Origin of the sequence: Acrocarpospora catenulata (genome assembly GCF_018476525.1) — a bacterium.
In the GTDB taxonomy this organism is placed as follows: Bacteria; Actinomycetota; Actinomycetes; order Streptosporangiales; family Streptosporangiaceae; genus Acrocarpospora; species Acrocarpospora catenulata.
Genome location: NZ_JAHCST010000075.1, coordinates 1 through 43,670, shown reverse-complemented (window position 1 = coordinate 43,670; position 43,670 = coordinate 1). Strand labels below are relative to the sequence as shown.

The following is a 43,670-nucleotide window of genomic DNA, read 5'->3' as shown; positions in this document are numbered from 1 at the left end:
GGGAGAAGAACGGTAAGCAGGGCGGGTGGGTGGGAGTACCACGCCAATCAGCGCAACCAGGCCACCCGATCGCCGACCCCGACGCTGACCGGCAACTCAACCCAGGCCGTCGGACCTGCCGGCAGGTTCCCCGCAGGCAACACGAACAGCGCACCCTGGCGGGTCACCGCATTATGCCCGAACAGCAACACCCAGGCCCCGACCATCACCGGCTGCCCGGCCGTCCATCCTGGCCCCAGATCCCAGGTCCCAGCACCGGACACCGTCGACCCGCAGGCCACCACCGCGTGCACACCGGTCAGCCGCCGCGAGGAGATCCGCCCGCTCAGCAGATCGACGGTGAACCGCCGCTGATGCGCGTCTTCCCCCGGATTACGGCAGACCGCGTCCAACGTGACCCGGCTGTACCCATCCTCAGCGGCACGTAGAGTCCGCACCTCCTGATACCGACCCAACGGCGCCCACACCGGTTCGATGAACGCGCCACAACGCGGCAGCAGCCCCAAGAAAGCCCGCCGCCCCACCCGCTCCTGGTACGGCAACCGCACCCCAACCAGAGCCGCCGCCCGGTGATAGGCCACCGGCGGATCCACCATCAACAGAAACCGCTCGGTAAGCGCCACCGAACTGATGAACGGCGACCCGGACAGCGGAAACGGCACCGCCCGAAGCACGGTCCCATCCGGAGCAGCGGTGAGATGCTCGGCGTACCCGAGCCCCTGATAGGCGGCGACGGTATGCCAGTGCCCGGTCTGCGACTCCAGCACCGGCCGAGCGACCGTGATGGCCTCATCCAGCCAGAGCGAGGGCGCCAACGCCGGAATCGGCCCGAAGGGAACCTTCCGGCAAACCGACCGCGGCTCCCGATACCAGGTAGCCGCACCGCCACCGAGCCGTACCCCCGAATGCACCAACGGCCCCGCCAGTGGATGGCGAGCCCGCGGATTGGGAAGCGCCTGAACCAGCGATCCGGCCAGCTCAACGGGAAGCTCGCCATGCACCGCGAGCCTGTCCATGACTTCGGGTTCGGCATCGAGTACGGCCATCTCCGGCCTCCCGGCTCCAAAACATAACAGCGTTGTGGTTAATAGATATCGCTGTTATGCAACACTGTCAAGGTGAGCCCTCGACGATCGGACCCCACCACCCGACCAGCCCTCGTGGACATCGCGGCCCGCCTGCTCGCCGAACACGGCCCCCAGGCCCTCTCCACCCGCCGCATCGCCGCCGAAGCCGACAGCTCCACCATGACCGTCTACACCCACTTCGGCGGCATGAGCGGCCTCGTCCGCGAAATGGTCCGAGAAGGCTTCGCCCGCCTCCAGGAACGCCTCACCCGAGTCCAGGCCACCGACGACCCGGTAGCCGACATGGCCCTCCTGGGCCGCGCCTACCGCCTCAACGCCCTGGCCAACCCCCACCTCTACGCCGTAATGTTCGGCGGCTCCTCCCTGGCAGGCTTCTCCCTCTCCGAAGAAGACCGCCAACACGGCCGCTACACCCTCGCCAACGTCGCAGAATGCGCTGACCGCTGCCTCACCACCGGCCGCTTCCGCCCAGGCGACCCCATCCTCGTAGCCCACCAAATGTGGACAGCAGTCCACGGCCTCGTCACCCTCGAACTCGGCGGCTACCTCATTCCGCCCTACGACGCCGACACCTGCGTAGAAGCCCAACTAATCGGCCTAATGGTCAGCGCCGGCGACGACTACACCGCCGCCGCCACCTCCGTAGCCAAGTCCCTCAACCGCCTCGACGAAATCTAGGTCGCCAGGACGTCACGTACAGCAGTTCAGTGGTAGCCTCCAGTGACGCATGCCCCCGCCAAATTTCACCCATGACCGTCTCCGAACCCGCCCGCTCCCACCAGATCTCCGAGCAAGACCTCCACGCCCGCTCGGCGGAAATCATGAACGGCCTGGAACGCGGAGAGAGCTACGCCGCTACCCGCAACAGCAGCAAAATCGGTGACCTGAACCCTATCCGCCATAGACGTCGATTCGTTTCGCGAGCCGACTTCGCGGCGATGTCCCAAAGCATGCCGATCCTGGATGACCGGAAGTATCGCGAAGACATGGATCGCCACGTCAACGACGACCTCTTCGACCCCTACGACCGCGCATACGGCAGAGACGAGTTCACCGAGGCCGCGGAAGGACCGCCACGCCAGGTCTGGTCAACACCTCCATCCTGATCCTGCGTGCGAAGATCGCCCCGGAAGACTGCCCGACGAGATGGCGATCAGCACTATCACCACCGCAGAGCTGTCGGCCGGCGTTCTGGTCGCGGCCAAGCCTCAGGAACTCGCCCAACGCATAAAGATCCTCCAGGCCGTGGGGGCCGATTTCGACCCGCTCCCCGTCGACAACGCCGCCGCCCGGGAGTACGGGCAACTATGGACCGCAGTGGTCGCCGCCGATCACAAACCCAAGGACAGCAGACCTTACGATTCGCCTGTGTAGCCATCGCCAACAAACTCCCCCTCTACACATGCAACCCGAAGGACTGTAAGGGGTTGGACCATCTACTCCCAAAAGCGCCAGTGACCCGGCCACACTGAACAAGGCCAGAAACACCAGCGGAAACCCGGAAATCATTCCAGCGAGCCGCACCCATCACCCCTGATAAAGGGGCAGCAACTGAACAATCCGGAGTCCCGCGACGACCACGAATATCGCATAGAGCAGCCAGGTGACCTTGTATCGCCACGCCACGAGCGCCGCTACCGTCTCTAGGAAAAGCGCGAAGCCCAAGCCTACCAACAGGGCGACGACCATGTCGGGATCGACTTCATCGGTGGGCACATACGTCATCACGTAGCCGTCGAGCAGATAGGCCAGGGCGGTAATGAGGAGGGCCGCCGCGCCGAGAAAGGAGCAGACGATCACCTTGACCGCAATCAACCAGCCACTCTCCCCCGCGCCGGAACCCGCGCGGACCCGTTCGATTGTCATGAGTTAAGGCCTTTGATGGTCTCACGCGTGGTCCGACTGACAACGGTCATCTTGGTCCCTTGAAGTTGGTTCAGCCTGTATGGCGCAGTGTCACGAGTATGAGCACGGACGGTCTTACCCAGAGTAGACAGCCAGCGATCTCACCAAAAGCACGCACACTGGCCAACTTTGCCCAGCCTTACTACTAGCGACCGCTATCACGCTGCGCACAGGGCGTGAATGATTTACGGATCAGGCAACGTATTTGCTACCAACAGCCTTTAGCAGATCGGCCAACCAGACTAGATGATATCCGAGCACTTGAGAGTCATCATATTGAAGGCTGCGGAGATGCTCGATAGATTCACTAAGTTGGCCAATCGTGAGTTCGGGCGGCCCTCCTAAGATGTTGAACAGATCATCCCTCGGGACGGACCAAAAGTAGTCCTCTTCAAGATCAATATGTCCCGAAGTGACCGATTCAAGATGGTCGAGAATTATTGAGACAACCTGTCTAATGTCGGCAATCGATATAGTCATTAACGGATTACTCAAATCACCCTCCAGAAACCTTCCCAATATGGCCACCAAGCGCCTGGATCACCATTTCCGGGCGACACATACGAGCCGCTATAATGCTTTGTTAACCCGAACTATTGAGCGTCCGGGCACTGACCTCTAATAAATCGTAAGCGTCTGGATTATCGGCACACAAGCATGCTTTACCTCATACTCAGCCCATGTGGTGCATTGTCACAAGAATGAGCCTGGACGGATCCGTGGTCTCTTTGGCGATCAAGAGTGCGGCTCGCTGCTCGGGAAAGATTGACGACCCGGTTGCCCACTCCTGCAAAAAGGGCGCGAGTGGTTCGACGAAAGCAATGGTCTGGTGCCTGTCAGAGTTCAGATGATACCCCTTCCCCTCACCTGTAGACTCTGCAATCCAGCCAGCAGCTCGCATTCCTCGAACTTGCTGATCAATTGCCGCTCCGACATCGTTCTGTTTTCTGTCCAGAACGATATACTCATATTCGAAGAGCGGGTTACTCGCATTCGTTAACTCCTCGGCCACTACTAATATCTCGCCTCCGTACGCAATCTCCTGCCGCACCGAGTCGGCCACACGCACGGGCGCCCGGCGCCATATCCAGACACCTATCCCGGCCGCGCCCACGGCAACCAAATAGCTGGAACAACGATATGAGGATCAATCCGCATTCAGAAACTCCCGTCTCTTGTCAGGCTTATGTACCACCGACTTGTTGATATGTGGGAGCGGCGAGAACATCACGAAGTTCTCCGACAGCGTTATCACTATACTTATCGCACGAGACTATTGCATCCTTGCGCGCCCCACCCTGCCCTCCCGACGGCTGAGCGTCTGATACTGAGCATGAGGGCTATTCACAACACTCAAAGGCTAGAGGCGACGTCCCAGGGCAGAGCCACGGTCATGCAGTTGACCTCGTCTTCTTCGGTGATGTCGATCAGCACACCAGAGCCCATAACCTTGAGCCATTCTTGCGAGTCAACGAACGGCGTACACACCTCGATGACCTGACCTCTATCTACTAGGATACGAATAAACTCGCTTCCCGAGGGGAAGTGGCCAGACTTCCCCGATGGCAGCCGAGTCACCGGGCCACCCGGTTCTATTGAAATGTTCCAGAGTACATCTGAAATAGTGAAACAGAACTCTACATCTCCGACCAGACAGATGTACGGATTGTGGCGATCCTGACACCAGTCAAATTCACCCACTCGCGCAACTACATCAGCTTTATTCATGCCGAGAGTAACGTCATTTAATTCACCGCACTCGGCGAAATTTAGCAGTGACTCCAGAAAGTCACGCATAATATATCCATTCATCTTGGCGGCTACCTGATCCCGCCCGACGGCGCCACACCTGCACGGGAACCCAACTGATCGGCCTGATGGTGAGCGCGGGCGACGACTACGCCGCCCGCCACGGAGCTGGTGGCCTGCTCCCGAGACCGCCTCGACGACATCTGACACCCCGGTTATACCGGTTTGGTATAGAAGATTCGTGCGCACCCTATGGTGTGACAGCGTTACCCATCGTGGCGGCTGATACGGCCGGGCTGGAAGCCGCTCTCGCCCGGGTGCTGTGGCTGGCAGATGAGCATGTCCCGCTGCTCGACTCCTGTATGCGCTACATGCTCGCGAACTCCTGGGTCGGCGGCGGCGCGACCCGTTTCAGGGACATGCTGGCCGACCAGCGAACCACGATGCAGTGGGCCTTCCAGTCCGCGATCGACAACCTCGCCGAGCAGATCCAGGCCTTGGGCGGGCAACGGGGGCCTGTCCCCCGAGTCACCAGTGTCATGAATCGGGTGGGAGGCCCCGACCCGAACGGCTTCCTCGGCATGGACGTCACCGCAATGACCGGACTCGTCCGGGACCTGGACCACGCCGGGCATGCCCTGGCCATGGCCGCGACACGTGTCACCGGCGAACTACTCGCTGCCGGCTTGCCAACCTTGCCCGCCAAACAGATCGCCGGAGCCGGCGCCTGGGCCACCAGCCAGGTCCCCGATCTCAAACGCCGTCTGGTCATCCTTCAGCAGGACGCCGACGGTGGCCTGACCTCCCCCGCCATGGCTGCTTTCGGCCTGTTCGGCGGCTTCGCCCTCGGCGCGAACGGCTCCAGCTACCTCCTCACGCGCGCCACCAACGGCGACACCTCCGCACTCGGCGAACTCCAGGCTCTCCAACGCACCAACCCCGACCCACAACTGTCGGCCCAGATCAATGCCTGGTGGCGCCAGCTCGGCCACCCCGCCCAGGAACAACTGATCACCACCGTCCCCCACCTGATCGGCGGCCTCAACGGCATCCCCGCCACCACCCGAGACCGCGCCAACCGCGCCTACCTCGGACAACAGCAGGACGAGATCACCCGCCGCCTGACACAATTGCGCCAGTCATCCCAGGACGCCAAGGACGAGATCAAGGACCTCGAACTGAAACTCCGCCAGATCGACTCCATCAGCAAGAGCCTGGCCCTCGGCGGCGTGAAAGGCATCCCTCCGGCGCTGCTGCTCAGCGTCGGCCTCGGCGGCCTCGGCAGGACCGCCATCTCGTATGGCGACCCCGACACCGCCGACAACATCGTCACCAGCGTGCCGGGCACCGGGACCAAGCTCGACGGTTTTCTCGCCGACGCCAGACGCGCCACCGTCCTGTGGGAGGAGGCCGACAAGTCGGCGGATCAGAGGGCTGTCGCGTCGATCATGTGGTTCGAGTACGACGCCCCGCAACTCGATCTCACCGGGCTGCTGGCCGACCGCTCGGTTGCCGCCCCCTACATCGCCAAGCGTGCCGCCGGGCCACTGACGTCCTTCACGGACGGGCTGCGGGCCTCCCACCAAGTGGGCAAGGACCCTCTGTTCACCGTGCTGGGTCACAGCTACGGGTCGCTGGTGGTGGGGCTCGCCGCGCAGGAACGCCGCGGGGCCTTCGCCGATCAGTTGATCCTGGTCGGCAGCCCTGGGTCAGGCGCCATGAAAGCGGGTGAACTCGGCGCCGACCAGGTCTGGGTAGGTGAATCGCCCCAGGATTTCATCGCCGACATCGGTCATTTGCCCGTCAAAGGCGAACGAGGCGACAAAGGGGTGATCACCGGCACGCTCAGCTCGGAAGGCCCATTCGGCACCGACCCCAGCGACTATTCGTTCGGCGCACGCCAGTTCCTCGTCCAAGGGGGCGGCTCGGGCTCCAGCTACAACATAAGCTCCCATTCCAGCTACTGGGACAACGAATCCATATCTCTGAAAAACATGGGCCTGCTCGTCAACGGCAACTACGGCAGGGTAGTAGAGATCGTGCCGCCGAAGCCCAATCCCGCTCCGCAGCCACCGCCAGTTCCGCCGATGCCTTCCACACCAGGAGAGCCCTCCATCCAGCCGGTGCCGTCCCCGACGCCTCAGCCATCACCCACGCCATCAGGAGGCTAGATGTCCCCCCTGACACGGTTGATCCTCGTAGGGGTGGTTCTCATCGCCGGCTGTGCTCCCAATGACATCGCGAAGGGAGGTCATGTGGACAGCTCGGCCAAGACCATGACCAAGGCACAGGCCCTAGCCCGGGTGGAGCAGCTGGTGAAGGAAGCCGCTGTTGTCGTCACTCCCAACCCCAAACTGGAGATATACGAGCCCAGCCTCGTTGACGACCTCTGTCTCGACCCCATTGACGGTGGCTCCCAGGAACGGATCGTCATCAACCGCAGTTACTACATCCGGGGAATCCCCAAAGATCAGATCAAGCAGATCGCCAGCCGAGTCAAGGCGTATTGGGAACAACAAGGTCACTTCATCGAGGCGGTATCACCCGACGGTGCCAACGTTTATGGCCGAAGCCGTCCGGATGACTTCTACATCACCCTCAGCTGGACGGACGGCGATGTGCCCATGCTCGGGTCCACATCCCCCTGCATCTGGCCGAACGGCACCCCGGAACCCAGCCGGTCCGGCAATTAGATCAGTCAGAGTGGCACGTTGCCATGCTTGCGTTCCACCGTTGCGGCGCGCTTGGTACGGAGCATGGACAGGCCGCGGGCGATGACGGCTCGGGTTTGTTCTGGGGTGATGACGTCGTCGATCAGGCCGCGTTCTGCGGCGTAGTAGGGGTGCATCAGTTGGTCGGTGTATTCGGTGACCAGTTCGGTGCGGAGGCCGTCGGGGTCGGCGGCGGTGGCTAGTTCTTTGCGGAACAGGACGTTGACGGCGCCCTCGGCGCCCATGACGGCGATTTCGTTGCCGGGCCAGGCGAGGGCGAGGTCGCAGCCGATGGAGCGGGAGTCCATGACGATGTAGGCGCCGCCGTAGGCCTTGCGGAGGATGAGGGAGATTCGGGGGACGGTGGCTTCGCAGTAGGCGTAGAGGAGTTTGGCGCCGTGGCGGATTACGCCTGCTTGTTCCTGGTCGGTGCCGGGGAGGAAGCCGGGGACGTCGACCAGGGTGATGAGGGGGATGTTGAAGGCGTCGCAGAAGCGGACGAAGCGGGCGGCTTTCTGGGCGGCCTGGACGTCGAGGACGCCGGCGAGGGAGATGGGCTGGTTGCCGACTATGCCGATGGTGTGGCCGTCGAGGCGGGCCAGGAGGCAGATGACGTTGGGGGCCCAGGATTCGTGGAGTTCGAGGTAGTCGCCGTCGTCGACGAGTTCGGTGACGACCGTGCGCATGTCGTAGGGCTTGTTGGGCTCCGGGGGGACGATGGTGGCCAGGGCGGGGCGGAGGTCGTCGGCGGCGTCGCGGGAGGGGCCGGCGGGGGCTGGTTCCCGGTTGTTGGGAGGCAGCAGGGAGACCAGGTAGCGGACGTCGGCGAAGCAGGTGTCCTCGTCGTCGTGGACGAAGGTGGCCACGCCGTTCGCGGCGTGTACGGCGGCGCCGCCGAGTTCCTCGTGGGTGACGCGCTGGCCGCTGACGGCGGCGACCACGTCGGGTCCGGTCAGGTACATCTTGGCGATGTCGCGGACCATGAAGGTGAAGTCGGACAGGGCCGGGGAGTAGGCCGCACCGCCCGCGCAGGGGCCGAGGATGATGCTGATCTGCGGGATCACGCCGGAGGCTTCGACGTTGCGGCGGAAGATGCCGCCGTAGCCGTTGAGGGCCATCACGCCCTCCTGGATGCGGGCGCCGCCGCTGTCGTTGAGGGCGATCAGCGGGCAGCCGGTGGCCAGCGCCAGGTCGATGATTTTGTGGATCTTGGCGGCGTGGGCCTCGCCGAGGGAGCCGCCGAAGACGGTGAAATCCTGGGCGTAGACGAAGACGCGGCGGCCGAAGACGGTGCCGGAGCCGCCGACCACGCCGTCGGTGTGCGGGCGGTGGTCGCCGATCTTCAGGCCGTGCGCCTGGGTGCGGCGGTAGAGGTCGATCTCGTCGAAGGAGCCCTCGTCCAGGAGGGCGGCCAGCCGTTCGCGGGCGGTGCGTTTGCCGAGCGCGTGCTGGCGGGCGGTGGCGTCCCGGTCGCCGCCGACGATGGCCTCGCGCAGGCCGGCGTGCCGGGCCGGGCGTGGGGGCTCCGGTGGGGGCTCCAGGAGCACTCCGGGGATGGGGATGTCGACGACCGGGCGGCCGTTGACCCTGCGGACCGAACTGCCCACCGCGCGCACTCCCTTGATCATCTCTTCCCGCTTGGTCTCTTCCCGCGAGACGGTCATTTTCCGGCCTGCCTGGGACTCACCCTGCCGGTCTCCAGCAGCCAGTGGACGGTGTCGCGGAGCGTCTCGTGCAATGGCCTGGGTGGTACGTCCAGAGTGGATGCCCCCACGTCGACAGGGGCCGCGACCGCGCAGGTGTAGACGGCGCCGTACTGGGCCGGGATGTGCCACGGCCAGCGCCGCTGGGCCAGGTCGGCGAGGCGGGCGAACGGGAACATCAGCCGGGCGGGCAGGTAGGCGGCGGGCAGCGCGCGGCCGGTCACCTGACGGAGGGTGGCGAGGAGTTCCCGGGTGCGGATGTACTGCCCGGGTCCGAAGTGTCTGGCCCCGATGTCGGGGTGGGTGAAGGCTCGCAGGTGGAGTTCGGCGGTGTCCCGGACGTCGCCGAGCGGGAAACCGCCGGTCGGCCAGAGCGGCATCAGGCCGCGGAGGATGTCCCTGATCCGGGCGTTCTGGTCGCCCAGGTGTGGGTCGTCCGGCCCGGCCAGGGCGGGCGGGTAGGTGATCACCACGGGTGCGCCGTCCAGCTGGTGCCGCCGCGCCACCTCCTCGGCCCCGGCCTTGCTGGCCAGGTACGTCTCCCGGGGGTTGCCCACCGGCGTGGTCGGGCCGATCGGCCCTGGGGACGGGAAGAGCGCCCCCACCGTGGAGACGTGCACGGTACGACCGACCCCGGTACGGCGGGCGGCCTCCAGCACCACCTCGGCGCCACGGGTGTTGACCCGGCGCATCTCGGCGTGGCGGCGGCTGTCGAAGGAGTACACGGCCGCCGCGTGGAGCACCGCGTCGGTCCCCTTGACCGCGCGGCCGACCGCGCCCTCGTCGATGACGTCTCCGACCGTCACCTCGACCGCGTCCAGGTTCACCCCGAGGGGGGTCAGCGCGGCCGGCACCCGGGCGGGGTCACGGGCCAGCAGCCTCACCCGGTGGCCGTCCCCCACGAGAGCGGCCACCGAATGGGCCCCGACGAATCCGGTGCCCCCGGTCACGCACACCAGCATCTGTCCTCCCCGTCGATTCGGGCACCAGCGTGCCCCGGGGATGATCCACGTGTCTTCTTTCAACGTGCGCTAACCCAGCACTTTGGAAGAAGAAACGCGCTCGCCTGCACGAAACGATGTCACTACGAAAGGTACAGTTCGGCGTCACCGAAAGTTTCGGAGGCAGATCTGATGGCTACCCATGCCGCATCCGGCTCGTTCCCGGTTCAGCAAGGCGCCCTCAACACGAAGTACCACAAGGCCGCCCTCAACGTCTTCCTGTTCATCGTCGTCGCCCACTGGGCCGAGCACGTCGCCCAGGCCATCCAGATCTACGCGCTCGGCTGGCCGCTCCCCGAGGCGCGCGGCGTGCTCGGGCGTCCTTTCCCCTGGCTGGTCAAGTCCGAGTGGATGCACTACGGGTACGCCCTGCTCATGCTGGTCGGCCTGATCATCCTCAGAAAGGGTTTCACCGGCCGGGCCAGGACCTGGTGGAACATCTCGCTCGGCATCCAGGTCTGGCACCACCTGGAGCATCTCATCCTGCTCGTCCAGGCCCTGGTCGGCGCCAACCTGCTCGGCAAGGCCGCGCCCACCAGCATCGTGCAGCTGATCGTGCCCCGCGTCGAACTGCACCTGTTCTACAACGCGGTCGTCTTCGCGCCCATGGTGGTGGCGATGATCCTGCACCGCCGGCCCAACAAGGCCGAACGGGCCGAGATGAAATGTAACTGCGCTCCGCTGCCCGTCGCGGCATGAGCGCGAGTACGAAGCCGAGATGAGACTGCGCTTCGGCTCGGTGGTGACGGCTCTCGCCGGAATCCTGCTGCTCTACTTCACCGCTCCCGGGATCGGTCCCACGATCAAGGCCGCCCGGGCCGATGGCGTGCCCGGGGTCTTCACGGCCAGGGAACTGGTCTGCATCCAGCACCCGGGGCACGAGAGCTGCACCTGGACCGGTGACTTCCTGGCGGGTGGGGGCGCGCTGCGGGAGCGGGTCTCGCTGTACGGCAGTGATCGGGAGACCATGGTCGCCGGTCAGACTGCCCCCGCCGTGGATGTGGGCCGGACCTACTGGGTCTACGGGCCCGGGGGTTCCAACGAGTGGATGTTCACGGGGCTGCTGCTCCTGCTGGGGGCGGGTTTGCTGGGGTACGCGGTGCTCGCGGCGCGTCGGGCCCCCGCATCCGTGACGCCAGCGCCGCCGCCAGAATGATCAGAGCGGCGACCAGGGCCAGCGCCGGTCGCGACACGGTGACAAAGGCGTCACCGTGTTTGCCGTCCACGAGCGTGCCGATGACGGCCGCGCCGAGTGAGCCGCCGAGTTGGCGGGCGGTGTTGAGGGTGCCGGAGGCGACGCCGGCCTGATCCGGGGGGATCACCCGTAGGCCCTCGATGGTGGCCGGGGCGAAGGCCAGGCCCATGCCGAGGCCGATCACGCTCAGCGGGAGTATGTACGTGGCCGCAGTGGACGCTGTAGTGGGCAGGAATCCGACCCCGAGCACGCCTGCGGCTAGAGGACCAAGCCCGCGGTGAGCGGGAGGCGGCCGCCGACGCGGTCGGCCAGGCGGCCCGATAGTGGGGCCAATGCGGTCAGCGCGAGCGTCATCGGGAGCGCGGTCACGCCCGACATCAGCGGGGTCATGCCAAGTACGGTCTGGGTCTCCACGACGAAGACCAGGAGCAGGCCGTAGAGGGCGAACGAAGTGATGGCGGTGATCGCGGCCGCCAAGGTGAAGTTGCGGTGGCGGAACAGGGCCGGTTGCAGCAAGGGTTCCGGGTGGCGACGTTCCCACAAGGTGAACAGCAGCAGGGCCAGTGCCGCGATGGCCAGCGGGACCGCCGCACGTTCCAGCAGGCCGTAGACCAGGGTGACCAAGCCGCCCACGGCGAGCAGTACGCCGACGGTGTCGAAACGGTGCGGCCGGTTGGGGGCGCGCAGGTCGGGCACCAGGCGGAAGGTGAGCGGTAGGGCGGCCAGGCCGACCGGGACATTGATGAGGAAGACGGCGGGCCAGCCATATCGGGTGATCAGCAGCCCGCCCAGGGTGGGACCGCCGACCGACGCCACCCCGGCGACGGCGGTGAACAGGCCAAGCGCCAGTCCGCGCCGACGCGCAGGGAAGATCGCGGTAATCAGCGCCAGGGCCTGCGGGATCAGCGCCGCCGCGCCCACACCCTGGACCACACGCGCCGCGACCAACTGCCACGGGCCCGGAGCCAGGGCACACCCCAGGGAAGCGGCGGTGAACAGGCCGAGCCCGGCCGCGAACACGTTCCGCGAGCCGAGCACATCACCCACCCGGCCAAAGACGATCAGCAGTGCCGCGAAGGCCAGCAGGTACCCGTTAAGAATCCAGACAATCTGGTCGAGCCCGGCACCCAGATCGGCCATGATCGCCGGAGCTGCCGTGTTGACGATCGTGGTGTCCACCAGGATCAGAAAGTTGGCCGTGCACAGAACGGCCAAAGCCCGCCAGGGGTTGAACCGCCTGGCGGGTGGTCTGGCAGGCTGCGATCCAGGGGATGCCGTGGGTGGCGATCCGGCGATCGATTGTTCGGCCGGTGGGCTGGTGGGCTGCGATCCAACGGATGCCGATCCACCGGATGCCGATACACCGGATGCCGATCCACCGGGCGACGGTCCAACGGGCGACGGTCCAACGGGCGACGGTCCGGCCGGGGGGCGTGCCCGTGGCCGTGCTAGAGGGTGGGCCGGTGGGCGAGCGGGCGGGTCGGCTGGTGGATCAGCCGGGGGCTTCACCGGACGCGAGCCCGGGCGGCCGTCAGGCTTGCCCAGGCGGTCGTCTCCAGTAGTACCCGGTCTCCCTTGCCCAGGTCCGCCGCCACCGGACCGGCTTGGTAGGAGGCGAGAGCGGTGAGCAGGGCCAGCCGGCCGGATGGGCGTTCGGCGGAGGGGAGGCCCTTGACCGCCTCGTCGGCCCAGGATCGGCTGACGCCCGGTGGCTTGCCGTCCCAGGCCGCGAGGCGCTCGGTCACCAGTTCACGCACCCGCGCCGGGACCGACCGCTCCCCCGCCGCCGTCATCGCCGCGTCGGCCCGGGCCACCGCGCCCGCCAGGTGCGGGTACGCGGATGCCCAGGCGAGGTCCGGCGGCAAGGGTGCCTCCGGCAGCAGGTCGAGCGAGTCGCCTGGCGGCCGGGAGCGGCGGGCCTGGGAACCCATCATGGCGCCGAGCACCCGTAGTGCGCCGCCGCGCATCACTCCCGGCACCTCGGGGGGCAGCGGGGACTCCCCCAAGAACACGTTGACCATCCGGTTGAGGTAGTGGAAGGTCAGCGCCACCGCCATGGTCTCCGGTCCGCGCGCCACTGACGGCCCTGAAACCGACGGCCCGGAAACCTCCGACCCGGAAATCCCCGGCCCCGAAGCCGCCCCGGAAGCCACCGCCCCGGAAGCCGTCCCCGAAGCTGCCGGTCCTGAAGCTGCCGGTCCTGAAGCCGCCGGCCGTCCGCCGAGGCCGCGCAGGGTGGCGCCGTGGACGTCCACGCAGTAGGGGCAGGCGTTCTCCTGGGAGACCTCGGTGGCCACCTGTTCCTTGGTCGCCCGGGGGACCTTCCCCTCGGCGAGCAGGGACTCGCGGAGCAGGATCCAGGCCCCCGCCATCACCTCGGGCGCCGCCGAGTGCAGCGCGATCGGCGGGGCGAGCATGCCGAAGTCCCGTTCCACCCGCGCGTACACGTCCGCGACCAGACCCCTCGCCGCCCCTGGCGGCACCGGCGTGACGTGCCGGACCTGGGCGAGGGATCTACGCAGCGCCCTCCGCATGATCATGGCTCAGACCACGGCTTTGGGCCGCGAGTTGCGGTAGACCCGCACGGCCATCGACGGGCGCATCAGATCGGTCACCGGATCGATCAGCCCGGCCGCCCGCATGAACGCCCCGGTGATCGCCCCGTCCTGCTGGGCCGCCACCCGGAGCCGGTCCATGTACGCGTTGGCCATCAGCACCTCCGGCGGCCGGTACCCCTCCACCCCCGGCCAGCTGAGGTCGCCGCCCGAGGACATGGCCCACGGCGCGTCGATCACCTGGGCCGCGTCGGCGAAGAACGCCTTGGCGTCCGGGAGGCCGCCGCCGACCAGATGCGCCCGGAGGGTCAGGCCCTCCAGGGCGGCGACCGTCATGCCCTGGCCGTACACCGGGTTGAAGCTGCACAGCGCGTCGCCGACCACCAGCAGGCCGCGCGGGAAGCGGTCCAGGTGCTCGTAGTGGCGCCGGATGCTGGCCGGGAAGCGGAAGGCCACCCGCTCGTCCAGCAGTTCGGCGTCGTGCACGGCCTCGTAGATGTCGGGCACCGGGAGCGACTTGACGAAGGCCAGGTGGCCTTCGGGGTCGGTGGGGGCCTGGTCGCCCAGCATGCCGGTGAGCGAGAGCAGGTAGCGGTCGCCGAGCCGGGAGAAGAACGCGCCGCGCGGGTTCTCGGGGGTGGCCACGCAGAGGATGGCCATGTCCTCGCCGAGCACGTTCTGCCGGAGCCGGTAGTGGCAGGTGGTGTAGGACAGGCCGATCTTGACCTTCTCCTCCTCCGGCCGCGCGTAGCCCAGTTCCTCCAGCCAGGCGGGGGTGCGCGAGCCGCGCCCGGTGGCGTCCACCACCAGGTCGGCCGCGAGTTCCTCGCCGCCGTCGAGGGTGACGCCGGTGATCTGGGCGCGGTCCTGGGTGACCACCAGGTCCTGGATGGAACGGTTCTCCAGGAAGGTGACGTTGGGCAGCGCCCGCACCCGGTTCCGTACCGCGCCCTCCAGCTCGGGCCGGGTGGCCGAGACCACCTTCAGCCCGGTGCTGGCCCAGCGCAGGCGTTTGCCGTTGAAGTACCAGCGCAGGTTGGTGCCGAGGTCCCCGGTCGGGATCCCGGCGTCGGCCAGTTCCTGGGTGAGGCCGGGGAACATGCCCTCCAGCACCTCCTGGCCCTTGGCCAGCAGGCCGTGCGCGTGCGCGCCCTGCGGCACGCCGCGCCGCGGGTCGGTCACGCCGGTGAGCGTGTCGCGGTCCACCAGCAGGACCTCGCGGAAGGACTCGGCCAGCACCTTGGCGGCGACCAGGCCGGCCATGCCGCCGCCCAGGACCACCGCACGATCCCTGTTCACCATGGTGTGTCCCCTAGATGTAGAAGGTGTTGGGCGGCATGCCGCAGAGGACGCGCCCGTACAGTTCGCGGTTGGTGTCCGGGTGCATCAGCGCGTGCAGGTTGACCGCCTGCATGTCGCGCTGCACGCGCTGCATGGGCACCTCGCTGTAGATGGAGGAGCCGCCGCTGGCCGTGGTCAGCAGGTCCACCGCCTTCTTGGCCAGTTCGCAGACCGCGCCCATGTCGGCCCGGGCTCTGGCCCGTTCCTCGACGGTCCACTGCGCGCCGGTGGCGCCCTTCTCGTCCACCTGGCCGGCCAGCCGGAGCGCGTGGAACTCGGCCTCGTCGATGAGCAGGGACGCCTCGGCCACCTGGAAGTGGGTGAGCGGGGCCTCCCGCTGGCTGGTGTAGCCGGTGTAGGTGATGTGCCGGTCAGGGAGCCGGGTGAGGAAGGCGTCCAGGGCGCCCTTGGCCATGCCGAGCACGGCGCCGATCGAGGAGGCCGAGGCCACCGGGAGCAGCGGGTTGCGGTAGATCGCGCTGTCGGCGTTGAGCTTGGAGCCGTACTGCTCGTGCAGGACCGCGCCCATGGACAGGATGCGCTGCTCGGGGATGAAGACGTTCTGGGCGATGGTGGTGATGCTCCCGGTGCCGCGCAGGCCCGAGGTGTACCAGTCGTCCACCACCTGCATGTCGCTCAGCGGGACCAGGGCCATGATCGGCTCGTGGCCGCCCTCCTCGGTGGGGGTGACCGCCACGACCACCTGCCACTGGCTGTGCCTGGCGCCGCTCATGAAGCCCCACTTGCCGTTGAGTACGGCGCCGCCGGGCTGCCTGATCGCCATGCCGGTGGGGCTGAGGGTGCCGCACAGGCGGGTGTCGGGGGATTCGAAGACCTCGTCCTGGACCTCGTCGGGGAACATCGCGGCCATCCACGAGGTGATCCACCAGACCCCGGCGGTCCACGCGGTGGAGCCGTCGCCCCGGCCGAGCTCACCGGCCACCTTGACCATGGTGCGCGCGTCGCTCTCGAAGCCGCCGTACCGGGCGGGCACCCGCATCCGGAAGATCCCGGCGTCGCGGAGCGCGTCCAGCGACTCCTCGGTCAGGGCGCGCGACTCCTCGGTGCCGATCGCGTTCGCCTGGAGCAGCGGGACCAGTGCCGCCGCGCGGTGGACGAGCTCGTCCTGGGCGGGCGCTTGAGCGTGTTTCACCCGAGCCTCCTTAACGTGGTCCGCCGGGGACCGGAAGGGGCTCCGGCGGTTGATTCCGAATAATTCGCCGCCATTTCCGGCAACACCGGAAATAGGGGGATAAACGTTTCCCGAGGGGTCCGGAATTTCGTGCCGGAAATCCCTCCGGCCGGGGCGGGCGCCGTGTCCCGCCCCGGCCCCGGTGATGAAAGATTCATCGGGTGAGCGTGCCGGCGAAGGCCCGGACGTCGGTGACGTACAGGTCGGGCTCCTCCATGGCGCCGAAGTGGCCGCCGCGCTCCAGCTCGCTCCAGTGCGTGATGGTGGGCACGATCTGGTCGGCCCACCGCCGGATCGGGGCCGTGGCGTCCCCGGCGAACACCGCCACCCCGACCGGCACGGTGACCGGCCACGGCCCGCCCCACTTGGCCGCCACGTTCGGCGCGGTCCGGTCGGTGCTCTCGTAGTAGATCCACCCGGAGGAGGCGGCGGTGGCGGAGAGCCAGTAGAGGGTGACGATGGTGAGCATCTGGTCCCGGTCCACGGCGTCCTCGGGGGACTTCTCCGCGTCGGTCCAGTCCATGAAACGTTCGACGATCCAGGCCAGCTGGCCCACCGGGGAGTCGGTCAGCGCGTACCCGAGGGTCTGCGGCCGGGTGGCCTGGAGCTTGAAGTACGCCGACAGCTCCTGGTCGAAGTGGAGCAGCTTGCCCAGTCCGGCCAGTTCGGCGGGGGTGAGCTCGGCCATCGCGGCCGGGTCCGGCGGCGGGAAGGTGACCAGCATGTTCACGTGCACGCCGAGGACGTTCTCCGGCGCCACCTGGGCCAGCTGGAAGGAGATCATCATTCCCCAGTCGCCGCCCGCGGCCAGGTACTTCTGGTAGCCCAGGCTCCGCATCAGTTCGGCCCAGGCGCGGGCCACCCGCCAGGAGTCCCAGCCGGTCTCGGGCACGGGGCCGGACAGGCCGAACCCGGGGATGGACGGGATGACCAGGTGGAACGCCTGGGACGGGTCCAGGCCGTGGGCGCGGGGGTCGGTGAGCGGGCCGATGACGTCCAGGAACTCGGCGACCGAGCCCGGCCAGCCGTGCGTGATGATCAGGGGCGTGGCGTGCGGCTCGGGGGACCGTACGTGCAGGAAGTGCACGTTGGTTCCGTCGATCTCGGCCATGAACTGGGGGTGGGCGTTCAACCGGGCCTCGGCCGCCCGCCAGTCGAAGTCGGTCCGCCAGTACTCGGCGAGCTCCTGGAGGTAGCCGAGCGGCACGCCGCGGCTCCAGCCGACGCCGGGCAGCTCGGCCGGCCACCGGGTCCGGGCCAGCCGGTTCCGTAGGTCGTCCAGGTCTGATTCGGGGATTTCAATGCGAAATGGACGCATTTCTGCCGCCTTCCAGATTGGCCATGACATTTCGGGCATTAAGCCTCGACCCGGCACATTCATGGTCAACCGGTGGCGGGTTTCCCGCATCTCCAGAAATGCCCTGTCAGGCGGCGTACTCCATAGGCAGCCCAAACGACTCGAACAGTTCCGGCGAGAAGAACACCGAAACCCGCCGGACCTCGCCGCCGCCCAGGGAGAGCACGTGCATCGCGTACGCCCGGTGCACCGTGCCGTCGTCCCGGAGATAGAAGGCGAAGGCGGGCTGCCCGTTGGCCCGGGTGGGCACCATGAGGGTGTCCCCCGGCCCGGCCGGGCACTGGCTCTCGATCAGGCGGCCGATCGCGTCCCGCCCGCTGAACCAGGCGGTGAACGGCGGCATCTCCCAGATCGCGTCCTCGGCCAGCAACCGCATCAGCGCGCCCACGTCGGCGGCCTCCATCGCCGCCGCCCACCGGTCCAGCAGCTCCCGCTGGTCCCGCCGCGCCGGTTCGGCGATCTGGTCGTCGGCGGGGACCTCGCCGAGCTGGGCCCTGGCCCGCTGGAGCATGCTGTTGACCGCCGCCGTGGTGGTGCCGAGCAGCTCGGCCACCTCGCCCGCGCGCCACTCGAAGACGTCCCTGAGCAGCAGCACGGCGCGCTGCCGTGGCGGCAGGTGCTGGAGCGCGGCGGCCATGGCCAGCCGGATGGTCTGCCGGGAGTTGACGATAGCGGCCGGGTCCACCAGCAGCGTGTCCGGCAGCGGGGTGAGCCACGGGATCTCCGGCTGGGCCGGGGGCAGCTGGTCGGGGTCCTCGCAGGGCGCGCCGAGCCCGGTCGGCATCGGCCGCCGGTTGCGCTGCTCGACCGCGGTCAGGCAGGCGTTGGTGGCGATCCGGTACAGCCAGGTACGGATCGAGGAGCGGCCCTCGAACCGGCCGAAGGAGCGCCAGGCCCGCAGGTAGGTCTCCTGGACCAGGTCCTCGGCCTCGTCCACCGAGCCAAGGATGCCGTAGCAGTGCGCGAGCAGCTCGCGCCGGAAGGGGTCGGCCAGCCGGGTGAAGTCGGCCTGTGCGGACAGCTGCTCGGGTGACAGCTCTGCGGGCTGTGCGGACATCTGACACCTCTTCCGTCCCATGGCCTCAACCGTCGGATCCCACCGTAATCACCCGGCTCTCAGTTCTTGAAGCGGTCGGCGATGAGTTTTCGGCCGCTTGGTGGTCTGTATCTGTGACCGACCAAGAGACCAGGAGGTGGCATGCTCGCCCAGCTCGTCCGAGCGCGCTTGATGATCGCCCGTCAGGTGCCGCGCGGCGGCCCCGGCCTGGTGGCTCTGCTGGTGCTGGTCAACCTGGTGCTCGGCGCGCTGCCGGTGATCTTCGTGGTGGCCACCAGCCTGGTGCTCGGCCGGGTGGCCGACGGCTTCGACGCGCTGCTCCCGGTCTTCCTGATCGCCACCGGCGCGTTTGTGGCCCAGCAGATCGTCACGCCGCTCCAGTCCTCCCTGGGCGAGCTGCTGGCCCGCCGCATCGACGGCCAGGTGTACGACGAGCTGATGGGCGCCGCGCTGCGCAGCCGGGGGATCGGCCCGCTGGAGGACCAGGAGGCGGTGGACGCGCTGCGCACCGCCGCCAGGGAGCTGGAGTTCGGGGTGCAGAGCCCCGGCCAGGCCTGCGCCGGACTGCTCGCGCTGATCGCCCGCTACACCTCGCTGGCCGGGTACGCCGCCGTGGTCGGCCTGATGTTCTCCTGGCTCGCCGCCGCCGGCATCGCGATCGCCGTCCTCCTCTTCCGGTACGGCCAGCGCGGCGGCCTGCGCAAGTACGTCAAGGTGCGCTTCGCCCTCGGTCCCGCCGAGCGCAAGGGCGACTACTTCCGGGATCTGGCCATCCAGCCGAAGGCCGGGAAGGAGATCCGGGTCTTCGGGCTCGCCGGGTGGTTGCGGGAGCGGCTGCGGGAGGCGTACCTGGCCTGGCTGACCCCGATGTGGAAGGAGCGGCGGCGGGTCTACCTGTGGCCGTTCGCCTGGTTCGCGCTCTGGGCGCTGGTGGTGCTGGTGAGCGTGTTCGCCGCGGCCGGGGCCGCCGGGACGCTCACGCTGACCCAGTTCGTGCTGGTGATGCAGGCCGCGCTGGGCGCGCTCCGGCTGTCGGAGTACTACCCGGAGGCCGACCTGCAGACCGCGGTCGGCATGGAGGCCTACGACCGGGTGCTGCGCTTCGCCGCCCACGTCGACCGGGACACTCCCCCACCGGATGTCACACCGGGGCGAGGCCGGACCTGGCCGGTCTCCCGGATCCCCGACCCGGTCTGGACGATCCAGTTCGACAACGTCTCCTTCGCCTACCCCGGCCAGTCCCGGGCGATCTTCGAGAACCTCAACCTGACCTTCCCGGTGGGCAAGTGCACCGCGATCGTCGGGCTCAACGGCGCGGGCAAGACCACCCTGGTCAAGCTCCTGGCCCGGCTGTACGAGCCGACCGCGGGCACCATCCGCTGCGACGGGGTGGACATCGCCAGCTACCCGATCGAGGCCTGGCGCGCCAAACTTGGCGTGATTTTTCAGGACTTCGCGAGGTATGAGGCTCCGGCGGCGGACAACATCGGGTTCGGCGCGGTGGCGCACATGGACGACCGGGAGGGCATCCGGGCCGCCGCGGACGCGGTGGGCCTGAGCGAGACCCTGGAGCGCCTGCCAAACGGCCTGGACACTCCGCTGGCCCGCCATCTCACCGGCGGCGCCGACCTGTCCGGCGGCCAGTGGCAGCGGGTGGCCCTGGCCAGGGCGCTGTTCGCGCTCCGCCACGGCTCCCCCGTCGTGGTCCTGGACGAGCCCACCGCCAGCCTCGACGTACGGGCCGAGGCCCAGTTCTTCGAAACCTTCGCCGAACTCACCCAAGGCGCGACCACGTTGCTCATCTCGCACCGCTTCTCCACCGTGCGCCAGGCCGACTTCATCGTCGTACTGGAACACGGCAAGATCATCGAACAGGGCAGCCACGAACAGCTGCTCCAACGCGACGGCCGGTACGCCCATCTGTTCCGCCTCCAGGCCGACCGCTTCACCGGCAGCTCCGCCGAGACGGTGAGCGTCGCATGAGGGCCGTACTGACCGGGGCGGCGCGGATGATCGCCACCGCCTGGCGCATGGACCGCCGCAAGACGATCGTCTCGGTGGTGCTGATGATCTCCGGCGCGCTGGCCGCCCCCGCGCTGGCCGCCGCCCTGGCCTGGATGACCGGCGCGGTGGTGGCGGGCGAGACCGGCACGGCCGCGCTGGCCGGGGTGGCGGTGGCCGTGCTCGCGGTGGCCTGGCTGACCTTCGGGCACTTCGCGCATATCGCCTACTTCGAGCTCTCCGAGCTGGCCGAGCTGGACTTCGCCGAGCAGCTGATCACGCTCTCCAACGGGTCGGCCGGCATCGAACACCACGAGCGCCCCGAGCACGCCGACACGCTGACCGTGCTCCAGCAGGAGAGCCGCCAGTTCCGGGTCGGCCTTGAGGCGCTGCTCAACAGCCTCGGCCTGGCCCTGGCCGTGACGCTCACCGCGATCCTGCTGATCCGGGTGAACCCGTGGCTGCTGCTGCTCCCGCTGGCCGCGATCCCGCCGCTGTTCACCGGGCGGCTGGCGGAACGCGTACAGGACCGGGCCAGGACCAGGACGGCCGAGCCGACCCGGGTGGCGCTCAACCTGTTCCACCTGACCACCTCGGCCCCGCTCGCCGGGGAGCTGCGGGTGTTCAGGCTCGCCGACGAGCTGCGCGGGCGGCACCGCGCGGTCTGGGCCACCGCGACGCGGGGCCTGTGGCGGGCGCACCTGGCCTCGACCTGGCTGCGGGCGGCCGGGCAGATCATCTTCGCGCTGGCGTACGCCGGCGCGGTCCTCCTGGTGGTAAGGGATGCCCTCACCGGGCGGCGGGGGGTGGCCGACGTGGTCCTCGTCATCGCGCTGGCCGCCCAGGTGAACCAGCAGGTCACCACCGCCGTGACGCTGCTGCAGGACCTGCAGCGGATGGCGAGCGCGTACCGCAGGCTGGCCGGGCTCACCGAGGTCGTCACCGCGACCGCCCCGGGTCCGGCCGATCAGTCGCCCCCGGACCGGTTGCGCGACGGGATCACCCTGCGGGACGTGTCGTTCACCTACCCCGGCACCGCAGCCCCGGTGCTGGGGGAGGTGAACCTCCAGCTCCCGGCCGGAAGCACGGTGGCCATCGTCGGCGAGAACGGCGCCGGCAAGACCACCCTGGTCAAGCTGCTCTGCGGGTTCTACCGCCCCACCGCCGGCCAGGTCCTCGTGGACGACACCGACCTGGCGCGCATCCCGCTGGACGGCTGGCGGGAGCGCATCGCCGCCGGTTTCCAGGACTTCGTCCGGTACGAGTTCCCGGCCGGCCAGACCGTGGGCGTCGGCGACCTGCCCCGGATCGACGACGAGCCCGCCCTGCTGGACGCGCTGCACCGGGCCCAGGCCGACGACCTGCTGGACCGGCTCACCCTGGACACCCAGCTGGGCAAGACCTACGCCGACGGTCTCGAACTCTCCGGCGGGCAGTGGCAGAAGCTGGCCCTGGGCCGGGCGCTGATGCGATCGGCGCCGCTGCTGCTGGTGCTGGACGAACCCACCTCGGCGCTGGACCCGCAGGCCGAGCACGCCCTCTTCGAGCGGTACGCCGAACAGGCCAAGCGGGTGAGCGAGGCGACCGGCGCCATCACGCTGTTCGTGTCCCACCGGTTCTCCACCGTGCGGATGGCCGACCTGATCATCGTGGTCCAGGACGGGCGGATCGCCGAGGCCGGAACCCATGACGAGCTGTCCTCCTCCGGAGGTCTTTACGCAGAACTGTTCGCCCTGCAAGCGCGGGCGTACACCTAGAAGCCACGCCTGGAATCCCCGAACGGCGAGAGTCCAGACCCGCGATCCGGGTCTGGACTCTCGTCGTTTCTCTGGCTTTACAGGTACGCGCTGTCGGGCTCCAGGCCGCAGAGCACCCGGCCGTACAGTTCCATGTTGGTGTTCGGGTGGTTGAGGGCGTGGAGGTTGATCGCCTCCATGTCCCGTTCGATGCGCTGGATCGGCACCGACTCGAAGATGGACGAACCGCCGCTGGCGGTGTTGTAGATGCCGATCGCGTCATGGGCCAGCCGGCAGACCCGGCCCATGGCGACCCTGGCCAGCGCCCGCTCGGTCACCGACCAGGTCTCCCGGCCGGCGCACTTGGCGTCCACCAGGTCGGCCAGCCGGTAGGCGTGGAACACGGCCTCGTCGATCTTGAGCTCGGCCTCGGCCACCTGGTGGTGGGTGAGCGGGGCGGTGAGCTGGTCGGTGTAGCCGGAGTAGGTGATGCCCCGGCCGGGGATCCGCTCGAAGAACGCCTCGCGGGCGTTCATCATCAGGCCGGCCACCTTGCCGATGGTGGACGCCGAGGCGGCCGGGATCATCGGGCACTGGTAGATCGGGCGGTCGGCGTTGAGCTTGGAGGCGTACTGCTGCATCATCAGCGGAGCGATGGCGATCACCCGCTCCTGCGGGATGAACAGGTCCTTGGCCACCATCGTCACGCTGCCGGTGGCGCGCAGCCCGGCGGTGTGCCAGTCGTCCAGCACCTGGATGTCCTTGATCGGCACCAGCGCCATGACCGGCGCGTCGCCGAGCACCGCGCTGAGCATCTTCCACTGGCTGTGCGCGGCGCCCGAGTTGAACGCCCACCGGCCGGTGACCAGGATGCCGCCGTCCACCGCGGTGGCGGTGCCGGTCGGGGCCAGGGTGCCGCAGACCCGGGCGTCGGGGCCGGCCCCCCAGACCTCGTCCTGCACGTGGTCGGGGAAGAGGCCGACGATCCAGGAGGTGATCCACCAGAGCGCGACGGTGAACCCGACCGCGCCGTCCCCCCGGCCGAGCTGGATGCCCACGTCGACCAGGCTCCGGGTGTCGGACTCGAAGCCGCCGTACCTGACCGGGACCCGCATCTTCAGGATGCCGGTCTCGGTCAGCGCGTTCACCACCTCGTCGTCCATGCGCCGGTTCTGCTCGGCGGCCGCCGCCCGGTCCCGGATGAGCGGGACCAGGTCGGTGGCGCGGCGGAGCAGTTCCTCCCGCGGCGGGATCGCTACTGTCTGCATGATCGCCCCCTCTCAGGCGTTGACCGGGACGCGGGTCAGGTGGACCGGCAGCGCCCGGTGGCCGTTCATGATGAAGGTCGGCAGCGGCTGGAGCTCGTCCGGCCGGACCGCCAGGGTCATGTCGGGGAACCGCTCGAACAGGCGGGTCAGGCCGATGGTGGCCAGCAGCCGGGCCAGCGAGGCGCCCAGGCAGTAGTGCACGCCGTACCCGAACGAGAGGTGCTCCTTGTTCTCCCGGGTCAGGTCGAAGACCTCGGCGGAGTCGCCGTGGATCGCCGGGTCCCGGCCCGCCCCGCTGTAGTTGATCAGGATCGGGTCGCCCTTGGGGATGGTGACGCCCTCCCCAAGGTCGATGTCCTCCGCCGCGTAGCGCAGCGGCAGGTGGCCGAGCGGGGACTCCACCCGCAGGACCTCCTCGATCAGGTCGGCCCAGGTGACCTTGCCGGACTCCAGCAGTTCCCGCTGCTCGGGGTGGGTGAGCAGCAGGGTGACCGAGTTGTCCATGAAGTTGATGGTGGTCTCGGAGCCGGCCCCGAGGATGGCGAAGATGGTGTCGGCCAGCTCGCCGTCGTTGAGGCGGGAGCCGTCCTCCTCCTGGGCGGCGATCAGGTCGCTGGTCATGTCCTCGCCGGGCTGGGCCCGCTTGGCGGCGATCAGGTCCTCCATCGCGGCCCGCCACCCCATCAGCGTGGCCTGCGCCTCCTCCGGGGTGACGGTGGTGTTGACCATCATGTCGATGACCTCGTTGGCCTTCTTCCTGGCCGCCTCGGGCAGGCCGATCAGGTCGGCCACCAGCCGGGCCGGCAGCGGGTACGCGAAGCGTTCCCGCAGGTCCACGACCTCCCCGGGGGCGGCGGCGGCCAGGCCGTCGAGCAGTTCGTCCACCAGCTCCTCGATCCGGGGCCGGATGGCCTCGGATCGGCGGGGGGTGAACGCCTTGGAGACCAGCTTCCGCAGACGCTGGTGGTTCTTGCCGTACGCGGTGACCATGTTGTCCATCGCGACCCAGCTGATCAGCTCCCAGTCCATCGGGATCTCCCCGTTCTGGAAGGCCGGCCAGTGGTTGCGGGCGCTCTTGGTCACCCGCGGGTCGCCGAGCAGCTTCTTGGCGACCGCGTAGCTGTTGACGTCCCACACGACCACCCCACCGGGCAGCTCCACCTGGGTGGCCGGCCCCTGCGAGCGCAGCCGGGCGGCTTCGCCGTGGAAGTCACGGCCGGTGGGATCGAGGGCGACCGGGCATTTGTCCATCGGATTCTCCAGGTTCTCCGGTCAGGCCGTGGCGGTGGGGGTGTTCTGGTAGGCGGCGATCAGCCAGCCTTCCGGCTTCCTGGTCAGCACCCAGGTGGCCCGGATCTCCCGCTCGGGGGTGACCTTCTCGTCGCCCGGATAGAGCACGCCGCCCTGGGTGACGATCACCGCGACGTCGTCGCTGAGGTAGCGCATGTTGAGCGGGTCGCCGTGCACCCGGGTCCCCTTGTACGGCCCGGCGTACGCCCTGGTCATGAAGTTCCGGATCTCCTCCCGGCTCTTCAGGTACACGCCCGGCAGGATGAGGGTCGCGTCCTCGGTGCAGGCGGCCGCGAAGGCGTCGCCGTCGTTCTTCGCCCACGCGGCGACGATCCGCCCGGGGGCCTGCTCCGCACCACGGGTGGCGGTGGCGTTCTCCATCTCTGTGCCCTTTCCGGATTGACTTGCTCTCTGACGGTTACATTCGGGGCCGGGGGCCGCATCTCCGCTTGTGCGCGATCGCGGCCCCCGGTTGACTCAGTCGCGGACGAGCGCGAGCACCGCGTTGCGGGCCGAGGTCGCGCCGTCGGGGGCGGGGGCGCCGTAGGTCACGTCGATCCCGCGCTCCCGGGCGGCCCGCACGATCCCGGGCATGGCCCGCTCGGCCAGCGCCGCGATGGTGAGGGCCGGGTTGACGGTCAGCGCGCCGGGCACCGCCGAGCCGTCGGTGACGAAGATGCCCGGGTGACCGCGCAGCTCGTGCCCGTCGTCCAGGGCGGAGGTGGCCGGGTCGTCGCCGATCCGGCAGGAGGCCAGCGGGTGCACGGTGTAGGCGCCGACCACGTCGTTGGTCCACGGCATCACCCTGGACAGGCCGTCCCGCTCCATGATGTCCTTGACGTCGGCGTCGGCCAGCGCCCAGCCGCGGAGCGTGTTGGGCGTCGGGTCGTACCGGATCGGGCCCTTGCCGAGCATCTGCTGGGAGATCCGCGTCGCGTTGCCGGTGGGCGGCGGGGGGCCGAACACGCCCTCGTTGTCGTCCTCGGTCATCGCGAAGATGGTCAGCCAGGACTGCCAGCGCTTGACGATCTCCTTCTTCTCGGCCCCGAACCAGCTGGGCCCGGTGGCGTCCGGGACCTGGGCCAGGATGGTGCCGAACCCGGGCGGGAAGTAGAGCTGCTCCAGCGAGTACCGGGTGTACTCCGGCCGGGACCCGTCCAGCCGGTCCCAGCTGGCCACGCACGGACCCTTCCCGATCTGCGAGGCCGCGTACGGCACGCCGTCCGCCTTCTCCAGGCCGAGCAGGTCGCGGACCCGGTCCTCGTTGAGGATGGCGGTGTTCAGCCGCTCCCCGTTGCCGGAGAAGTACCGGCCCACCGCGTGCGGCATGGTGCCGAGCTCCGGCTCGGAGCGCTGGAGGATCACCGGGGTGGCCCCGGCCCCGGCCGCCAGGATGACGATCTTGGCGTCGATGACGCCGTCACCTGCGGTGATCCGGTAGTCCGAGTCGTCGATGATGTTGAAGTGCACCCGGTACCCGCCGTCGGCGTTGCGGGTGAGCTTCTGCACCTCGTGCATCGGCCGGATGGTGGCGCCGTGCGCGATGGCCGCGGGCAGGTAGTTGAACAGCAGCGAGCGCTTGGCGTCGAACCGGCAGCCCGCCATCATCCAGTTGCAGTTGGTGCACTTGCTCGCGTCGATCGCCACCGGCACCGGGTTGGCGGTGCGCCCGGCGTGCGCGCAGGCGGCGGCGAACAGGCCGCCGGAGTACGTCACGTCGGACCAGTCCTGGCGGGTGACCGGGAGCGACTCGGTCACCCGGTCGTACCAGGGATCGAGGGCGTCCCGGGTGATCGCGGCCGGCCACATGCGGCGGCCGATGGAGCCGTGCCGCTCGAAGACGAACCGGGGGGCGCGCGGCATCGCGGCGAAGTAGACCACGCTGCCGCCGCCGACGCAGTTGCCGCCGAGCAGGCTCATGCCGTCGCCGACCACGAAGTCGAAGATCCGGGTGTAGGAGGAGCCGAGCTTGAAGTCGTGGTCGAAGTCCTCGCCCTCCAGCCAGGGCCCCCGCTCCAGGACCGTGACGCTCGCCCCGCCGGCGGCCAGGTGGTAGGCGGCGATGGCGCCGCCGAACCCGCTGCCCACGACCAGGACGTCCACCTTCTCGACGGCGTTCATGACGGGCTCCCTGATGCGGTCGTTGACGGGTGCAGGTTGGCCAGCGGCCGGCCGTAGGAGTAGTCGGGGAACCGCCACAGCCCGTCCGGGCCGGGGCGGGCGAAGCCCATCGCGGCCAGCCCCGGGTGCCCGGCCGCCATCGCGTCGGCCGTGTGCAGGTGGGCGCCGGTGTCGAAGGCCATGTTGCTGAACAGGGCGACCAGGATCCAGAACTCCTTCTCCGGGTGGTCAGGCCCGGTGAGCTGCTGGATCAGCGTGGTTCTGTGCGCGAAGGAGAGCCCGACCAGGGGCGGCAGCGCCGGGTCCGTGGTGAGCCCGTGCTCGGCGATGTACTTGCGGGCATGCTCGTTGAGCAGGTCGGCGAAGGCGCCGAGATCGTTCGCGATGCCGGTGGCCGGGTCGGCCAGCAGGGCCAGCGCCCCGGCCGCCACGGCACCCCCGCCGGGGGCGGCGCCGGCCACCGCGACGTCGCCCGGAAAGCGCTTCTCACCGGGGACAATAGTGTCGGCGAACGCCTCTAGCGTCATGGTTTGGTGCTGTTCGTCGGTTATGTCGGGTTGCATAGGGCTTACTCCCGTTTTGAACCACGAAGTCGGCATGTGGACGCGCGCGATCGAACTCCCACATCGTCGTTTCAGCGCCGATTGCGGTGCATCTTCCGAAATGCCGTCCTAGCCGCGGCCGCAGACCGTCCGCGCTCGCGGGGTTCCGGTCCGGCCGACCCCGGGGTATTTTTCAAAGATCAGCCCCCCGTGGCTTGGCGGCGCGGCCAAGCCACCCGTGCCGGATGCGCGGCCAATGACGCGAGGGGCCGGGGACCCGTCCTACTCGGAACCGGGCGCGCTCGCGCGCGTGCCGGTGGAGGTGGCCGATTATGCGTGCGCCTGATTCTCCCGCAGGCGGGTCCGAACACACCTGCCGTGTCCAGATCGCATCCCTACGACCTGCGGATTCGCCCCGGCTTTCGGGCGAGGACGCCGATCACCTGATCCGGCTGGCCGGTCTGGAGACCTCGCTGCCGCCGATCCTGGTGCACCGCCAGACGATGCGGGTCATCGACGGCATGCACCGGCTCAGGGCCGCCGCACTGCGCGGCCAGGACACCATCGAGGTGCGGTTCTTCGACGGCTCCGAGGCCGACGCGTTCGTCCGCGCGGTGCAGGAGAACGTCGCCCACGGGCTGCCGCTCACCCTCGCCGACCGGAAGGCGGCGGCCGAGCGCATCATCGCCTCGCACCCGACCCTGTCCGACCGGGCCATCGCGCAGTGCACCGGCCTGGCCGCCAAGACGGTCGGCGGGGTGCGGCGGCGTTCGAGTGCGGATTCGCCGCAGTCGAACGAACGCCTCGGGGTGGACGGGCGACTGCGCCCGCTGGACGGCGGGGAGGGGCGGCGGCGGGCCTCTGAAGTGATCGCGGCCCGGCCCGACGCCTCGATCCGGGAGATCGCCGCGGCGGCCGGCGTCTCCCTGGGCACCGCCCACGACGTGCGCGCCCGCATCCTGCGCGGTGCCGACCCCGAGCGGCCGAAGCCGCCGGCCGGACGGCCGCCGAAGGAGCGCACCGATCCCACCGACCGCCCGGCGATCCTGCAGACGCTCCGGAAGGACCCGTCGCTGCGGCTCACCGACCCGGGCCGGGAACTGCTCCGGCTGCTGCACTCGCGGGCCATCGCGGTCGGTGACTGGCGCGACCTGGTGGACGCGGTGCCCGCGCACTGCATGGACTCGGTGGCCAGGCTGGCCCGTGACTGCGCCGAGGCCTGGGGGCAGTTCGCCACCGAGTTGCAGCGCCGGGAGAGCGCCCGCTGACCCGTTCCAATCGCACCCGCCCCGCCCGGAGTTAACCAAAGACCGGGCGGGAAACCCGGCGTGGCCTTGTGCGATTACCTCACGCACCGGATCGGGCACCCCGCGCGAATGGCCGCCGCGACCCCCCGGATAGCCCCGGTGGAAGTTTCATGTTCAGAACCTGAAAGGTTGACAGGACAGGGTCAGCCATTGTCTCTTAACGCTGTGCGGTGATTCATCAAAGACACCGCGCACCCCTCCGATATCGACGCGTGAATGGAGGCTGCCCGAAAGAAGACCAGCGAGTAAACCGAGGACGCGCGCGAATTCGAGCTCTATTCATGTGGGGAAGAATTGGACCTGTGACATCTTCAAACGTCCGACTAACGAGAAACACGTTCCGATAGACAGCCGCGTTGCCTCCGTTCATTCGAAGCGCCGCTGCGGCCATCCATCTCACGCCTTTCTCGTTAGGACTACTAGTAGTCGCGAAGACGTTTTTGGCCAAGGGGAAGCACAATGGAAGAGGCCATCGAAAAAGCCGTCGGACGAGTTATTCAGACCATGCATGAGAATCTCAGCGAGCAATTGACCGTGGATGACATGGCACGCACCGCCATGTTCAGTAAATTCCACTTCTCCCGCGTCTTCCGCCAGGCCACCGGGATATCCCCGGGACGGTTCCTGTCCGCACTCCGGCTGCAGGAGGCCAAACGCCTCCTGATCTCCACCTCGCTCAGCGTCGCGGACATCAGCAACCGCGTCGGCTACACGAGCGTCGGTACCTTCAGCTCACGCTTCAAGAGCAGCGTGGGCATCGCCCCCACCACCTACCGGCAGTACGGCGGCTTCGCCACCCGCATCGTGCCCGACAACCATGCCAGCGGCACCGAGACCCGGTCCGCCACCATCCAGGGCGAGGTCTGGGCGCCCTCGACGGCCCGGCTGGGCCTGATCTTCGTCGGGCTCTTCCCCACCTGCGTGCCGCAGGGCCGTCCGGTGCGGTGCACGGTGCTGCACAGCCCCGGGCCCTTCATCCTGGAGGAGGTCCCGCAAGGGTCCTGGCACCTGCTCTCGCACGCGGTCTCCCCCGGGGAAGAGGAGATTATCGGTGATCCATTCAGCCGAGCGCACGCGCCGTCGGTCGCCGGGGTCGGTCCGATCACCATCGGTCCCGACACCCGGGTGACGACCGCCGACCTGCACCTCAGGCCGGCGCATCCCCTCGACCCACCTGTGCTCATGGCGCTGCTTGACGTACGGAAGGTAGCGCTGAGGTCAGCCGGCTGACGGGGGACGCACGACGAGGCCACGGTCAAGGACGACCGTGGCCCCTCCTATTTGAAGACATTTCATGAAATGTCGTAGTTAGTCGCGGACGGAGACGGTCATCGGGAGGCCGCCCTTGACGCGCAGCGAGAGCATCGGCTCGGGCACCGCCTCGTGCCCCGGCAGCCGGGTCAGCCGCAGCTCCCTGGCCACCATCGCGGTCACGAAGGCCGCCTCCATCATCCCGAGGTTGTTGCCCACGCAGAACCGCGGCCCCGCCCCGAACGGGATGTAGGCGTACCTGGGCCGCCCCGACGGCGCCTCCGGATCGAACCGTTCCGGATCAAACCGTTCCGGGTCCTCCCAGAAGTCCGGATGCCGGTGCAGCGTGTACGGGCAGACCAGCACGTCCGACCCGGCCGGCACGTGGTACCCGCCGACCTGGTCGTCCGCCAGCGCCTGCCGGGTCAGGATCCACACCGGCGGATACAGCCGCATGGCCTCCTCCACCACCATGGAGGTGTACCGAAGCCGGTGCAGGTCGTCGTAGACCGGCAGCCGGTCGCCGAGCACCGACACCGCCTCCGCGTGCAGCCGCTCGGCCACCTCCGGGTTCCGGTCCAGCAGGTGGAACGTCCAGCTCAGGGTGCTCGCGGTGGTCTCGTGCCCGGCCAGCAGCAGGGTGATGAGCTCGTCCCGCATGCGCTGCCGCCCGACCCGGGGATCGGCCTCCTCGGCGGTGGACACGATGAGCTTGGAGAGCACGTCGTCGCCCGGCTCGCCGCCTTCGGCCTTGCGTTCGGCCACCAGGCGGTCCACCACCTGCTGCAGCTCCCGCCGGGCCTTCCTGAACCGGCGCTGCTTGGGCAGCGGCACCCACCTGGGCACCGCGCCCAGCGAGACCATCTCGAACATGGCCTGGTCCTGCACCGCCTCGAAGGCGTGCCCGACCCCGCTGAAGGCGCCCAGATCGGCGTCGAGCAGCGTACGGCCGAGCACGCCCAGGGTGAGCCCGGTGAACTCCTCGGTCACGTCCACCGGGCCCTGCCCGGCCCTGGAGCGCAGCCGGGCCACCAGACCGGCCGCCTCCTCGGCCACCGCCCCGGCCTGGGCCGCGATGCGTTTGGCCTGGAAGGCGGGCTGGATCATCTTGCGCTGCTTCTTCCAGAGCTCGCCCTCGCTGGTCAGCAGGCCGTCCCCGAGGGCGCGTTTGGCCTGCACCAGGCCGATGCCCTTGTGGTAGTTGGCGCTATTGTCGGCCAGCACGTGCTTGGCGTAGTCGGGATGGTTGAAGAAGTAGAGCGTCTTGGGGCCCATCGAGATCTTCACGGCGTCGCCGTACTGGCTCGCGGCGGCGTTCATCAGGGCCAGCCGGTCGGTGGCCAGCTTGACGAACAGGCCGGGGGCCGCCCGCCGGGGCGGCCCCGGCGGGACGGTGGTCATTGTCATGTCCTCACCTCAGCTATGGCTGTGTCGATCTGCCGGAACTGACCGTTGAAGAAGAGCAGCGCCTCCTCGGCTTCCTGGTCGTGCGAGAGGACCCGGCCGAGGAAGATCGTGTGGTCTCCGCCGTCGTAGCTGCGCCACACCTCGCACTCGAAGCGCGCGATGCTGGCGTTCAGCATCGGCGCCCCGGTGAGCGTGCCGGGGAACCAGTCGATCCCCTCGAACTGGACCGCTCCCGGCACCCGCCACCGGTCCGCGAAGTGCCGGGCCAGCGCCTCCTGGTCGGCCGCGAGCACGTTCACCCCGAACGTCCCCGAGTCGGGGAGCATGCCGTGCATGATGGCGCCTCGGTCGACGCAGATCAGCAGCAGCGGCGGGTCAAGTGACACGGACGTGAAGGAGTTGGCGGTCATGCCGTGCGGAGCGTTCCCGCCGACGGTCACCACGGTGACTCCGGTCGCGAACCGCCCGAAGGCGCGGCGGAGTATCTTCTGGTCTGCCATTGTGAAATCCCCCGGGGGCTACGGCACGTAGGGTTGGAGCGCTCTCACCAGCGCCTCAGGGACTCTGGACGGCGTGGTGCGGGTGTTTGGCCCCCGCATGCACGCCACCCGCTGCCGCCCCCGGGCCACCAGCGTCTCGCCCACGCCCAGGTTGAGCGCGTCGAGTTTGACGTAGTCGAAACTGAATTCCAGCTGGGTCTGGGCGAGGTCGACCAGGCGCATGCGGATCGACAGCTCGTCGAAGGCCGTGATCTCGGCGTAGAACTCGCAGTCCACCTTGAGGGTGAACAGCTTCAGGTCGTTCTGGAGATCGCCGAGCACGTCCGGCGCGTGGGTCTTGAGGAACATCTCCCGGCAGCGTCCCTGCCAGCGCAGGTAGTTGACGTAGTAGACGTTGCCGACGATGTTGGTCTCCTCGAACCCCACCGTGTGCAGGTACTCGTAGTAGTTGCCCACGGCTCAGCCCCGCCCTTCGGCGAGCACGGCCAGCACCACGGGCGCGTCGTGGCCGCGCACGGTGGTGAGCAGCGTGGCGATGCGGAGCGGTCCCGAGGCGAAGACCACCCACGGGTCCCGGCCCGCCCGGTCCAGGGTGAGCGGCGCGGCGGGGGTGAGCCCGGCCTTCTGGAGACATTCGAGCGCGGTCCAGACCCTGGTTCCCGCGGCGTCCGCGCCGTCGCCGGTCTCGGCCGCGACCAGCCCGGCCAGCCCGGCGTGCCCGCCGAGCAGCCCGGCCCAGGTCTCCTCGTCCCGTACGGCGACGGCCTCCAGGTCGCAGCCGAGCGTGCCCTGGCCGTACACGGCGAGGGTGAGCCCGGCGCCGTGCGCGGCGGAGACGGTGGCGCCGTCGGTCTCGGGGCGGCCGTCCGGCCGGTAGCGGATGCCGATCGGCCCGCCGGCCGCCCGCGCGGCGGCCAGCGCGGTCGCCGCCCGGCGTTCCCCGCCGGGTTCCCCATCGGGTTCAAGGGCCACCGCGACGTCCGCGCCGACCAGATCGTCCAGCATGCGTTCCAGGTACGGCCCCAGCAGCGCGGGCGCCCACGAGCCCCGGCCGTCGCCCTTGCGCACGGCGCGCAGGCGCAGACCCTCCCACCGCTCGACCGGTTCCCCGGCCGGGGTGCGGACCACGATGTCGTATATATACGTGTCGCCGTCGCGCGACCGTTCCACCGCGCTGAACCGCAGCGGACCGGCCCTGCCGGGCCCGAGCGGGCGCACCCGGTCGATGCCCTGCGGGAGCAGCGTGGCGTGCGGCACGCAGACCTGGTTGCCGTGCATCAGAGCGTCGCGCATGCCGGGATCGCCCAGGAGCAGCCGGCCGGACAGGTAACCGGCGAACCAGTTGTCCGCGTCCACCGCGGCCACGTCGGCGTCCACGTGCCGGGCCGCCGCGCGGTGGTAGCCGCGCAGCCGCTGGAAGCGTTCGCCCTGGAAGAGGATGCCGCCGTACAGGTCGGTCGCCGGGTCGAGCGGCGCCGCGGGCAGTCCCTCGACCTGCTCGGGGGGACCGTCCGGGATGGTCTCTCCCCCGTCGGGGAAGCGCAGTCTGGCCCGGAAGTGGTCGGCCGCGAAGCCGGTCTCCGCGCTGCGGATGGCGACCTCGGCCTGGCCGGGGCCGGTGACGGCGGCGGCCACCCGGATGGTGGTGCTGCCGCCGGGCGGGACCACGATGGGCCGGAGGAACTCGGCGTTCTCGATGACGGGGGTGCCGGTCCAGCCGGTGGCGGCGGTGGCGGTCTGCGCCATCGCCTCCATGCCGAACACGGCGGGGAAGAGCAGGTTGCCGTCGAGCAGGTGGTCGGCCAGATAGAGGTCGGTGCCGGCGTTGAGCTCGGTCTCGGTGACCAGCTCCACCCCGTGGTAGCGGATCAGCGGCCGGTCCACGAAGCGGAGCAGCGGCAGCTCGGGCCGGTCGTAGCGGACGGTCTCGATGCCCTCGGTACGGCCGCTGATCACGGTGACCACCGGCGCGTCCGGATCGGCCACCAGCCGCCGCATGATCTCCACACCCTGGCCGGGGGTCACCGGCGTGATGCCGTCCCTGGTCAGCGACTCGACCACGGACAGCCGCTCGCCCATGCCGACCCCGGACCAGACCGACCACTCCATGCAGCGGGTACGGCAGTCCGGGTGGGCTCTGGCGAACTCCTCGGTGAGGGCGCAGAGCCATTCGTTGGCGGTGGCGTAGTGGCCTTCGCCGCGCAGCCCGGCCCTGCCGATGATGCTGCCGAAGGTGACCAGCAGCTTCAGCCGTCCGGGATCGACGGCGGCGAGGACCGCCTTCAACCCGTCGATCTTGGGGGCGAAGGTGCGCCGGAACGCCGCCGCGTCCAGGCTGGTCAGCCCGGACGGTTCGTTGCGGCCCGCGCCGTGCAGCACTGCGGTGACCGGGCCGAGGTCGGCGAGCGCGGCCTTGACCTGGGCCGCGTCGGTGACGTCGGCGCGGGCGTACCGCACGGTCAGCCCGGCCTCAGCCATGCGCCGCAGGTTGGCGGCCAGTTCCGGGTCGTCCTCGGGCGCGGAGCGGCCCATGATGATCAGCCCGGCGCCGCTGTCGGCGGCCACCGCCAGCGCGCACTCGGCCGTGATGCCCTTGCCGCCGCCCGTGACCAGCAGCACGTCATCGCCGGTCAGCGGGTGTTCCAGGGTGGCGGCGGCGGCCGGCATGGCGCGGAGCGTGGGCACCCGGCGCACGCCCTGGGCGTCGTGGTGGACCTCGGCGTACCGGTCGGTGGCGGTCACCTCGGCGACCACCTTCTCGGCCGCGTCCCGGTCGTCGGCCAGGTGCACGATCGTCACGCGAAGGTGGGCCGCCTCCAGGGAGAGCGTCTTGGCCAGCCCGGCCGCGCCGTGCCCTTCACCCTGGACCAGGACGTACCGGGTGCCGGGAGCCGCGACGGCGGCGGCCTTGGCACCGGCCAGCGCCAGTTCCACGTCGGCTTCGGCGCACTGCCTCGGCAGGCAGACGAGGACGCCCCCGCCGACGCCCGCGTGCTCCAGACTGCCGCGCAACCGCTCCGCGAACGGGTGGCCCTGGGGCGCGAACGCCCGCCAGGGCCCGTTGCCCCCGGGGACCCTGGGTGTAATCGGGGGCAACGGGGTCTCATCGAGGTCGAGCGCGAACGGCCGCGCCCAGGCGGCCGCGCCCGCGACCTCAAGCGGCGCCGCCTGGGCACCGCTTTCGGCCAGGGTGCCCAGTGCCTCGGCCAGTTCCGCGACCGTGGCGGTGGCGAAGTTCATCGGGGCCGAGGCCGGGGCCACGCCCAGCGCCTGGGCGGCCTGGTTGACGATCTGGCCGACCGTGATCGAGCTCAGGTGCAGGTCGTCGAGGAGGTGGCTGCCCCCGGCGACCATGTCGACCGGCAGCTCGGCCCGCTCGGCGGCCAGCCGCCGGAGCAGGTCCAGGACGGACTCTCCTGCCGCGGCGGCCACCGATTCGGTCGCGGGAGCGGAGATCACCGGTGCGAGTGCGGCGATCTCCACCTCCGGCACCTGCTCGCACGGGCTGGTGAAGAACGCCAGCTCCTGGCCGACCTCCAGCGGCCGGGCCAGCCGCCCGTGGAAGAGGGCCTCGGGGGCTATCGGCACCCCGGTCACGTACGCGGCGGCCACCACCCGGAGCAGCCCGGCCAGCGACTCGTCGTCGGTGTCCATGGACACGGCGGGCACCCCGGTCACGGCGGTGGCCAGCGCGCCCAGCACCCGGCCGGGACCGACCTCGATGAACAGGTCGATGTCCTTGGCCGCCAGCTCCACCGCCTGGGCGAACTGCACCGGTTCGGTGATCTGGAGCCGGAGCAGGGCGGGGATGTCGGTGTTGGGGGCCAGCGCGTCCCCGGTCACCGTGGAGATGATCAGGTTGCCGATCTCGCCGAACCTGTCCCGGTCCAGCTTGGCCGCGAACGCGGCGGCGGCCGGGGCGACCAGCGGGGAGTGGAAGGCGTGCGAGACCCGCAGCGGGGTCCAGTTGACCCCGGCCGCGGCGGCCCGCCGGCCGACCGCCTCGACCGCCTCGGCGGTGCCGGCGATCACGGTCTGCTCGGGGCCGTTGTATCCGGCGACGACCACGGGCTCCTGGCCGATCAGGCCGAGCACGGTGTCCGGGCCGGCGGCGATCCCGGCCATGGTGCCGGAGGAGCTGTGCTCGGTCATGGTCTGGCCGCGGGTGGCGGCCACTTCCAGCAGCGTCTGCTCGTCGATGGCGCCCGCCCAGTGCAGGGCGGAGATCTCGCCGAGGCTGTGGCCGACCGCCACGGTGGCCTCCACGCCGAGGCTCTCCAGCGCGCGCAGCCCGGCCATCGAGCCGCTGACGATGCGCGGCTGGGCGACGGCGGTGGCCACCACGTCGCCGCCGGTGGGCAGCGCCGCCTTGGCGTACACCTCCTCGACCTCGGCGAAGCGGCGGCGGAGCGCGCCGCCGGACAGGCCGCGGCCTGAGCCCTGGCCGGGGAACAGGTAGCCCACCCGGCCGGTCGCGGTGACGTGGCCGAGGAAACCCCGGCCGTCGGGGGCGAACAGGGAGGTCTCCCCCGCGTCCAGGGCCTCCAGGATGCGGCGCAGCCGGGCCTCGGCGTCCTCCGGCGAGGTGACCACGGCGGCCGCCCGGTACGGCAGGTCGCGCAGGTCCCGCTGGAGGGTGGCCGCCAGGTCGCCCAGCTGCGCGTAGGACAGCGCGGGCACGAAGTCCACCAGCCCCGCCAGCCGTTCCCGCAGTTCGGCGGGGGAACCGCCGTCCACCAGCAGCACCTCGGCGTCCTGCACCGAGGCGGCCAGCGCCCTGGTGCGCGGGTCCAGCGGCACCCGCCGGCGCGGCCCCGACCGCTCCAGCACCAGGTGGGTGTTGATGCCGCCGAAGCCCATCGCGGTCACCCCGGCCCGCACCTCGGCCTTGGCCGGCCAGGCCTCGGCCTTGCGGAGCACCCGCAGCGCGGCGGGTTCCTCGTCCAGCACGGGGTGCGGGTCGACGCAGCCGGTGGTGGGCGGCAGCACCTGGTGGTGCACGGCCAGCGCCGCCTTGATCAGCCCGGCCACCCCGGCCGCGCCCTTGGTGTGGCCGATCATGCCCTTGATGGAGCTGATCGCGGCGGGGGGCGCGGCCGGGTCGGCCGTGCGGCGGGCCAGCGAGAGCGCGGTGAGCTCGGTCTTGTCGCCCACCTGGGTGCCGGTGCCGTGGCCCTCGAACATCGGCACGGTGTCGATGCCGAACCCGGCCTTCTCGTACGCGCGGCGCAGCGCCAGCTGGTATCCGGCCACCTCGGGCCGGGTGATGCCGCCCTTGCCGTCGGAGGAGATGCCCCACCCGGCGATGGTGGCGTAGCTGCGCCGCCCGGCGCGCTCGGCCTCCTCGGCCCGCATCAGCACCACGATGCCGCAGCCCTCGCCGGGCCAGAACCCGTTGGAGCCCTTGTCGTACAGGCGCATCTCACCCTTGGCCAGGGCGCCGGTCTTGGCGAAGCCGATCACCTCGAACGGGTCGATGGACAGGTCCACGCCACCGGCCACGGCCACGTCCAGCTCGCCCTCGGCGAGCGCCCGGCAGGCGGTCGCCACCGACAGCAGCGAGGAGGAGCAGGCGCCGTCCACGGTGTAGCCGCCGCCCTTGAGGTCGAAATGGTTGCAGATCCGCCCGGCGATGGTGTTGGCCAGTCCGCCTGCCAGGCTGTCCTCGTCGATGGGCGGGAACGGCGCCTTGTAGACGCCTTCGAAGTCGCGCAGGAAGGCGGCCACCCGCTCGTCGTCCCAGCCGTGCTCCTTGAGCGTGGCCGCGGCGGTGCGCCGCACGTACGGCCAGCGCAGCCTGAGCACGTTGGCCCGGGAGAACTCCCCGGTCAGCGTGTTGCCGACGATGACGCCGGTGCGCTCCCTGGGCAGGCCCTCGGCGCCGGGGAACCCCGCGTCGGCGAGCGCCCTGGCGGCGGTGTCGAGGGCCAGCCAGTGGGTCAGGTCGGTGGACCGGTAGGTGCTGCCCGCGATCTTGTACGCCACCCGGTCGAACTCGTACCCCTCGATGACCGCAGCGTTGCGGGAGTAGAACCGGTCCGGGGCGGCCGGGTCGGCGTCCCAGTAGTCGGCCTGCCGCATGCGCTGGTCGGGCAGCCGCCGGAAGGCCCGGCGCCCGGCGAGGACGTTCTCCCACAGCTCGCGAGGGGAGGCCGCGTCCGGGTAACGGCAGGCCATCCCGACGATGGCGATCCTGCTCATACGGGCGCGACCTCCTTGCCGGGCTGCGCCAGGGCGGCCTTGGCCGCTTCCAGCGCGGCCTTCTCCTGCACGGCCTTGTTCCGCTCGATGAAGTGCAGGGACCAGTGGAAGCAGCCCCGGACCAGGCAGACGATGGCGGTGGCGAAGAAGATCCCGTACGGGATGCTCATGCCGGTGAGCACGCCGTAGGTGAGCGCCACGCCGCCGCCGAAGGCCACCTGGGCGGCCGGCTTGGAGGGGCTGGTGCCCGGGTCGGTGATCATGTAGTTGGTGAAGAGCACGAACGCCACGCCGGTCATGGTCGACCAGCCGCCGAGGATGTTGGTGTCGAGGATCACGCCGCGGACTATGGACTGCAGGAAGAAGCCGCCGACCCAGGCCATGATCAGGTACATCCGCCCGGTCAGCTTGGCGTTGATCATGGTGCCGGCCATGATGATGCCCAGCGGGAGCAGCCAGTCCAGCGGCCCGTCGATGTGCTCGGTGAAGTGGTACGGCGGCGCGATGCTGGCCCACGGGAACAACAGCAGGATCATCGTGATGCCGAAGTTGGACGGGTTCATGAAGTGGCGCAGCCGCCCGCGCACCGGCGCCCGGAGGATCCACTTGGCCCCGACCGCGACCATCACGCCGAAGATCATCACCCAGACGCGGTCGTTGACGTAGATCAGCATGTTCATGGCCAGGCTGGTGATGTGCGCCGGGAACAGGAACTCCATCAGGCCCTTGAACCCGTTGCCACGGAACCGCACCGTCCGCTGCTCCGCCCGGGCGCCGATGACCTCAAGCACGATCTCCGTCGTGTAGCCGGTGGCCAGCGCGATGAACGGCCACAGGTACGGCTGCTCGAAGCCGAGCCAGGTGTAGCCGAGGATGTTGAAGATCGTGATGGACATGGCGAACCGGCGCAGGGCCGTGATCACCTTGACGTCGTGCCGCGGTGGCTCGGCGGGCGGATGGGCCCCGTTGGGCGACCCGTTCTGTGCCGCGATGGTGTCCGATGCCATGGGTGTCACCTCTCCGTCGCCTGAGCACCCAGCTGGATGTTGTGCCAGCCGGGGGTCAGCTGAAGGTTCTGTTCACGGATCTGACCGGTGCGGTCCCGCCAGCACAGGTTCACCTGGACCGGCCCGGTCACCTTGTCGCCGAGGCCGAAGTGCACCTCGCTGCTGCGCTTGCCCGAGTGGCCGCTGCCGCCGTCCACCCTGCCGATCTGCTTGCTGCCGTCCGGCATGGTCAGCGTCACCTGGGTGCCCACCGCCGGCGAACCGGGCACGACGTCCCCGGTCGACTCGTGGGTGAGCCGCAGCCCCAGGAAGGCGCCCTTGCTCGGGCTGACGTTCTGGTAGAAGACCGGCTCGTCCCACTGCCGGGCGATGGCCATGTCGAGCCGGCCGTCGCCGTCCGCGTCGCCGGTGGCGATGCCGCGGGTGGGCACCGGGATGGACATGCCCAGCTCACCGGCCACGTTGCTCCACTGGCCGTCGGGGCCCTTGGCATAGAACATGAGGGTCTGGCTGCCGGCGACGTCGTCGCCCGCCCGCACGTTCGGCCACCACGCCGGGTACTGGAGCACCTGGTCGTTGGCGGTGGCCAGCTCCTGCAGCAGCGGCCAGCGGTTGACCTCGCCCTTGACGAAGCCGGTGCTCTGCGCGATGGCCGGGGTGCCGCTGTTGTTGAAGTCGGCGATCTTCAGGTCCCAGCCCCAGCCGGACCAGGCCAGACCGAGCGGGGCACTCAGGTCCTCCCAGGGCGCCTGCCCCGAGGTCATGTCGGCCCGGATCTGGCTCTTGTCCTTCGCGGTGCTCATGAACGCGAAGTTGCTCTCCTGGATGCCGAAGGTGGTGGTGATGTTGCTGACGAACATGTCGTACAGGCCGTCGCCGTTGAGGTCGCCGAAGTCGACGCCCATGCCCTTGAAGGAGTCAAGGCCGACCACCTTCGACTTGGGGATGAGCGGGGTCCTGGAACCCTCGGTGACGGTGAACTTGATGTTGCCGGGGGTGGAGGCGTTGTGCAGCATCCGGTCGGGGCCGAAGTCGTGGCCGAGGTACATCTCGGGCAGCATGTCGCCGTCCACGTCGACGGCGGCCGCGGCCAGCACCCAGCCCTTGGAGGCGTTGCGCGGCAGGGCGTTGTCGACCAGCTGGAAGGTGACGGAGTCGGACCCGGCGCCGGTCCAGCGCAGGAAGTAGTCCTCGCCGCCGTTGAGACCGTGCGACATCGAGTGGTTCATGGCCACGCCGCCGCTGACCTTGTCGTCCAGGACCGGGCCGTGCGGGAAGTAGTTGCCCACGTAGACGTCGGCGTGGCCGTCGCCGTCGAAGTCGTCGACGACCACGGCGTTGGTGTTCCACTGCGGGCCGGTGTAGCCAGGGGTGGCGCTGCGCGGCGGCACCGCCTCGATGGCCTTGTACGCGTCGGCGCTCAGCCCCGTGGCGTCCGCCTTGGCCAGATAGATGATCGGCGTGCGCCCCCACAGGTAGACCACCAGGTCCATCCGGCCGTCCTCGTTGAGGTCGGCGGGCACGCAGCCCATCGGGGCCATCACGTCGTTCATCGGCAGCCCGGTGGGCACCAGCGCGAACGGCTTGTACCGGTCGGAGCGCGCGCCCGGCGTGGGGGTGATCACCACCTGGTCGATGCGGGGGTCGGTGACGCACAGGTCGTTGGCCAGGCCGTCGCCGTCCAGGTCGTTCATGGAGATGCCCGCGCCGACCGAGGAGATCCACGCGTCGATGTGCTTGTAGTCCTGGTTCACGCGGCGGATCGTCTGCTGCTTGAAGCCGCCCGGCAAGGCGATGTTCATCGGCTTGAAGCTGTAGGAGCTCGCGATGGCCGTGCGCTCGGTGGCGGACGCCGTGGGCAGCTTGACCAGGACGTACGCCACGATCAGCACGGCCAGGGCCAGGATGCCCGGCAGTTGTCTGCGGACGAAGCCTGCGGTTCGAGCCACTGACTAACACCTCCCAAGGGATACGAATTCGTCGGCGATCCGCTGCCGCCACACCTCGTAGGCGGGCAGCTCGCCCCTGGGCCCGTCGGGCAGGGCTTCGGCGCAGATCAGGGATGCCTTCTCCGGGGTGGTCCCGCAGAAGAGACGGACGGCCTGCTCGGTGTGCGGTCCGAGCAGGCCGGCGGTGATGCGGGCGGTCGCGGCGAAGGCGCTGCCCTGGGCGAGTTGCGGCCGGTACTTCCCGGCCCGGTCCCACAGGGTTTTCAGCTCGTTCTCGTCGGCGCCGCCCGCGTAGGTGGCGGCCAGGCCGGTCCCGGCGTACAGGTCGGCGCGGCGGTGCTCGGGGAACTTGTCGATCATGTCGGCCACCCGGACCGGGTCGGTGCCCGCCACGAACCACATGGCCCGGCCGACGCCCTGGTCGATGGCCCGGTTCCGGTAGGCGGGGGCCTCGCCGTACGGCCAGGGGAAGGCGGGTTCCTGGAACTGGCCGTGCACGTACGTGGCGGTTTTGAAGTACGCCTGGTGGAAGCCGTAGCCGTCCAGGGCCAGCCATTTCAGCAGCGGGTCGGGGGCCTCGACGCGCCGCCAGAGCATGCGGGGCAGCCGGGCCATCGCCCAGCCGATTCCCACGTACACCATGTAGACGTGCGCCGCGCCGCGCCCGGCGAGAAAACCGGAAAGGCGTTTCCGGCCGCCGATGGGGATCGTGTCGAGGATGGTGAACGCCATCGCCGCACCCTCGTACGCGAATCCGCGGAAGCGGAACGGAATTTCTTCCAGTTTTTCTTCCGCGTCCGCCGGGGTGCGCGCCTCCGCGGCGTACCCGAATCCGGTGAGGAAGTTGCGCCCAACCGATTCCAGCAATTCTTTCGCGGCCGGGCTCTTTTCGTGGAATCCCCTTACGTCCAGCCTGGTGTTGGACGTGTCCGGAGTAATAATTCGGCGCCGTAACGCGCGCAACATATTAGCCACATAACAAATATCCGGCTATTCTGCTGGCACGTCTACTCCGATCGTGCTCACGCCAATTTCAGCGAATTCAGCCGGGTCCGGACGTTTTCCCGCCACAACTCGTAAGCGGGCACGGCGCTTTTGGCGGCGGGGTCGGCGGCGGAATCGTCGGCCAGTGCCGCGGCGGCGGCGACCGGCAGCCCGGCCAGGACGGTGACCGCCTCGGCGCTGTGCTCCGGCACGTGCCCGGCGTAGTCGCGGGCCTTGGCGGCGAAGACCGCGCCCTGGGCCAGCTGCGCCCAGTGCTCCCCCGCCTCGCGGCGGAGCGTGGCCAGCCCGGCGGCGTCGCAGCCGCCGGCGAAGGTGGCCGCCAGGCCGACGCCGCTCCACAGGTCGGCGTGGCGGCCCGCGGCGAACCTGGCCACCGCGCTCGCCACGCCCTGGACCTGGGCGCCGTGGATGAACCAGAGCGCCCGGCCGATGCCCTGGTCGATGGCGTGCGGGAAGTAGTCAGGGTGGCCGTCCCACGGGTAGGACGCGGGCACCCGCTGCTCGTCCACCCACTTGCGGGTCTCGAAGTAGGCGCGGTCGAAGCCGTACCCGTCCACGGCCAGCCAGGTCATCGCCGGGTAGTACGGCGAGCCGGTGAGGTCGGGCACGACCTTCTTCCAGAGCGGCCGGGGCAGCCTGGCCATGGCGAAGCCGATGCCGATGTAGGTGAGGAAGATGTGCGGGTGCCCGGGGCCGAGCAGCAGTTCCCTGGTCCGCTTGCCGCGCCCGCCGCCCATGGCGTCCACCACGGTCAGCGCCATGGTGGCCCCCTCGTAGGCGAAGCCGCGCTGCTCGGGCTCCACCAGGTCCAGGCGGCGTTCCAGCTCCCACTGGTCCCGCGCGTCGATCCCCCACTCGAACCCGCAGATCACCGCCTGCGGAATGGCCTCCAGCCGCTGTACGGCCTCCGGCGGCGCCGACGGGAAGCCACGGGCGGCGAAGGTCACCTCCCGTAACGAGGGCGTCAGCAGGAGCCTGCGCAAGGAGCCGATCGTGGTCGGCATGGGGCCTCCTCATCCATTCATACGGTTACTCACACGATGCACAGCGACCCGGTAACCGCGCTTCTCCAAATGTGCGCTGGATGTCTCCAGATGTGCTGTGAGATCCGATTCTGCTTCCGCCGATGTCGGCTTGGCCGCGCCTGTGTCTGGACTGACGGAGCGGCGGGAGCGCAGCGACCAGAGCGGAGGAGGGAAGACACAGGCTCCCCGGCGGCCAAGCCCCCCCG

35 protein-coding genes and 1 pseudogene are annotated in these 43,670 nt (G+C 69.5%); 11 read left to right on the top strand and 25 right to left on the bottom strand.

Annotated features, from left to right (window positions below):
* Positions 1-47: 47 nt before the first annotated feature.
* Positions 48-1,046 carry a hypothetical protein gene (locus KIP79_RS40935; RefSeq protein ID WP_214110422.1) on the bottom strand — a complete coding sequence of 333 codons (999 nt, stop codon included), beginning with the start codon at positions 1,044-1,046 and terminating at the stop codon, positions 48-50.
* A gap of 72 nt (positions 1,047-1,118) precedes the next feature.
* Here KIP79_RS40935 and KIP79_RS40930 point away from each other — a divergent pair, with 72 nt between their 5' ends.
* The 3 genes from KIP79_RS40930 (at position 1,119) to KIP79_RS47915 (ending at position 2,462) form a co-directional block, all read left to right on the top strand.
* Complete coding sequence (locus KIP79_RS40930) at positions 1,119-1,766, top strand: TetR/AcrR family transcriptional regulator (protein ID WP_214110421.1); 648 nt, start codon at positions 1,119-1,121, stop codon at positions 1,764-1,766.
* A 71-nt stretch (positions 1,767-1,837) separates the two neighbouring features.
* The gene (locus tag KIP79_RS40925) at positions 1,838-2,194 is read left to right on the top strand and encodes a prevent-host-death protein (protein WP_214110420.1); all 357 of its coding nucleotides are present in this window, start codon (positions 1,838-1,840) and stop codon (positions 2,192-2,194) included.
* Between the two features lie 40 nt (positions 2,195-2,234).
* Positions 2,235-2,462 carry a PIN domain-containing protein gene (locus tag KIP79_RS47915; RefSeq protein ID WP_250214683.1) on the top strand — a complete coding sequence of 76 codons (228 nt, stop codon included), beginning with the start codon at positions 2,235-2,237 and terminating at the stop codon, positions 2,460-2,462.
* Positions 2,463-2,615: 153 nt separating this feature from the next.
* Here the strand turns inward: KIP79_RS47915 and KIP79_RS40915 are convergent, their stop codons facing one another.
* The 3 genes from KIP79_RS40915 to KIP79_RS40905 form a co-directional block, all read right to left on the bottom strand.
* Positions 2,616-2,954, bottom strand: coding sequence for a hypothetical protein (locus KIP79_RS40915; protein WP_214110419.1), 339 nt, complete (start codon positions 2,952-2,954; stop codon positions 2,616-2,618).
* Positions 2,955-3,666: 712 nt separating this feature from the next.
* A complete protein-coding gene (locus KIP79_RS40910; RefSeq protein ID WP_214110418.1) occupies positions 3,667-4,062 on the bottom strand; it encodes a hypothetical protein in 396 nt (131 codons plus the stop codon).
* 284 nt (positions 4,063-4,346) lie between these two features.
* Positions 4,347-4,790 (bottom strand): hypothetical protein, encoded by a 444-nt coding sequence (locus tag KIP79_RS40905; RefSeq protein ID WP_214110417.1) that lies wholly within the window; start codon positions 4,788-4,790, stop codon positions 4,347-4,349.
* A gap of 269 nt (positions 4,791-5,059) precedes the next feature.
* Here KIP79_RS40905 and KIP79_RS40900 point away from each other — a divergent pair, with 269 nt between their 5' ends.
* Together KIP79_RS40900 and KIP79_RS40895 are read left to right on the top strand one after the other, a co-directional pair.
* Positions 5,060-6,913, top strand: coding sequence for an alpha/beta hydrolase (locus tag KIP79_RS40900; protein ID WP_214110416.1), 1,854 nt, complete (start codon positions 5,060-5,062; stop codon positions 6,911-6,913).
* The gene (locus tag KIP79_RS40895; RefSeq protein ID WP_250214682.1) at positions 6,914-7,435 is read left to right on the top strand and encodes a hypothetical protein; all 522 of its coding nucleotides are present in this window, start codon (positions 6,914-6,916) and stop codon (positions 7,433-7,435) included.
* A 5-nt stretch (positions 7,436-7,440) separates the two neighbouring features.
* Here the strand turns inward: KIP79_RS40895 and KIP79_RS40890 are convergent, their stop codons facing one another.
* Together KIP79_RS40890 and KIP79_RS40885 are read right to left on the bottom strand one after the other, a co-directional pair.
* Positions 7,441-9,117, bottom strand: a complete 1,677-nt coding sequence (locus tag KIP79_RS40890) for an acyl-CoA carboxylase subunit beta (protein ID WP_250214681.1) — start codon at positions 9,115-9,117, stop codon at positions 7,441-7,443.
* Positions 9,114-10,118 carry an NAD-dependent epimerase/dehydratase family protein gene (locus tag KIP79_RS40885; protein WP_214110415.1) on the bottom strand — a complete coding sequence of 335 codons (1,005 nt, stop codon included), beginning with the start codon at positions 10,116-10,118 and terminating at the stop codon, positions 9,114-9,116. The genes KIP79_RS40890 and KIP79_RS40885 overlap by 4 nt, the downstream gene beginning before the upstream one ends.
* Positions 10,119-10,289: 171 nt before the next feature.
* On the opposite strand from KIP79_RS40885, the gene KIP79_RS40880 reads away from it, so the two are divergent.
* Both KIP79_RS40880 and KIP79_RS40875 read left to right on the top strand, forming a co-directional pair.
* Entirely contained in the window at positions 10,290-10,856 is a 567-nt protein-coding gene (locus KIP79_RS40880) for a hypothetical protein (protein ID WP_214110414.1), read from the top strand.
* Between the two features lie 19 nt (positions 10,857-10,875).
* The gene (locus KIP79_RS40875) at positions 10,876-11,313 is read left to right on the top strand and encodes a hypothetical protein (protein WP_214110413.1); all 438 of its coding nucleotides are present in this window, start codon (positions 10,876-10,878) and stop codon (positions 11,311-11,313) included.
* Here the strand turns inward: KIP79_RS40875 and KIP79_RS40870 are convergent.
* The 6 genes and pseudogenes from KIP79_RS40870 to KIP79_RS40845 all read right to left on the bottom strand — a co-directional run bounded on the left by KIP79_RS40870 (position 11,210) and on the right by KIP79_RS40845 (position 18,854).
* Positions 11,210-12,531, bottom strand: a pseudogene (locus KIP79_RS40870) (DHA2 family efflux MFS transporter permease subunit). The gene KIP79_RS40875 and the pseudogene KIP79_RS40870 overlap by 104 nt on opposite strands.
* A 326-nt stretch (positions 12,532-12,857) precedes the next feature.
* Positions 12,858-13,892: a carboxymuconolactone decarboxylase family protein gene (locus KIP79_RS40865; RefSeq protein ID WP_214110411.1), complete on the bottom strand. Its 1,035-nt coding sequence runs from the start codon at positions 13,890-13,892 to the stop codon at positions 12,858-12,860.
* A 3-nt stretch (positions 13,893-13,895) separates the two neighbouring features.
* Positions 13,896-15,209: an FAD-dependent oxidoreductase gene (locus tag KIP79_RS40860; RefSeq protein WP_214110410.1), complete on the bottom strand. Its 1,314-nt coding sequence runs from the start codon at positions 15,207-15,209 to the stop codon at positions 13,896-13,898.
* Between the two features lie 10 nt (positions 15,210-15,219).
* Positions 15,220-16,401, bottom strand: a complete 1,182-nt coding sequence (locus tag KIP79_RS40855) for an acyl-CoA dehydrogenase family protein (RefSeq protein ID WP_214110409.1) — start codon at positions 16,399-16,401, stop codon at positions 15,220-15,222.
* Between the two features lie 193 nt (positions 16,402-16,594).
* Entirely contained in the window at positions 16,595-17,758 is a 1,164-nt protein-coding gene (locus tag KIP79_RS40850; protein ID WP_214110408.1) for an epoxide hydrolase family protein, read from the bottom strand.
* A gap of 106 nt (positions 17,759-17,864) precedes the next feature.
* Positions 17,865-18,854, bottom strand: coding sequence for a sigma-70 family RNA polymerase sigma factor (locus KIP79_RS40845; protein ID WP_214110407.1), 990 nt, complete (start codon positions 18,852-18,854; stop codon positions 17,865-17,867).
* Positions 18,855-18,995: 141 nt separating this feature from the next.
* Here KIP79_RS40845 and KIP79_RS40840 point away from each other — a divergent pair, with 141 nt between their 5' ends.
* Together KIP79_RS40840 and KIP79_RS40835 are read left to right on the top strand one after the other, a co-directional pair.
* Positions 18,996-20,837 (top strand): ABC transporter ATP-binding protein, encoded by a 1,842-nt coding sequence (locus KIP79_RS40840; protein ID WP_214110406.1) that lies wholly within the window; start codon positions 18,996-18,998, stop codon positions 20,835-20,837.
* Complete coding sequence (locus KIP79_RS40835) at positions 20,834-22,612, top strand: ABC transporter ATP-binding protein (RefSeq protein ID WP_214110405.1); 1,779 nt, start codon at positions 20,834-20,836, stop codon at positions 22,610-22,612. Before KIP79_RS40840 ends, KIP79_RS40835 begins: the two co-directional genes overlap by 4 nt.
* A 77-nt stretch (positions 22,613-22,689) precedes the next feature.
* Here KIP79_RS40835 and KIP79_RS40830 read toward each other — a convergent pair whose 3' ends face one another.
* The 5 genes from KIP79_RS40830 to KIP79_RS40810 all read right to left on the bottom strand — a co-directional run bounded on the left by KIP79_RS40830 (position 22,690) and on the right by KIP79_RS40810 (position 27,797).
* Positions 22,690-23,859 (bottom strand): acyl-CoA dehydrogenase family protein, encoded by a 1,170-nt coding sequence (locus tag KIP79_RS40830; RefSeq protein ID WP_214110404.1) that lies wholly within the window; start codon positions 23,857-23,859, stop codon positions 22,690-22,692.
* A gap of 12 nt (positions 23,860-23,871) precedes the next feature.
* Positions 23,872-25,110 (bottom strand): cytochrome P450 family protein, encoded by a 1,239-nt coding sequence (locus tag KIP79_RS40825; protein ID WP_214110403.1) that lies wholly within the window; start codon positions 25,108-25,110, stop codon positions 23,872-23,874.
* A 21-nt stretch (positions 25,111-25,131) separates the two neighbouring features.
* Positions 25,132-25,530, bottom strand: coding sequence for an SgcJ/EcaC family oxidoreductase (locus KIP79_RS40820; RefSeq protein WP_214110402.1), 399 nt, complete (start codon positions 25,528-25,530; stop codon positions 25,132-25,134).
* A gap of 96 nt (positions 25,531-25,626) precedes the next feature.
* Positions 25,627-27,270, bottom strand: a complete 1,644-nt coding sequence (locus KIP79_RS40815) for an FAD-dependent oxidoreductase (protein WP_214110401.1) — start codon at positions 27,268-27,270, stop codon at positions 25,627-25,629.
* Positions 27,267-27,797, bottom strand: coding sequence for a DUF5987 family protein (locus KIP79_RS40810; RefSeq protein ID WP_250214679.1), 531 nt, complete (start codon positions 27,795-27,797; stop codon positions 27,267-27,269). Before KIP79_RS40810 ends, KIP79_RS40815 begins: the two co-directional genes overlap by 4 nt.
* A 347-nt stretch (positions 27,798-28,144) precedes the next feature.
* On the opposite strand from KIP79_RS40810, the gene KIP79_RS40805 reads away from it, so the two are divergent.
* The gene (locus tag KIP79_RS40805; protein WP_214110399.1) at positions 28,145-29,080 is read left to right on the top strand and encodes a ParB/RepB/Spo0J family partition protein; all 936 of its coding nucleotides are present in this window, start codon (positions 28,145-28,147) and stop codon (positions 29,078-29,080) included.
* A 498-nt stretch (positions 29,081-29,578) separates the two neighbouring features.
* Positions 29,579-30,349: a helix-turn-helix domain-containing protein gene (locus tag KIP79_RS40800; RefSeq protein ID WP_214110398.1), complete on the top strand. Its 771-nt coding sequence runs from the start codon at positions 29,579-29,581 to the stop codon at positions 30,347-30,349.
* 78 nt (positions 30,350-30,427) lie between these two features.
* Here KIP79_RS40800 and KIP79_RS40795 read toward each other — a convergent pair whose 3' ends face one another.
* Genes KIP79_RS40795 through KIP79_RS40760 form a run of 8 tightly spaced genes read right to left on the bottom strand, consistent with a single transcriptional unit; the run spans position 30,428 to position 43,443 of the window.
* On the bottom strand, positions 30,428-31,777 hold the full coding sequence (locus tag KIP79_RS40795; RefSeq protein WP_214110397.1) for a cytochrome P450: 1,350 nt from the start codon (positions 31,775-31,777) through the stop codon (positions 30,428-30,430).
* A complete protein-coding gene (locus KIP79_RS40790; RefSeq protein WP_214110396.1) occupies positions 31,774-32,277 on the bottom strand; it encodes a flavin reductase family protein in 504 nt (167 codons plus the stop codon). Before KIP79_RS40790 ends, KIP79_RS40795 begins: the two co-directional genes overlap by 4 nt.
* Positions 32,278-32,295: 18 nt before the next feature.
* The gene (locus KIP79_RS40785; protein ID WP_214110395.1) at positions 32,296-32,733 is read right to left on the bottom strand and encodes an acyl-CoA thioesterase; all 438 of its coding nucleotides are present in this window, start codon (positions 32,731-32,733) and stop codon (positions 32,296-32,298) included.
* 3 nt (positions 32,734-32,736) lie between these two features.
* On the bottom strand, positions 32,737-38,478 hold the full coding sequence (locus KIP79_RS40780) for a type I polyketide synthase (RefSeq protein ID WP_214110394.1): 5,742 nt from the start codon (positions 38,476-38,478) through the stop codon (positions 32,737-32,739).
* The gene (locus KIP79_RS40775) at positions 38,475-39,485 is read right to left on the bottom strand and encodes an enediyne biosynthesis protein (RefSeq protein WP_214110393.1); all 1,011 of its coding nucleotides are present in this window, start codon (positions 39,483-39,485) and stop codon (positions 38,475-38,477) included. The genes KIP79_RS40780 and KIP79_RS40775 overlap by 4 nt, the downstream gene beginning before the upstream one ends.
* 5 nt (positions 39,486-39,490) lie before the next feature.
* On the bottom strand, positions 39,491-41,434 hold the full coding sequence (locus tag KIP79_RS40770; RefSeq protein ID WP_214110392.1) for a CRTAC1 family protein: 1,944 nt from the start codon (positions 41,432-41,434) through the stop codon (positions 39,491-39,493).
* A 3-nt stretch (positions 41,435-41,437) separates the two neighbouring features.
* On the bottom strand, positions 41,438-42,400 hold the full coding sequence (locus KIP79_RS40765; RefSeq protein ID WP_250214684.1) for a DUF1702 family protein: 963 nt from the start codon (positions 42,398-42,400) through the stop codon (positions 41,438-41,440).
* 56 nt (positions 42,401-42,456) lie between these two features.
* The gene (locus tag KIP79_RS40760; protein ID WP_214110391.1) at positions 42,457-43,443 is read right to left on the bottom strand and encodes a DUF1702 family protein; all 987 of its coding nucleotides are present in this window, start codon (positions 43,441-43,443) and stop codon (positions 42,457-42,459) included.
* Positions 43,444-43,670 lie beyond the last annotated feature (227 nt).

Bases quoted from the DNA above. Each gene is read 5' to 3' on its own strand.
- KIP79_RS40935 (WP_214110422.1), bottom strand. From the start codon at position 1,046: ATGGCCGTACTCGATGCCGAACCCGAAGTCATGGACAGGCTCGCGGTG.
- KIP79_RS40925 (WP_214110420.1), top strand. From the start codon at position 1,838: ATGACCGTCTCCGAACCCGCCCGCTCCCACCAGATCTCCGAGCAAGAC.
- KIP79_RS47915 (WP_250214683.1), top strand. From the start codon at position 2,235: ATGGCGATCAGCACTATCACCACCGCAGAGCTGTCGGCCGGCGTTCTG.
- KIP79_RS40915 (WP_214110419.1), bottom strand. From the start codon at position 2,954: ATGACAATCGAACGGGTCCGCGCGGGTTCCGGCGCGGGGGAGAGTGGC.
- KIP79_RS40905 (WP_214110417.1), bottom strand. From the start codon at position 4,790: ATGCGTGACTTTCTGGAGTCACTGCTAAATTTCGCCGAGTGCGGTGAA.
- KIP79_RS40895 (WP_250214682.1), top strand. From the start codon at position 6,914: ATGTCCCCCCTGACACGGTTGATCCTCGTAGGGGTGGTTCTCATCGCC.
- KIP79_RS40890 (WP_250214681.1), bottom strand. From the start codon at position 9,117: ATGACCGTCTCGCGGGAAGAGACCAAGCGGGAAGAGATGATCAAGGGA.
- KIP79_RS40885 (WP_214110415.1), bottom strand. From the start codon at position 10,118: ATGCTGGTGTGCGTGACCGGGGGCACCGGATTCGTCGGGGCCCATTCG.
- KIP79_RS40880 (WP_214110414.1), top strand. From the start codon at position 10,290: ATGGCTACCCATGCCGCATCCGGCTCGTTCCCGGTTCAGCAAGGCGCC.
- KIP79_RS40875 (WP_214110413.1), top strand. From the start codon at position 10,876: ATGAGACTGCGCTTCGGCTCGGTGGTGACGGCTCTCGCCGGAATCCTG.
- KIP79_RS40865 (WP_214110411.1), bottom strand. From the start codon at position 13,892: ATGATCATGCGGAGGGCGCTGCGTAGATCCCTCGCCCAGGTCCGGCAC.
- KIP79_RS40860 (WP_214110410.1), bottom strand. From the start codon at position 15,209: ATGGTGAACAGGGATCGTGCGGTGGTCCTGGGCGGCGGCATGGCCGGC.
- KIP79_RS40850 (WP_214110408.1), bottom strand. From the start codon at position 17,758: ATGCGTCCATTTCGCATTGAAATCCCCGAATCAGACCTGGACGACCTA.
- KIP79_RS40845 (WP_214110407.1), bottom strand. From the start codon at position 18,854: ATGTCCGCACAGCCCGCAGAGCTGTCACCCGAGCAGCTGTCCGCACAG.
- KIP79_RS40840 (WP_214110406.1), top strand. From the start codon at position 18,996: ATGCTCGCCCAGCTCGTCCGAGCGCGCTTGATGATCGCCCGTCAGGTG.
- KIP79_RS40835 (WP_214110405.1), top strand. From the start codon at position 20,834: ATGAGGGCCGTACTGACCGGGGCGGCGCGGATGATCGCCACCGCCTGG.
- KIP79_RS40830 (WP_214110404.1), bottom strand. From the start codon at position 23,859: ATGCAGACAGTAGCGATCCCGCCGCGGGAGGAACTGCTCCGCCGCGCC.
- KIP79_RS40825 (WP_214110403.1), bottom strand. From the start codon at position 25,110: ATGGACAAATGCCCGGTCGCCCTCGATCCCACCGGCCGTGACTTCCAC.
- KIP79_RS40820 (WP_214110402.1), bottom strand. From the start codon at position 25,530: ATGGAGAACGCCACCGCCACCCGTGGTGCGGAGCAGGCCCCCGGGCGG.
- KIP79_RS40815 (WP_214110401.1), bottom strand. From the start codon at position 27,270: ATGAACGCCGTCGAGAAGGTGGACGTCCTGGTCGTGGGCAGCGGGTTC.
- KIP79_RS40810 (WP_250214679.1), bottom strand. From the start codon at position 27,797: ATGACGCTAGAGGCGTTCGCCGACACTATTGTCCCCGGTGAGAAGCGC.
- KIP79_RS40805 (WP_214110399.1), top strand. From the start codon at position 28,145: ATGCGTGCGCCTGATTCTCCCGCAGGCGGGTCCGAACACACCTGCCGT.
- KIP79_RS40800 (WP_214110398.1), top strand. From the start codon at position 29,579: ATGGAAGAGGCCATCGAAAAAGCCGTCGGACGAGTTATTCAGACCATG.
- KIP79_RS40795 (WP_214110397.1), bottom strand. From the start codon at position 31,777: ATGACAATGACCACCGTCCCGCCGGGGCCGCCCCGGCGGGCGGCCCCC.
- KIP79_RS40790 (WP_214110396.1), bottom strand. From the start codon at position 32,277: ATGGCAGACCAGAAGATACTCCGCCGCGCCTTCGGGCGGTTCGCGACC.
- KIP79_RS40780 (WP_214110394.1), bottom strand. From the start codon at position 38,478: ATGAGCAGGATCGCCATCGTCGGGATGGCCTGCCGTTACCCGGACGCG.
- KIP79_RS40775 (WP_214110393.1), bottom strand. From the start codon at position 39,485: ATGGCATCGGACACCATCGCGGCACAGAACGGGTCGCCCAACGGGGCC.
- KIP79_RS40765 (WP_250214684.1), bottom strand. From the start codon at position 42,400: ATGTTGCGCGCGTTACGGCGCCGAATTATTACTCCGGACACGTCCAAC.
- KIP79_RS40760 (WP_214110391.1), bottom strand. From the start codon at position 43,443: ATGCCGACCACGATCGGCTCCTTGCGCAGGCTCCTGCTGACGCCCTCG.